The sequence below is a fragment of the Microbacterium sp. Beta genome (genome assembly GCF_005502545.1).
GTDB lineage: Bacteria > Actinomycetota > Actinomycetes > Actinomycetales > Microbacteriaceae > Microbacterium > Microbacterium oxydans.
The window spans coordinates 112,864-155,211 of record NZ_SCOG01000009.1 but is presented as its reverse complement, the minus strand read 5'-3'; the positions used below and the strand labels follow the sequence as shown (position 1 = coordinate 155,211).

The window sequence follows — 42,348 nt, the reverse complement described above, 5'->3', positions numbered from 1 at the left end:
TTGGCAGACACGTGATTCTCCTTGCGCGGTCGGGCCGCGGGAGGCGGAAAGGACGAGGCTCAGCCTAGTACGCCGAAGCGCCGCGGGTGAGGCCCGGGCGTCACGCGGGATCGTTACCGTTCTGTGATGAGATCTTTCGACGGAGGACACACAGCTCGTCATCTCCGGGAAACACGACCCTCTTAGGGTCGCCAGGACGACAGTCATCCGGTCGACAGGAGCAGTATGAAGGACACCACATCCCTACCGGGCGAGATCGTCGTCGTCGGAGCGGGGATGGCGGCGCATCGATTCGTCGAGCGGCTGCTCCGCGACCCGGGAACGGCCGCGCGGGTCACCGTCATCGGAGACGAGGGGTACGGTCCGTACGACAGGTCCGAGGTGGCGGGGCTCCTCTCCGGCGACGATCCCGCAGAGCTCCAACTGGACCGCTCCGTCTTCCGTGACGACCGCGTCCGGCTGGTGCGTGATGACCGCGTGCTGCGCATCGATCGCACGGCCCGCACCGTGCGAACGCGCTCCCGGCGCACATACTCCTACGACACGCTGGTGCTCGCCACCGGTTCGTTCGCTTCGCAGGTTGCCGTATCGGGAGCTCGGCTTCCCGGGTGCTTCGTGCTGCACTCGATCGAGGACGCGGAAGCGATCCGGACCTTCGTCGAGGCGCGATCCGGCGTCCTGGGGCGCCCGCTGCGCGGCGTCGTGATCGGGGGAGGTCGACGCGGGCTCGAAGCGGCGGTCGCTCTGGACGCGGCGGGGGTCGCAACCACGATCGTGCAGTATGCGGATCGCTTGCTGCCCGACCGGTTGGATGAGGTGGGTGCCGGCGTGCTGCAGTCCGCTCTCGCAGATCGAGGCATCGCGGTGCGCACGCGTACGAGGACGACGCGGCTCGACGCGGACGACTCGGGTGCGGTCACTGCTCTCGAGTTCCAGGACGGGACCTTCCAACGGGCGGATGTCGTGCTGTTCACGGTCGGCGTGCGTCCGCGTGACGAACTCGCCCGCAACGCGGGGCTCGGTGTGCACGCGCAGGGCGGGGTCATCATCGACGATCGGTGCGTCACTTCGGATCCACACATCCTCGCGATCGGCGAAGCGGCCCGCTTCGACGACCGTGCCGTCGATTCCGCCGCGGGCGCGCACTCCACGGCGGAGGTCGCAGCGGAGCGGGCGTGCGGGGGAGCGACGCGGTTCACGGGGCATGAAGCCTATCTCCACCGCACCATCGCCGGGGTCGACATCGTGAGCTTCGGCGAGCCGTGGGCGGCTTCTCCGGGTGCGGTCGACGTCGTCACGCTCTCCCGTCGCGGCGGTGTCTACCGCAAGCTGGTCCTGAGCGACGATGCGCAGACTCTCCTCGGGGGCATCCTCGTGGGCGATACGAGCGGACATGTCGCCTTTCGGCGGGCCGTCGGCGAACGGCTACGGGGCGAGGTCGCCGAGGAACTGGGGCGTACGGCTCCGGACGAAGGTGGGACGATCCCGGCCTGCGTCCACATCGGGATGTCGTCGCGCGAACTCCGGGGAGTGATCCGCACACAAGGATTGACCACATTCACCGAGTTCGGGGTGCGTCTTGGAAGGGAGCCCGACTGTGCGCGCTGCAGTCTGGCTGTGGCTCGCGCGCTCTTGGAGCTGGCTGACGAGCGGTTGCCGCAGAAAGGGGAAGACGCCTCCAGCGAGCGGGCACGTCGTGTGGTCGGGTCGGCGTCTGCCGGCAGTCGCGTGAGCCTCTCCGCAGCGGGGGGAGGGGAGCTCGGCCCGCAGCAGCTCGTCGACATCGGCTGCATCGCGCTGGACCTCGGCCTGTCGCTGCAGGTCGTCGACTCGCGGATCGAGCTGCGGGGAGTCCGTCGGGGGCAGCGTTCGGCGTTGCGGGAACGGCTGGGCGCGGTCGGGATCCTGTGCGAAGAGTCCCCGCTGCGCACGGGCTCGGGCGATGCCCAGGAGCAGTCGCTCCCCAGCGGCGAGTCTGTGTCACCGCATCCGAGGCCGTCAAGCGATGCTGCACGGAACGCTGTCAGAGCGATGGACGCAGGCTGGGCCGATCGAGGTCACTCGATGGGTCGGCACCTCGCCTCGCCGCTGCGCGCGGAGAACCCCGCATGACGACCGGGCGTTCGGGGGCACGCCCGGTGCTCGCAGGATGCAGGATCATCGTGTCAGACGAGGCGCGATCCGCCGGAGGTCCCTCCGCCGGGAGGGGCGTGTCGAACGACGACGGCTGGCGTCGCGTCTTGGAGCGAGCGGGGGCGGAGCTGCTGCGTGTCGTCACGCCTCGAGTGACGACACCGGCTCCGGTCGCCCTGTGTCGCGCCGTCCACCGCGCAGGTGCCGGCGGCGCTGACGCTGTGCTGTTCACGGCGTCGACGGCGGCGTGGGTCGACGCGGCGGAGAGTTCCGGCGCCCTCGACGCCAACCGGCGGCGGACGGAGGCGGAAAGGCTGCTCCTCATCGCCGTCGAGGAACGGGAGGCCACCCGACTGCGGGCGATCGGGCTGCGTGCTCGACACGTCGAGCCGTCGACGCAGGCCGGGCTGGCGGAGAGCGTCCTCGCGCACTATCGGAGCGGGGCAGGATCCGCTCTCACGGTGGCTGGACGCCTCGAGGTTCGCAGCGGAGGCGTCATTCTCGACGACGGCTTCGTTCCCCTGTCGGGTGGAGCGGCGGCACTGATCGAAGCGCTGTTCCTTGCCCGCGGCCGCGTGCTCTCGCGCGCGGAGCTCGGTCAGGTGCTTCCCGGCGGCCATCGCAGCGATCGAGCGGTCGAAGTCGCCGTCGGGCGATTGCGCGACTCCCTGGGGCGTGGCGATCTCATCCAGACGGTCGTCAAGCGGGGCTATCGCCTGGCGGTGGCCGAGCCCCGATGAGGGCGCTCGTCAGGAGAGCGTGTGCAGGCTACTCGGTGGGCGCCGGTTCCTCGCTGGGAACGGGCTCCTCGGTGGGAGCCGGTGTCTCGCTGGGGGCCGGTGTCCCGGTCGGAGCGACCGTGGGTGTGGGCGTGGGTTCGGGGGCAGTGACCTGCGCGTGCACGACCTGGCTCGCGATCGCCGCCGACACGATCACGACGCCGACGATGATCCCGATCGCGTTGTCTCGGGTGCGGCGCCGGATCAGTCCTTCATGCACGGCGTTGCGGGCCGCATGGATGCGGGCGCGTTCCGCTTGCGTGCGCTGCTGTGCATTCTTGGACCCGCGTGCTGCCATCTGCCCTGTTTCCCCTCACTGTGTCGCTGTGCGACCTCGCCTCAGAGCCTAGCGTCGTCGGCCCGTCGCACCGATGCGCTGCGTTCGGCCGTTCGGCACGGTTCAACGGCGAACGCTCGTCATTCCGTGATGGACTGACTACTTTTAGGCTATTGATCGCCTCAGTCCGAAAAGGAGAACGCTCATGCGGTGGACCCGAAACCTCGTCGCGGCCCTCGTCGTCAGCGCGACTGCCGTACTCGGCGTCGTGCCGCCGGTGAGCGCGGCGGAGATCCCACCGCCGAACGCGGATGTCGCACGGATCCTCGCGGATACGAACGCCGCGCGGGCCGCCAACGGACTGGCGCCGCTGGTGCTGGACGGGGATGTGACGACGGTCGCGCAGAACTGGTCGGCGACCCAGTCCCGCGAAGGCCGGATGTACCACAACCCGCAGTACTCGAGCCAGATCCCCGGGGGTTGGAGCAGGGCAGCCGAGAACGTCGCATCCGGCTATTCGTCGGCGACCGTCGTCGCCGCATGGATGAACTCGCCGGGGCACCGTGCGAACATCCTCGGCGACTACACGACGATCGGCATCGGTCTCGTCAACGGCTACGCCACGCAGGTGTTCGCCAAGTATCCGGTATCGACGCCCACTCCGACGGTCTCGCGGCAGGACGCCTCCGTGCGCAGCCACGTCGCTCAGCGGGGATGGATCGCCGGAGGCGGCACCACGGGGCAGGGGCTGGGTCTCGAAGCCGTCGCGGTGCGGCAGCAGACCGGCAAGGTCATCTGCCTTCAGGCCCATGTGCAGAACATCGGGTGGATGACACCCGTCTGCACGCAGGGTGCCGGTACCGAGGTGACGGCGGGGACGACCGGTCGAGGGCTTCGAATGGAGGCTCTCCGGGTGTGGAGTCCGGGCAACACGGTGTCCGGACGAGGACACGTGTCGAGCATCGGGTGGCAACCGCGCGTGGTCTCCTCGGCGCCGGGCAACCAGATCTCCCTCGGCACGACCGGGCAGGCGAGGCAGCTCGAGTTCGTCGACCTCTTCCAGTGACGGCGACTTCCTGAGACGGCGATGTCGCTCGCCCCGAGTAGCCTTGGCGGGTGACCCCTTCCGCGCCGCTGCTCTCCGGGCAGACGCCCCTCGCCGTGCGCATGCGCCCGACCTCCCTCGCCGAGGTCGCCGGGCAGCGTCACCTGCTCCGGGCCGGTTCGCCGATCGTCGCCCTCGCTGATCCGAAGGCGGCAGCGCCGGGAGCCGTATCGATCATCCTGTGGGGGCCGCCGGGCACCGGCAAGACCACGCTGGCACAGGCCATCGCGCGTTCGTCGGGGCGACGCTTCGTCGAGTTGTCCGCCATCACCGCCGGCGTCAAGGACGTGCGCGAAGTCATGCAGGAGGCGGTGAACCAACGCGATCTCTACGGTCAGACCACCATCCTCTTCCTCGACGAGATCCACCGCTTCACGAAGGCGCAGCAGGACGCTCTGCTCCCCGGGGTCGAGAACGGGTGGGTGATCCTCATCGCCGCGACCACGGAGAATCCGTCCTTCTCGGTGATCTCACCATTGCTCTCGCGCTCTCTGCTGCTGACCCTGCAGCCACTGACCGACGAGGACATCGGCGTGCTCGTCGACCGTGCGGTGACCGATGCCAGGGGACTCAACGGAGCCGTCACGCTCAGCGACGAAGCTCGATCCGCCCTCCTGAGACTCGCATCGGGGGATGCTCGGCGCGCCCTCACGGGGTTGGAGGCCGGTGCGGCCGTGGCCCTGTCGCACGCCACGACAGGAGAGCCCGGTGACGGTGCTGGTGGCGAGGAGGACGCGAGTGCGGGGCCGCCCGAGGTCTCTGCCGATGACATCGCCCAGGCGGTCGACAAGGCGCTGCTGCGGTACGACCGTCAGGGTGATGAGCACTACGACGTCATCAGTGCGTTCATCAAGTCGATCAGGGGATCCGACCCCGATGCGGCGCTGCACTACTTGGCCCGCATGATCGAGGCGGGGGAGGATCCGCGGTTCATCGCCAGGCGCCTCGTCATCTCCGCGTCGGAGGACGTGGGCCTCGCCGACCCGCAGGCGATGGTCATAGCCGTCGCCGCTGCCGATGCCGTGGCGTTCATCGGTATGCCGGAGGGGCGCATCCCACTCGCGGAGGCGACCGTGTACCTGGCGACCACAGCCAAGTCGAACGCCGCCTATGTGGGCATCGACGCCGCGATCGCCGACATCCGTGCGGGAGGTTTCGGCAGGGTGCCGCTTCATCTGCGCGACGCTCACTATCCGGGCGCGAAGCGACTCGGGCACGGCCGCGGGTACGTCTACTCCCACGACAGCGAGTTCGGGATCGTGCCCCAGCAGTACCTGCCGGATGAGCTGGACGGCCGACGCTATTACCAGCCGAAGAACCTCGGTGCGGAGCGTGACATCGGCTCCAGGCTCGAGCGCATCCGTCGCATCCTCGGCGATCGCTGACCCGCAGATCCGGTCGAGAGACACGATCTGTTAGACTTGAGCGGCTCGAAACCGAGTTTTCGGGCATCTCCTCGTTCACACCACACCTTGCTGGCGCCCCGGCGTGCGCTCCAAGGCAGAACGCGGACGATACGTCCGCGAGTCGCGAAAGCCGCGACCGCGTCATCGGAAGGAACGCTTCGTGACCACGAAGTCCCAGGACCGCCGCAAGGTGCGTCTCAGCCGCGCCCTCGGCGTCGCACTCACCCCGAAGGCCGCCCGCTACCTCGAGAAGCGCCCGTACGCTCCGGGTGAGCACGGCCGCACCAAGCGCAAGGCAGACAGCGACTACGCCGTCCGTCTGCGTGAGAAGCAGCGCCTGCGTGAGCAGTACGGCATCCGCGAGAAGCAGATGCGCAACACGTTCAACGAGGCTCGTCGTCAGGACGGCCTGACCGGTGAGAACCTGGTCGAGCTTCTCGAGATGCGTCTCGACGCCCTCGTCGTGCGTTCGGGCTTCGCCCGCACCACCGCACAGGCTCGCCAGCTCGTCGTGCACCGTCACATCCTGGTCGACGGCCAGCTTGTCGACCGCCCGTCGTTCCGCGTGAAGCCGGGTCAGCTCATCCACGTCAAGCCCAAGAGCGAGGGCACCGAGCCCTTCCAGGTGGCAGCAGCCGGCGGTCACGCCGAGGTCCTGCCCCCCGTTCCCGGCTACCTCGAGGTCGAGCTCGACAAGCTCCAGGCACGTCTGGTCCGTCGCCCGAAGCGCGCTGAGGTCCCCGTGACCTGCGAAGTGCAGCTCGTCGTCGAGTACTACGCGGCTCGCTGATACACCGCATACACGAGAGGCGTCGGGGAAACCCGACGCCTCTCGTCGTTTTTGCATACGATGGGATCACCGCGCCTTCGCGGCTCAGAGGCAAGGATGGCGTCATGAAGAAGTTGCAGTGGTTCCTGATCGGAGTGATCGGCGGCTTCGTCGCGGCCCATTTCATGAACAAGGACCCGCGGGGTCGTGACATCCTCGCCGAGGTCGATGCCCGCATCAACGGCTTCACCTCCCTGATCGGCGACGCCTACCGCGCCGAAGACGCTCGGCTCGCAGAGCCGGAACAGAACTGACACCTCCCGCGCGCCTCGCGCAGCATCGCTCAACGCGACCATCCCTCCACGCGACCTAGGACACCTGGCACCCCTATGAAAACTGCGGAAATCGCGCAGCGTTACCTCGACTTCTTCGAGAAGAACGACCATCTCATCGTCCCCTCCGCCTCTCTGGTCAGCGACGACCCTTCCCTGCTGTTCACCGTCGCCGGAATGGTGCCGATGATCCCGTATCTCACCGGGGTCGTGCCCGCTCCGCACCCGCGCATCGCGGACGTGCAGAAGTGCATCCGCACCAACGACATCGAAGAGGTGGGCCGCACCGCCCGTCACGGCACGTTCTTCCAGATGCTGGGCAACTGGTCCTTCGGCGACTACTTCAAGGAAGGCGCGATCCGTTACGCCTGGGAGCTGCTGACCAGCGCGGAGTCCGACGGCGGTCTCGGCTTCGACGAGAAGGACCTCTGGGTCACGGTCTACGAGACCGATGACGAGGCCGAAGCGATCTGGCGCGACATCATCGGGCTCAAGCCCGAGCGCATCCAGCGTCTCGGCCGCGCGGACAACTACTGGAACACCGGTCAGCCGGGCCCGGGTGGCCCCGACTCGGAGATCTTCTTCGATCGTGGCCCCGCTTACGGCAAGGACGGCGGCCCCGCCGTCGACGACTCGCGGTTCCTGGAGATCTGGAACCTCGTGTTCATGCAGGACTTCATCGAGAACATCCGCGGCAAGACCGAGTTCGACATCGTCGGTGAGCTCCCGATGAAGAACATCGACACCGGGATGGGCCTCGAGCGCGTCGCCTTCCTCAAGCAGGGCGTCGACAACATGTACGAGTCCGACCAGGTGCGGCCCGTGCTCGATCGTGCCGTCGAACTCTCCGGACGGCCCTATGGCGTGCAGCATGAGGACGACGTGCGGTTCCGCGTCGTCGCCGACCACGTCCGGTCCTCGCTCATGCTCCTCTCCGACGGAGTCCGCCCCTCCAACGAGGGGCGCGGATACATCCTCCGCCGTCTGATGCGCCGCACGGTCCGTTCGATGCGGCTGCTCGGCGTCGACGAGCCGGTCTTCCCCGAGCTCTTCGCCGCGTCGCGCGACGTGATGAAGACCACCTACCCCGAGCTCGAGAAGGACTGGCCGGTGCTCTCGGCGTCGGCGTTCGCCGAGGAGGAGACGTTCCGTCGCACCCTCGTCGCCGGCTCCACGATCCTCGACCTCGCGCTCGACGAGACCAGGAAGGGCGGCGGGAAGACGCTGAGCGGGCCGGAGGCGTTCCTTCTGCACGACACCTACGGTTTCCCCATCGACCTCACGCTCGAGGTCGCCGAGGAGGCGGGGCTGGACGTCGACCGTGCCGCCTTCGACAATCTCATGCAGGAGCAGCGTCAGCGCGCCAAGGACGACGCCCGCAACCGCAAGCGGCAGCTCGCCGATGTGTCGGTCTACCGTGAACTGCGCGCCCTGGGCGAGACCGGATTCGACGGGTACACGGCGCTCGAGGTCGAGTCGCGTGTGCTCGGACTCCTCGTCGACGGCGTTCCGGTGCGCAGCGCCGCCGAGGGTCAGATCGCCGAGGTCGTGCTGGCCGAGACGACGCTGTATGCAGAGTCCGGCGGCCAGGTCGCTGACAAGGGCACGATCGTTGGCCCGGGCTACGTCCTCGAAGTGCTGGATGTGCAGAAGCCGGTTCCCGGTCTGATCAGCCACACCGTCGAGGTCACGCGCGGAAGCGTCGCCGTCGACGACATCGCGACCACGGTCGTCGATGCCGCGAACCGCCGTGCCGCCCGCCAGGCGCACTCGGCGACGCACCTCGTGCACGCCGCGCTCCGCGACACGCTCGGTCCGACGGCGACGCAGGCAGGATCGTTGAACCGCGCCGGCTACATGCGCTTCGACTTCGCGTGGTCGCAGGCGCTCTCGGTAGACACCCGAAGCGAGATCGAGGAGATCACGAACCGCGCGGTGCAGGACTCGCTCGAAGTGACCACGCGCATCGTCTCGCTCGACGAGGCCAAGGAAGCCGGGGCCATGGCCCTGTTCGGCGAGAAGTACGGCGACGTGGTGCGCATGGTCGACATCGGCGGCCCGTGGTCCCGCGAGCTGTGCGCGGGTACGCACGTGAGCACGAGTGCCGAGATCGGACTCGTGAGCCTGGTCGGCGAGTCGTCGGTCGGGGCATCGAACCGCCGTATCGAGGCGCTCGTCGGCGCCGATGCCTTCCGCGAGCTCGCCGCTGAGCGTGCCATCGTGTCGCAGCTCACCAGTTCGTTGAAGACTCCTCGCGAGCAGCTGCCCGAGCGTATCGCCGATCTGACCGCGAGCCTCAAGGCGGCGGAGAAGCGCATCGCGCAGTTCGAGGCGAAGGAGCGGGCGGGTCAGGTCCCGTCGATCGTCGAGGCTGCGACGCGCGTCGGAGAGTTCCGCCTGGCTGCGCAGAACCTCGGTGACGTGGCTTCTGCAGATGACGTGCGCGATCTCGTCAACGGTGTCCGTGATCGGCTCGGTTCTGAGGCGGCTGTCGTGGCACTGGGCGCCGTGGTCAACGGACGCCCGGTCGTGGTCGTCGCCACCAACGAGGCGGCGCGGTCGGCCGGCGCGAAGGCCGGTGCGCTGGCGAAGCGCGCAGCCGGCGTGCTCGGCGGCGGCGGCGGCGGACGAGACGACGTCGCACAGGGCGGTGGAGCGGATGTCGCCGCACTCCCCGCGGCGCTCGACGCCATCTCCCAGGAGCTGCACAGCGCGTGAGCGGGTTCCGTCGCGGAGTGCGTCTCGGCATCGACGTGGGAAGAGCGAGGGTCGGTGTCGCGCGCTCCGATCCCGACGGGATGCTCGCGGTGCCGGTGGAGACCGTGCCGCGAGATGACGCCTCGATCGACCGCATCGTCCAGATCGCACAGGAGTACGACCTGTTGGAGTTCGTCGTCGGATTGCCAGTGAACATGCAGGGAACGGACACCCCCTCGACGACGGACGCTCGCGAGTTCGCGGCCGCGCTCCAGGTGCGCAGTGGGCTCCCGGTGCGGCTCGTGGACGAACGGCTGAGCACCGTGACCGCCCACGCGGCATTGCGCAGTTCCGGGAGATCTCAGAAGAAGTCTCGTAGCATTGTGGATCAGGTCGCCGCCGTGGTGCTTCTGCAGCAGGCGATCGACATGGAGAAGAGCACCGGAAACCCGGCCGGTGCCACCATCTCGCCTGACGAGGAGCACGCCTGACGATGTCTGAACGTGACAGCGCCACACCCGAGCCCGACACCGATGCCCGGCTGGGGGACCTGTTCGAGAATCTGCCCGAACCGACGAGACAGATTCCGACCGTAGACGACAGCGCGCCTGCTCCCGGATCGCGACGTGCCGCGAGGGAAGCGGCCTCGGGGGAGGGGACGGCCACACCGGCCCGCGGCACCGCCGGCCCGGCGGCGCAGCCTTCGAGCGCGCCGGTGCGAGCCTCTGCCGATGACGCCGTCGGCGCGGACGCGTCGGCACCGTCTCCGATTCCGGTGCGGGCCTCTGCTGACGCGGCTGACGCGACGACACGGGCACAAGCCGAGGCCGTCCCGGCGTCGGCTCCCGTCGCCGATGCAGCGGGGCCCGCGATCGGCGGTGGCCTCGACGCCCTCTTCGTCCCCCACGATGAGAACGTCGACGCGAAGCCCAAGAAGAAGAAGCGGCGGAAGGGCTGCTTGATCGCGCTCGTGATCGTTCTCGCGATCTTCGGCGGGATCGCCGCCGGCGGCGCGTGGGTGTGGAACACCTACGGCGACAAGATCAGTGATGCGATGGGGTGGGGCGAGTCGAAGGATTGGGAGCCCGGGCTGGCCAACGGCGAAGCCCTCGTCACCATCAAGCAGGGGGACACCGGGGGTCCCGTGTCCACCGCCCTCTATGAAGCCGGTGTGACGAAGACCGAAGACGTCTTCTACGACTACATCGTCGACGAGAACCTCGCCGTGACCTTCTATCCGGGCGTGTACCGCCTACAGAAGAAGATGACGGCAGAAGCCGCCCTTGCGGCGCTGAAGGACGATGGCAACAAGATGGCCAACGCCGTCTCCGTCTCCGAGGGCGGGACGATCGTCTCGTCGCTCCCCGGTATGGCTGAGACGCTCGGTCTTCCGCTGGCCGACTTCGAAGCGGCGGTTCAGGATCCTTCGGCGTACGGAGTGGACGCACCGAGTCTGGAAGGCTGGCTGTTCCCCGCGGTGTACGAGTTCGACCCGGGAGTCACGGCGCCGCAGGTGATCCAGCGCATGGTGGACCGCACGCGGGAATCGCTCGACGCGGCAGGCGTGCCCGCCGCCGATGCGGAGCGGATCCTCACGATCGCGTCGATCATCCAGCGCGAAGGCCGGCTCGACGACTTCGCGAAGGTGTCGAGGGTCATCCAGAACCGTCTCGACATCGACATGAAGCTGCAGATGGACTCGACGGCGCAGTACGGGTACGGCTCGCTGCATGAGGGGGTCGTCTCGAGCTCCAAGGAAGCTCTGGAGGACGACAACGACTGGAACACCTATGTGCGCACCGGTCTGCCGCTCACGCCCATCGCCAGCCCGAGCGATGCCGCCATCAAGGCCGCGATGGCGCCCGCCGACGGCCCGTGGCTGTACTTCGTCACGATCAACCTGGCGACGGGGGAGACGCAGTTCTCCGAGACGATGGCCGAGCACGAGCAGGGCATCGAGAAATGGCGCGAGTGGTGCCGGGCGAACCCCGACGCCGGTTGTTGAGCCGGTGACGCGGTCTCGTCTGGCGGTCTGGGGCGATCCCATCGGGCATTCCAAGTCGCCTGCGCTCCATGCCGCTGCATATCGCGTGCTCGGACTCGACTGGGTCTATGGCCGGCGTCAAGTCGCCGCTGAGGAGTTCGAGCCGGCACTCGCGGGGCTGGACGACACGTGGCGCGGCCTCTCGCTGACCATGCCCCTGAAGGAGGCGGCGTTCCGTGCGGCGGTGACGGTCGATCGTCACGCAGAGCTGACAGGAGCGGTCAACACGCTCCTGTTGGGGGAGCATCTCGCCGGTTTCAACACCGATGTGGGTGGCATCGTCGACGCTCTCACCGAGGCCGACGTGCCCGAGGCGGGGCAGGTGCGCATCCTCGGCGCGGGAGCCACGGCGTCGTCCGCACTCGTCGCCGCCTCCGAGCTCGGCGCCGTGCGTGTCGACGTCCGAGCGCGGCGCCCCGAAGCCGCTGCCGCACTCGTGGAACTCGGTGAACGGCTCGGAGTGATCGTCGACGTCGACTCCTTCGACGCGCCGCTGACTGACGTGGACCTCACCGTGGCGACGCTGCCCGGAGGCGCTGAGCTCTCCGCGGATGTCGCCGCAGCACTGGCCGCGTCAGGCGGAGTCCTCTTCGATGTGGCGTACGCACCCTGGCCATCTGCCCTCGCCGCGCTGTGGGGCGGAGACCGTGCCGTCTCCGGACTCGGCATGCTGCTGCACCAGGCCGTGCGCCAGATCCGCATCTTCCGGAACGGAGATCCGGCGATCGCGCTGCAGGACGAGGACTCGGTGATCGCCGCCATGCGCGCCGCTCTCTGAGACGGTCGGCGCGGACGACGAAACGCGGCGCGGGGCAGGTCGAACCCGTGGGAGACTGGAGCAATGCTCCGCGTGCTCACGGCCGGCGAATCGCACGGCCCAGAACTCATCGCCGTCATGGAGGGACTGCCCTCCGGCGTCCCTGTGTCCTCCGAGGCCATCCAGGCCGATCTGGCTCGGCGCAAGCTGGGCTACGGTCGCGGTTCACGGATGAAGTTCGAGCAGGACGAGCTGACGATCTCGGGCGGCGTGCGACACGGGAAGAGCCTCGGCAGTCCGATCGCGCTCCGGATCGGCAACACCGAGTGGCCGAAGTGGATCGAGGTCATGAACCCCGAGCCGGTGGAGCTCACGGACAAGTCCCGTGGCCGCAGCGCACCCCTCACGCGTCCACGTCCTGGTCACGCCGACCTCGTCGGCATGCAGAAGTACGACTTCGACGAGGCCCGTCCGATCCTCGAGAGGGCGAGCGCCAGGGAGACCGCCGCACGCGTCGCACTCGGTGCGATCGCCCGGTCATTCCTCGGCGAGCTCGGTATCCGGCTCGTCAGCCACACGTTGTCGATCGGTCCGGTCCGCGTGCCGGAGGGATCTTCGCTGCCCACACCGGACGACGTGGACACGCTGGACGCGGATCCGCTCCGGTGCTTCGACCCGGCGACGTCCGCGCTGATGGTCGCCGAAGTGGACGACGCCAAGAAGGACGGCGACACCCTCGGTGGCATCGTCGAGGTCCTCGCGTACGGGCTGCCGCCCGGACTGGGCTCCCATGTGCACTGGGACCGTCGCCTGGACGCGCGCCTCGCGCAGGCGCTCATGAGCATCCAGGCCATCAAGGGCGTCGAGGTCGGCGACGGCTTCGAGACCACTCGTCGGCGGGGGTCCGCCGCGCACGACGAGCTGTTCGCCACCGCCGAGGGCATCACCCGCGGTTCCGATCGGGCCGGTGGCACCGAGGGCGGCATGTCTACGGGGACCGTTCTCCGCGTGCGCGCAGGGATGAAGCCGATCGCCACCGTGCCGCATGCGCTGCGGACGATCGACATCTCCACCGGAGACGATGCCACCGCCCACCACCAGCGATCCGACGTGTGCGCCGTGCCTGCGGCGGGCGTCGTCGCCGAGGCCATGGTCGCGGTCGAGCTCGCGAACGCCGTGCTGGAGAAGTTCGGCGGAGACAGCATCCGCGAGACCCGTCGCAACCTCGACGGATACCTGGCTGGCATCCCCGAAGAGCTGCGCACGACCCCCGCGTCCGAGGCGGCGCTCATCGCGCATGACGAGCGCGGCTGATCCGCTGACGCTGGTGCTGGTCGGTCCGATGGCCGCCGGCAAGACCAGTGTCGGTCGGCGGGTGGCGCGTCGGCTCGGAGTCGACTTCATCGACACCGACAAGCGGATCGTCGCCGCTCACGGTCCGATCTCGGTGATCTTCGAGCAGCACGGCGAAGAGCACTTCCGCGACCTCGAGCGGGCGGCCGTGGCCGAGGCGCTCTCCGAAGGGGGAGTGATATCGCTCGGCGGAGGCGCGGTGACGAAGGCCGCGACGCGGGATCTGCTCGTCGAGCATCCGGTGGTGTTCCTGACCGTGAGTCCCGAGGCCGTCGCCGATCGGCTGCGCGGCAGCAGCCGTCCGCTGCTGGCGGGGGAGGACCCATTGGAGCGCTGGAAGAAGATCTTCGAGGAGCGTCGAGGGTGGTACGACGAGGTCTCCTCGGCCACCTTCGACACCTCACGTCGTCCGATGCAGAAGATCGCGGACGACATCGTGGCATGGAGGAGAGAGCAGCGATGAGCACGACGACCATCAGCGTCACCGGAGACGACGCCTACGACATCACGCTCGGACGGGGGATCCTCGATCAGGTCTCGGCCGCGCTCGCGCCGGGGGTGCGCAAGGTGCTCGTCGTGCACCCGCCGACGCTCGCGGCCCGCGCTGCCGAACTGCGCGACCGCCTCCTCGCCGATGCTGCCGATGGGCCGCGCGAGGTGCTCCTCGCCGAGATCCCCGATGCCGAGCAGGGCAAGCGGATCGAGGTCGCCGCCTTCTGCTGGCAGGTCATGGGCCAGGCCGACTTCACGCGTTCCGATGCCGTGATCGGCTACGGCGGGGGCTCCGTCACCGACCTCGCCGGCTTCGTCGCCGCGACCTGGCTCCGCGGCGTGCAGCTCATCCAGGTGCCGACGACCGTTCTCGGACTGGTGGACGCGGCTGTCGGCGGCAAGACAGGTGTCAACACGGCCGAGGGCAAGAACCTCGTCGGAGCGTTCTGGGCACCGACGGCTGTGGTCGGCGACCTCGACGAACTCGCCAGCCTGAGCCCGAACGAGGCGACGGCGGGCTTCGCGGAGGTCGTGAAGGCCGGCTTCATCTGGGCGCCCGAGATCCTCGACATCGTCGAAGCAGATCCCGCACGCGCCGTGGACCCGACGACCGAGGAGTTCCGTCGTGCCGTCGAGCTCGCGATCCGGATGAAGGCCGAGGTCGTGTCGGACGACTTCCGCGAGGCCGGACTGCGGGAGATCCTCAACTACGGCCACACCCTCGGCCACGCGATCGAGCACGCGGAGCGCTACCGGTGGCGTCACGGCGCCGCGATCTCGGTCGGCATGCTGTACGCGGCCGAGCTCTCGCGTCTCGCGGGACGGCTGTCGGACACGGCAGCCGAGCGCCACCGCACCATCCTGGAATCGCTGGGACTTCCGACGTCGTACCGTGCCGGTGCCTGGCCGCAGCTGCTCGCCACGATGCAGCGCGACAAGAAGAGCCGCGGAGGCATGCTGCGGTTCATCCTGCTCGACGACATCGCGAAGCCGACGGTGCTGCAGGCCCCGGACGAATCGCTGATGTTCGCCGCCTACCAGGAGGTGGGCGCGTGACCCGACGCATCCTCCTCGTCAACGGGCCGAACCTGAATCTGCTCGGCTCGCGCGAACCGGAGATCTACGGCACCGCGACGCTCGCCGACGTCGAGCGCCTCACTGCCGATGCCGCGGCGGACGTGGGCTTCGAGGTGCGCGCAGTGCAGAGCAATCACGAGGGGGTGCTGATCGACGCGATCCACGCGGCACGTGAAGACTGCGTGGCCATCGTGATCAATCCGGGCGGACTCACGCACACGTCCGTGGTCCTTCGCGACGCGCTCACCGGAGTGTCCCTGCCCTTCGCCGAGGTGCACATCTCCGACGTCTACGCTCGAGAGGCGTTCCGGCACCACTCGTACCTCGACGACGTCGCCGCCGTGCGCGTCGTCGGGCGCGGAGTGGACGGCTACGCGGACGCCGTGCGGCAGCTCGCAGCACTCATCCCTTAGAATCGACTGTCGGCTCCGCCCGACCCCGCAGACTCACGAACGGAACTCGCAGCGCATGGCATCTACCGCAGACATCAAGAACGGCGTCGTCCTCAGCATCGACGGGCAGCTCTGGAGCGTCATCGAGTTCCAGCACGTCAAGCCCGGCAAGGGCGGTGCGTTCGTGCGCACCAAGCTCAAGAACGTCGTCTCCGGCAAGGTCGTTGACCGCACCTACAACGCCGGCGCGAAGATCGAGATCGAGAACGTCGACCGCCGCGACTACACGTACCTGTACACGGACGGCGACGGCTACGTCTTCATGGATCAGACCGACTTCGACCAGATCACGGTCGGCGCCGCCACGGTCGGCGACGCGAAGAACTTCCTCCTCGAGAACCAGAACGTCACGATCGCCCTGAACAACGGCAACCCGCTGTACATCGACCTGCCGGCGTCGGTGGTCCTCGAGATCACCTACACCGAGCCTGGCCTGCAGGGCGATCGTTCCTCGGCCGGGACCAAGCCCGCCACGCTCGAGACCGGCTACGAGATCCAGGTGCCGCTGTTCGTCGAGAGCGGCACGAAGGTCAAGGTCGACACTCGCACGGGTGACTACCTCGGCCGCGAGAAGTAAGGCGTGAGCGCCCGGACGAAGGCGCGCAAGCGCGCTCTCGACATCCTGTTCTCCTCCGACGTGCGCGGAGACGACCTCGCGGTGACGCTGGCTGCCGAGGCGAAACGCGCGGCGAGCGAGCCCGCCCGTGAGGCCTCGTGGCTGTACGCCCGTGAGATCGTCGACGGCATCATCGACTCGCGCGACGAGATCGACGAGCAGATCACGACCCACAGCAGGGACTGGAAGCTCGAGCGGATGCCCGCTGTCGACCGCGCCCTGCTGCGCATCGCCGTGTGGGAGATCCTCCACAACGACGAGGTTCCCACTGCCGTCGCCATCGACGAGGCGGTGGAGCTCGCGAAGGAGTTCTCGACCGACGACTCCGGGGCCTTCGTACACGGCGTCCTCGCGCGGGTGGCCCGAGCCGCCTGATCCGTCGTACACGGCAGCCCTGTCGGTGGCGGCACTGTCGGTGACTGCACTGTCGGCGGTGTCGGAGAGGATGGCTGCATGTCCCTCGCTTCTGACCCGACTCGTCCGGAAGACGCATCGTCGGCGAACTGGAGGAGCATCCTCGGTCCGGCGCGCGTCGACGCCGATACGCCGCTCGCACTCGGCATCGAGCTCAGAGTGCGCGACGGCCGCGGGGCGAATCCGTGGGCATCCCGTCCCCAACGGACCGCGACCGCCCGCGACGTCGCGACACGCACAGGCGAGATCCTGCTCGGGATCCGGCCGCTCGAGCAGAGCCCCTCGACCGGGTCCTGGGTGCAGGGGACTGCGACCTGGGACGCGGTACGACGCTCGCCGACGCAGTACGGACGTGATCGCTCACGGTGGTTCGCCGACCTGCTCAGCATCGCGCGTGACACGCTCCTGTCCGGCACGGCCGGCGACTGGCTCGTCGCCGATCTGATCGAGTCAGGGCTCCTCTGGGGACATCTTCGCGCCGCCTCGGATGTCGGGATCCCTCTCGTCGCCATGCAGAAGAGCACGACCGTCGTGCTCGCCGATCGTGCCGAGATCCGCGCGACCGTCGGACGCGGCGACGACGGAGGTCTCACCGTGCACCCTCACATCGTGATCGACGGGCACGATGCGGAACCCTCCTCGGTGCAGACCATCGGACACAGCGGTGTCTACGAGATCTCCCAGCGGGGGAGTGCGATCAGGGTAACGCTCGCCGAGGTGCCACTCAGCGAGCCGGTGCACGCCCTGCTCGGTGCGAGGACAGGTCTCGAGGTTCCCCCGGGAGACGAGGGCGCGTTCTTCCGTGACGCCTACCCGCTGCTGGCACGTCGGATCGAGGTGCGCCCGACCGGTCGTGTCGAGCTCCCCGCACTGCCCGCCCCGCGCCCGGTGCTCGCGCTGTCATTCCTTAGAGGCGACACCGTCAAGTACATGTTCGAGTGGGAGTATCGCGGCTTCGGAAGGGTTCCGTTCGCGCAGGACGGGGATGCCGTGCGCGACACCGGCGCCGAAGATGTGCTCCGCGAGACTCTGCGTGCGGTGTGGGCCGATCACCTCGGAGAAGAGCTCGCCTCGACAGGCTCGTTCCATGATGTCGCGGCCGCCGAGTTCGTCACACGCCTCGTGCCCGCTCTCGAGGCCGAGGGCGTCGTGGTCGTGGTCTCGGGGCGTCGGAAGACTTATCACGAGCTCACGGGAGAGCCCGAGATCACGGTGTCTACAGTGGAGAGCAGCGACCGGGACTGGTTCGATCTCGGAGTCCTGGTCAAGATCGACGGACGCACCATCCCGTTCGAACCGCTGTTCACGGCGCTCAGCAAGGGCCGGAAGAAGCTCCTCCTCGTCGACGGCAGCTACTTCTCGCTGAATCATCGTGCCCTCGATCGGCTGCGCGAGCTGATCGACGAGGCAGGGGAGCTCGAGGAATGGGAGACCGGCCCGCGGATCAGCCGCTACCAGACGGATCTCTGGGAGGAGTTCGAAGACCTCGCGGATGAAGCTCTGCCCGCCGTCACCTGGCGCGCGACCGCCGAGGGCCTGCGCACCGCCGCCTCGGTGCCTGTCGTCGCCGTGCCGTCGGGTATCACTGCCGACCTCCGTCCGTACCAGCGTGAAGGGCTGGACTGGCTCGTCTTCCTGTGGAGCCATCGCCTCGGTGGCATCCTCGCCGACGACATGGGTCTCGGCAAGACGCTCCAACTGCTGGCACTCATCGTGCACGCGCGGGAAGCGGGGGAGCGGCGGCCCTTCCTCGTGGTGGTTCCCACCTCGGTGCTCGCCACCTGGCGCAACGAGGCGGCGCGGTTCGCCCCGACCTTGCGGGTGCTACTGCGGGGGTCCACACAGGGCCCGTCCCTCGACGAGGGCATCCGTGGGGCCGACGTCGTCATCACGACCTATTCTGTCGCCCGTCTCGACGAGGTCGAGTACGCGGGCATCGACTGGGCGGGTCTGATCCTCGACGAAGCACAGTTCGTGAAGAACCCGGAGACCAAGCTGCACCGGGCCGTCGCCTCCTTCCGAGCGGATGTGACGTTCGCCGTCACCGGAACACCGATGGAGAACAGCCTCAGCGAGCTCTGGGCTCTGCTGAAGCTCACCGCTCCCGGACTCTTCGCCTCTGCACGGAAGTTCCGCGAGCAGTACATCCAGCCGATCGAGCAGGGCAAGGTGCCGGAGAACGAGGAGGGCGGAGCCTATCGCCAGCGTCGTCTCGAGCAGCTGCGTCGGCGCATCCGACCACTCCTGCTCCGGCGTACGAAGGAGATCGTGGCGCCGGACCTGCCGGCGAAGCAGGAGCAGATCCTCGAGGTCGAACTCAGTGCCTCCCACCGCGCCCTCTACGACGTGGTCCTGCAGCGCGAACGCCAGAAGGTCCTCGGGCTGCTGGAAGACCTCGATCGCAACCGATTCATCGTGTTCCGCTCGCTCACCCTGATGCGCATGCTCAGCCTCGCACCGGCGCTGATCGATCCCGAAGACGCGAAGATCGGCTCCCGCAAGCTCGACGTGCTGATCGAGCGGGTGATCGAGCTGCAGGCGGAAGGCCACCGTGCGCTCGTGTTCAGCCAGTTCACGTCGTTCCTCGACCTGGCCGCGGCCCGCCTCGACGCCGCAGGCATCCCGTACGCGCACCTGGACGGTTCGACGCGGCATCGCCAGCAGGTGGTCGACGGGTTCACGTCCGGCGAGCAGCCCGTGTTCCTGATCAGCCTGAAGGCCGGAGGATTCGGTCTCACCCTGACCGAGGCCGACTACGTGTTCCTGCTCGACCCGTGGTGGAATCCGGCCGCCGAAGCGCAGGCGGTCGACCGCACGCACCGCATCGGCCAGGACAGCCAGGTGTTCGTCTATCGGATGATCGCCACCGGCACGATCGAGGAGAAGGTGCTCGACCTGCAGCGCCGCAAGGCACGGCTGTTCACCGCGGTACTGGACGACGAGGCGCTGTTCGCGCAGTCGCTCTCCGCCGACGATATCCGCGGGCTGTTCGACGGCTGACCGGAATACTCACGGCGGTGCCGACCGGTCGCACAGGGACCCCTCGGTACAATCGAACGGTTCACTTTCGGGAGGAATGCAATGCGGATCACGGGACTCGGCCACGCCGGGATGTTCATCGAGACGGTCGGCGGGAACATCATCTGCGACCCGGTCCTCGGACCGTCGTTCTACGGATCATGGTTCCCGTTCCCCGACAACCGCGGCCTGGACTGGGAGCGCTACGGCCGCGACGCCGACTTCCTCTGGATCTCGCACCGCCACCGCGACCACTTCGACCCGCGCCTCCTCGAGCGGTACATCCGCAAGGACATCGAGGTGCTGCTGCCCGAGTACCCGACGGATGATCTCGAGAAGGACATCCGCGCGCTCGGCTACACGAACATCACCTACGCCCCGGCCGGACAGGTGATCCAGCGGGGCGAGCTGAAGATGATGGTCACGCCGCTCCGAGCACCCAGCGACGGGCCGATCGGCGACTCCTCGCTGAGCGTCGACGACGGCACCGGCTCGATGCTGAACCAGAACGACTCGCACCCGCTCGACCTCGAGAAGCTCCTCGACTTCGGCAAGCCCGACGCATACTTCACCCAGGTGTCCGGCGCGATCTGGTGGCCCATGGTCTACGACCTGCCGCTCGACGCCAAGCAGAACTTCGCCCGACTCAAGCGCGAGGCGCAGAACAAGCGCGCCATGTACTACATCGAGAAGGTCGACGCCCCGCATGTCTTCCCGATGGCAGGGCCGCCCATGTTCCTCCGCGACGACCTGTTCGACTTCAACGGACTCGGAAAGAACGGCGAGTCGATCTTCACGGACCAGAAGCAGTTCCTCGCGCATATGAAGGAGCTCGCTCCGCAGTACGACGGACAGCTCTTCATCCCCGGCACCGTCGTCACGGTCGAGGGTGGAGAGGTGACGAGCGAGCAGACCCTGTACACCGAAGCGGAGATCGCCCACATCTTCGACGAGAAGTGGGAGTATCTCGAAGAGCAGCGCGCATCCCGTCAGCAGGAGATCCGCGACGAGGAGGCCTCCCGCGCCGAGATCATCCCGCCGGCCGAGATGCTGGCTGCGATCAAGGAGTGGTGGGAGCCGCTGCTGAAGAAGTCCCGCACGATCCGACTCGGCGTCGGCGGATGCGTCCGCTTCCGCATCGGCGAGCTGGACATGGTGGTCGACTTCCCCCGCGCCAAGGTCCGCGAGTACGCGGGCGAGGAGTGCATCTACTGGTACACGATCCCCGCCGATCTGGTCTCGACGAACATCGTCGACCACGAGATCGACTGGTCGAACTCGATCTTCCTCTCGATGCAGTTCTCGGTGGGCCGCAGCGGCAAGTTCAACGAGTTCCTCACCACGTTCCTCAAGTGCCTCTCGGTCGACCGGATCGAGTACGTCGAGAACTGGTACCAGGAGCAGACCGACCAGACGGAGGACGCCGAGATCGGCGACTGGGTCGTGCAGCGCCGCTGCCCCCATCTGCGCGCCGACCTCACCAAGACCGGCAAGGTCGATGAGGACGGCATCCTCACGTGCAGCATGCACGACTGGAAGTGGGACCTGAAGACGGGACGCTGCCTGTCCACGGCCGGGCACCCGATCCGTTCCTCGAAGATCGACGAAGTCACCGATCCCGTGCTGCAGGAGGCGAGCTGATCAGCGGAGGCCTGAGCGCTCCGATAGACTGACATCACAAGCAACCTTTAACACCGTCCTGTGAGGCGGAGAAGGGAGCGGCCGATGAGCATGCGCACTGTGCTGCACGAAGCCGACATCTCACGAGCGCTGACCCGGATCGCGCACGAGATCCTCGAATCCAATCGAGGCGCCGAGAACCTCGTCCTGCTGGGGATACCGACCCGCGGCGTCACTCTCGCCCATCGCCTCGGCCTGCTGATCAGCGAGATCGCGCAGCAGTCCGTCCCGGTCGGCTCCCTCGATGTGACGCTGTTCCGCGACGACCTCGCGAAGCACCCGACCCGCTCGCCGCAGCCGACGGAGATCCCCGTCGGGGGTATCGACGGCAAGACCGTGGTGCTCGTGGACGACGTGCTGTTCTCGGGCCGCAGCATCCGCGCGGCGCTGGACGCGATCCAGTCGATCGGACGTCCCTCCGTCGTGCGCCTGGCGATCCTCGTCGACCGCGGGCACCGGGAGCTCCCGATCCGCCCCGACTTCGTCGGCAAGAACATCCCCTCGGCCCGCACGGAGCGGGTCAACGTGCGCCTCTTCGAGAACGACGGGGCGGAGGAGGTGACGATCGGCGAATGAGACACCTCCTCGACACCCGCACCCTCGACAGGACCACCGCGCTTCGCATCCTCGACGTCGCCGAGGACATGTCCGACACGCAGTCGCGCGAGGTCAAGAAACTCCCGACGCTACGGGGCAAGACCGTGGTGAACCTCTTCTTCGAGGACTCCACCCGTACGCGCATCTCGTTCGAGGCCGCTGCCAAGCGCCTTTCCGCCGACGTGATCAACTTCGCCGCCAAGGGATCCAGCGTCTCCAAGGGCGAGAGCCTCAAGGACACCGCCCAGACGCTCGAGGCCATCGGCGCCGATGCGGTCGTGGTCCGGCACCCGGGTTCCGGCGCCCCGCAGACCCTCGCCACCAGCGGCTGGATATCGGCCGGTGTGGTGAACGCCGGAGACGGCACCCACGAGCACCCCACGCAGGCGCTGCTCGACGCCTTCACGATCCGCAAGCGCCGTTTCGGTGCCGAAAGCCGCGGACGGGATCTCAGCGGACTGCGTGTGGTGATCGTCGGCGATGTGCTGCACTCGCGGGTCGCACGGTCCAACGTCTGGCTGCTCACCACGCTCGGCGCGGACGTCACCCTGGTCGCGCCGCCGACGCTGGTTCCGCAGAACGTGTCGCTCTGGCCGGTCCGGGTCGTCTACGACCTCGACGAGGCGCTGGCGGACGAGCCGGATGCCGTCATGATGCTCCGCATTCAGCTGGAACGCATGAATGCCGCGTATTTCCCGACTGAGCGGGAGTATTCCCGCCGCTGGGGTCTTGACGCACGGCGTGTGGCCGCGCTTCCGGGCGGTAGCATTGTGATGCACCCCGGACCCATGAACCGGGGACTGGAGATCTCCTCCGAAGCTGCTGATTCCGCCCGTTCGACGGTGCTGGAACAGGTCACCAACGGAGTATCCGTCCGCATGGCGGTGCTGTACCTGCTGCTCGCAGGAGAACGAGACGACGAACGAGGGGGAGACCTGTGAACGAGACCCTCGTCATCACCGGTGCGCAGCTGCTCGGTGCCGAGAGCGCCGACATCATCATCGAGGACGGGCGGATCGCCGAGATCGGGACGGGTCTCACCCGCACCGGTGCGCGCGTGATCGACGCTGCGGGCCTGGTCGCGCTGCCGGGGCTCGTCGACCTGCACACCCACCTGCGCGAACCCGGCTACGAGGCGTCGGAGACGATCCTCACCGGTACCAGGGCAGCCGCCGCCGGCGGGTTCACCGCCGTGTTCGCGATGCCGAACACCTCGCCCGTGGCCGACACGGCGGGGGTGGTCGAGCAGGAACTCGCCCTCGGCGAGGCGGCCGGCTACGCGACGGTGCAGCCCATCGGGGCCGTCACCGTGGGGCAGAAGGGCGAGCGTCTCGCCGAGCTCGGCGCCATGGCCACCTCGCGCGCCCAGGTGCGCGTCTTCAGCGACGACGGCTTCTGCGTCTTCGACCCGCTCATCATGCGTCGGGCTCTGGAGTATGTGAAGTCCTTCGACGGCGTCATCGCGCAGCACGCCCAGGATCCCCGCCTCACTGAGGGGGCGCAGATGAACGAGGGAACGGTGTCCGCCGAGCTGGGCCTCGCCGGCTGGCCCGCGGTCGCGGAGGAGTCGATCATCGCGCGCGACGTGCTGCTGGCAGAGCACGTCGGCTCGCGGCTGCACGTCTGCCACCTGTCGACGGCGGGCTCCGTCGACATCATCCGGTGGGCCAAGAAGCGCGGCATCAGCGTCACCGCTGAGGTGACGCCGCATCACCTGCTGCTGACGGACGAGCTCGTGCGGGGATACGACGCGCGCTACAAGGTCAACCCGCCCCTGCGCCGGGAAGAGGATGTCCTCGCCGTGCGCGAGGGCCTCGCCGACGGCACGATCGACATCGTCGCGACCGACCACGCGCCGCACCCCAGCGAGCACAAGGCGTGCGAGTGGCAGGCTGCGGCGAACGGAATGGTGGGTCTCGAGAGCGCGCTGCGCGTCGTGCACCAGTCGATGGTGCACACCGGGCTGCTCGAGTGGGCGGACATCGCGCGCGTGATGAGTGCGGCACCGGCGCGGATCGGACGCCTCTCCGGCCACGGCACACCGCTCGAGGTCGGGCAGCCGGCGCAGCTCACGCTCTACGACGCGTCGGTGGACGGCGTCTTCACCGAGGCAGACCTGCACGGTCGCAGCGTGAACTCGCCCTATCTCGGCCGTGCTCTTCCCGGGCGGGTGGAGTACACGGTGCACGGCGGCGTCCTCACGGTCGACGGGGGCAGCGTCGTCGAGGAGCTCGGCGCATGAGCGCTCGGGATCTCGCCGTCGCGATCACCATCGCGGTCGCCCTCCTGGTGCTGCTGGTGATGCTGCGCGCCTGGCGACGACGAATCCGCCGCGATTCCGTGTTCTCGGCCCCGCTGGGTGTGCCCGAGCATGCGGAGGTCGCCCGCCGCGACGAGGTGCTGTACGTGTCGACGACACGGCACGGACAGCCGCTCGAGCGTCTCGCGGTGTCGCCTCTCGCATACCGGGCCCGCGGTGAGGTAGCCGTCACGGATCGCGGCATCGCCCTCTGCCTCGACGGCACGCCGACGGTCTTCCTGGCGAAAGACCGTCTCGTCGCCGTCGACCGCGCCACGGTCACGATCGACCGTGTCGTCGAGCCGGGTGGTCTCGTGCGCATCGCATGGAACATCGACGACGACACTGTCGTCGACAGCTACCTGCGCGTCGCCACCGGCGAACCTCAGAACCTCATCTCCGACCTGCAGCGGCTCGTCCCCGCCGCCCCCGACACAGGAGCAACGTCATGACACTCTCCACCACCCCCGAGCAGGCCTCAGCGGCCCGGCTCCCCGACCCTGCCGTCCTCGTCCTGGAAGACGGCACCCGCCACATCGGCCGCGCCTACGGCGCCCGTGGGCGCACTCTGGGCGAGGTGGTCTTCTCGACCGGCATGTCCGGCTACCAGGAGACGATCACCGACCCGTCCTACGCGGGGCAGATCGTGCTGCAGACGGCACCGCACATCGGCAACACCGGCATGAACGACGAAGACGCGGAATCGCGTCGCATCTGGGTCGCCGGCTACATCGTCCGCGACCCCTCGAGGGTGGTGTCGAACTGGCGTGCGAACGCCTCGCTCGATGACGTCCTCGTGGAGGACGGCATCGTGGGCATCAGCGGTATCGACACCCGATCGGTCACCCGACACATCCGCTCGGCGGGTTCAATGCGCGGTGGCATCTTCTCCGGTCCGGATGCCGCGCTCGACCCGGAGGAGCAGGTGCGCATCGTCCGCGAGGCCCCCGAGATGGCCGGCCGCAACCTGTCGGCGGAGGTCTCGGTCGACGTCGCCACCGTGACCACGGCACTGGGGGAGCGGATCGGCAACCTCGCCGTGCTCGACCTCGGCGTCAAGCAGGCGACGATCGACAACCTGGCCGCTCGCGGGTTCGAGGTGCACGTGCTTCCGCAGAACGTGACGATCGACGAGATCCGCGCCGTCGATCCCGTCGCCGTCTTCTACTCGAACGGGCCCGGCGACCCCGCGGCATCGGGTGACCACGTCGAGCTGCTGCGCTCGGTGCTCGACGAAGGACTCCCGTTCTTCGGCATCTGCTTCGGCAACCAGCTGCTCGGTCGGGCTCTCGGCCTCGGCACCTACAAGCTGCCGTTCGGACACCGTGGCATCAACCAGCCGGTGCTCGACAAGCAGACGGGCAAGGTCGAGATCACCGCCCACAACCACGGCTTCGCCGTCGAGGCGCCGATCGAGGGCACGTTCGACAGCCCCCACGGCTACGGCAAGGTGGAAGTCAGCCATGTCGGCCTCAACGACAACGTCGTGGAGGGACTCCGCGCCCTCGACATCCCGGCCTTCTCGGTGCAGTACCACCCCGAGGCGGCTGCGGGCCCCCACGATGCCAACTACCTCTTCGACAGGTTCCGCGACCTGGTCATCGCCAGCCAGAAGGACTCCAAGTAATGCCCAAGCGCGACGACATCAACTCCGTCCTCGTCATCGGCTCCGGCCCGATCGTCATCGGTCAGGCCTGCGAGTTCGACTACTCCGGCACCCAGGCGTGCCGCGTGCTGCGCGAGGAGGGCGTCAGGGTCATCCTGGTCAACTCCAACCCGGCCACCATCATGACCGATCCCGACTTCGCCGATGCGACGTACATCGAACCGATCACCCCTGAGGTCATCGAGACGATCATCGCCAAGGAGAAGCCGGATGCCATCCTCCCGACACTCGGTGGGCAGACCGCTCTGAACGCGGCCATGGCGCTCGATGAGCGCGGCATCCTCGCGAAGTACGGCGTCGAGCTCATCGGCGCCAAGGTCGATGCGATCAAGAAGGGCGAGGACCGCCAGGTCTTCAAGGAGCTCGTGCTCGAAGCGGGCGCCGACGTCGCGAAGAGCGTCATCGCCCACACCATGGATGACCTCCTCGCCGGTGCCGAGAAGCTCGGCTACCCGCTCGTGGTGCGCCCGTCGTTCACGATGGGCGGCCTCGGTTCCGGCTTCGCCTACGACGAGGAGGACCTGCGTCGTATCGGAGGCGCCGGTCTGCGTGACTCCCCGACGACCGAGGTGCTCCTGGAGGAGTCGATCCTCGGCTGGAAGGAGTACGAGCTCGAGCTCATGCGCGACACGGCCGACAACACGGTCGTCGTCTGCTCGATCGAGAACGTCGACCCGGTCGGCGTGCACACGGGTGACTCGATCACGGTGGCCCCGGCGCTGACCCTCACCGACCGCGAGTACCAGAAGATGCGCGACATCGGCATCGACATCATCCGCGCCGTCGGCGTCGACACCGGCGGTTGCAACATTCAGTTCGCGGTCGACCCGGCGAACGGGCGCATCATCGTGATCGAGATGAACCCGCGCGTCTCGCGCTCGAGCGCCCTCGCCTCGAAGGCCACCGGCTTCCCGATCGCGAAGCTCGCCGCGAAGCTCGCCCTCGGCTACCGCCTCGACGAGATCCCGAACGACATCACCGGGGTCACGCCGGCGAGCTTCGAGCCGACGCTCGACTACGTCGTCGTCAAGGTGCCTCGCTTCGCGTTCGAGAAGTTCCCTGCGGCGGACGCCACGCTCACCACGACCATGAAGTCGGTCGGCGAGGCCATGGCCATCGGCCGCAACTACGCCACCGCGCTGCAGAAGGCGCTGCGCTCGCTCGAGAAGCGCGGCTCCAGCTTCCACTGGGGCGAGGAGACCCGTTCGGTGGAAGAGCTCCTGGAGGTCGCCAAGACGCCGACCGACGGCCGGATCGTCACGCTGCAGCAGGCGCTGCGCAAGGGCGCGACGGTCGAGCAGGCCTTCGAGTCGACGGCAATGGATCCGTGGTTCCTCGACCAGATCGTGCTGATCAACGAGGTCGCGGAGATCGTGCGGACGGCTCCCGAGCTGGACGCCGCGACTCTCCGTTACGCCAAGGAGCACGGTTTCTCCGACGCGCAGCTCGCTGAGCTCCGCGGCACGTCCGAGACCGAGGTCCGCGGCGTCCGCCATGGCCTCGGCATCCGTCCGGTGTACAAGACCGTCGACACGTGCGCCGGCGAGTTCCCCGCTCTCACGCCCTACCACTACTCGAGCTACGACTTCGAGACCGAGGTCGCTCCGTCCGAGCGCACCAAGGTGGTCATCATCGGCTCTGGGCCGAACCGCATCGGTCAGGGCGTCGAGTTCGACTACTCGTGCGTGCACGCGTCGTTCGCGCTCTCCGATGCCGGGTTCGAGACCATCATGGTCAACTGCAACCCGGAGACGGTCTCGACCGACTACGACACCTCCGATCGCCTTTACTTCGAGCCGCTGACGCTCGAGGACGTGCTCGAGGTGCTCGACGCGGAGGCGGCGAGCGGCACCATCCTCGGCGTCGTGTGCCAGCTGGGCGGCCAGACGCCGCTGGGACTCGCGAAGGGCATCGAAGCGGCCGGCTACACGGTCCTCGGCACGAGTCCGGAGGCGATCGACCTCGCCGAGGAGCGCGAGCTGTTCTCCCGTCTGCTCGACGAGGCGGGTCTCGTCGCACCGCGCAACGGCACGGCGATCGACGTCGACGGAGCGGTGAGCATCGCCGAGGAGATCGGTTACCCGGTGCTCGTGCGTCCGAGCTTCGTGCTCGGCGGGCGAGGCATGGAGATCGTCTACGACACGGCGTCGCTGCGCGACTACTTCGTGCGCACCGCAGGCGAGGTCGTCATCGAGGAGGGCAAGCCGCTGCTGGTGGACCGATTCCTCGACGATGCGATCGAGCTGGACGTGGACGCCCTCTACGACGGCACCGAGCTGTACATCGGCGGCGTCATGGAGCACCTGGAGGAGGCCGGTATCCATTCCGGCGACTCCAGCTGCACGTTGCCTCCCGTCTCGCTGGGTCGCACGGACGTCGACCGCGTGCGCGAGGCCACCCTCGCCATCGCGAAGGGCGTGGGCGTGCGCGGACTGCTCAACGTGCAGTTCGCCATCAGCGCCGGCGTGCTCTACGTGATCGAGGCGAACCCGCGCGCCAGCCGCACGGTGCCGTTCGTCTCCAAGGCGCTGGGCATCCCGATGGCGAAGGCCGCGAGCCGCATCATGACCGGTTCCACCGTCGCCGAGCTGCGCGCCGAGGGCATGCTGCCGGAGCAGGACGGCTCGCGTGTCCCGCTGGACGCTCCGGTCTCGGTCAAGGAGGCTGTGCTGCCCTTCAAACGGTTCCGCACCGCCGACGGCAAGACGGTCGATTCCGTGCTCGGACCGGAGATGCGCTCCACCGGCGAGGTCATGGGCATCGACCGTGACTTCCCGACGGCGTTCGCCAAGAGCCAGGCTGCCGCCTACGGGGGCATGCCCACGTCCGGCACCGTGTTCATCTCGGTGGCCGACTCGGACAAGCGTGCGGTCATCCTTCCCGCGCACCGCCTGCAGCAGCTCGGCTTCACGATCGTCGCGACCGAGGGCACCGCGGAGATCCTCTCGCGCAACGGCATCGCCGTGACGGTCGTCGAGAAGTACAGCGAGACGCAGGAGTCGGGCGCCCGGAACATCGTCGACCTCATCAACGACGGGGAGATCGACATCGTCGTGAACACTCCGTCGGGTGGCGCCGCTCGCGCCGACGGCTACGAGATCCGCGCTGCGGCCGTCGCCGCCGACAAGGCGCTGTTCACCACGATCGCCGTGCTCGGCGCAGCGGTGAGCGGAATGGACGCCGCCCATGAGGGCTTCCAGGTGAAGAGCCTCCAGGAGTACGCGCTGGACCGGAAGGCGGCACTGTGAGCCGACGCTTCGGCGAACGCGTACGGGCAGCGCTGCACGCGCACGGCCCTCTCTGCGTCGGAATCGACCCCCACGCGGCCCTGCTCGCCGCGTGGGGGCTCCCCGACGACGCGCGCGGTGTGCGGGACTTCGGTCTGCGCACGGTCGAGGCGGCCGCGGGGCGAGTGGCTCTCGTGAAGCCCCAGGTGTCGTTCTTCGAGCGCTTCGGCTCGCGGGGCGTCGCCGCGATGGAAGACGTGCTCGCGGCCGCACGGGCGGCCGATCTGCTCGTGATCGCCGATGCCAAGCGCGGGGACATCGGATCGACCATGGGCGACTACGCGCGCGCATGGCTCACACCCGGCTCGCCCTTGGAAGCCGACGCGTTCACCGTCAGCCCCTTCCTCGGCGTGGGCGCCCTCGACGGGGCGTTCGCCCTCGCCGAGGAGCACGGCAAGGGAGTCTTCGTCCTCGCCGCGACCAGCAACCCCGAGGCCGAGGGGCTGCAGCGCGCAGTCACCTCGACAGGTGAGACCGTCTCCGGATCGGTGATCGGCGAGGTCTCCGCCCGCAACGCCGCGCTGGCAGACGCGGGGGAGTGGGGCAGCTTCGGCTTCGTGATCGGTGCGACCGTGGATTGGGACCTCGCGGGAATCCACCCGTTCGGACCCGTGGCTCCCATCCTCGCTCCCGGCTTCGGCGCGCAGGGCGCAACGCCTGCCGACCTCCGGGTGCGCTTCGGGCCCATGTCGGATGCGGTGATCGCGAGCGAGAGCCGCAGCATCCTCGGCGCCGGACCCGATCATCTGGTTGCCACGATCACCGCTCGCGCGGCCGAGTACTTGGAGGTGGCGCGTGCCTGACGCGCAGCGTACGGTTCCCGAGGTCGACAGGGCGGCCGCCGCACGCCGTGCCGTGGAGCGTCGACGCGCGAGAGCGTCGGTGAAACGCGACCTCACGATGCGCGTGGTGACGCCGCAGACGGTACTGCACCGCGCGATGGCGGACGCCGACTCGGTTGAGGGATCGATGCGCATCACCGACTTCCTGCTGGCGCTCCCCGCGATCGGTGCGGGCAAGCGCGACCGCGTGCTGGAAGAGCTGCACATCTCGCCGGTCAAGCGTCTCGGAGGGCTCGGCACTCGGCAGCGTCGGGTGCTGGAGGCCTGGCTGGACTCCCGGTTCCCGCCCGCGGCTCCCCGCGGCGCACGCAGTCGGCTCTTGGTTCTCGCGGGTCCCACCGCCGTGGGAAAGGGCACGGTCGCCGCGCACATCCGCGAGCACAACCCGGAGATCCACCTCTCGGTCTCGGCCACGACCCGGCCCCCGCGTCCCGGCGAGATCGACGGGGTGCACTACTACTTCGTGGACGACGACGAGTTCGACCGGTTGATCGCCGACGGGGAGCTGCTCGAGTACGCCGTGGTGCACAACCGCTCGCGGTACGGCACGCCGCGGGCGCCGATCGACGCCGCTCTCGCCGAAGGCAAGACGGTACTGCTCGAGATCGACCTGCAGGGCGCGCGCCAGGTGCGTGCCGCCGAACCGGCTGCGACGCTGATCTTCCTGCTGCCTCCGAGCTGGGACGAACTGGTGCATCGACTGGTCGGCAGGGGCACGGAAGACGCCGAGGAAAGGGCCAGGAGGCTGCGTACCGCGAAGGTCGAACTCGCCGCTCAGAACGAGTTCGATCACCTCATCGTGAACGAGGACGTCGCCACTGCGGCCCGCGAGGTCGTAGAATTGTCTACAAGCTCTGCGCGCTGAGCGTCTTGGCGCGCCTTTCGCACCGTCTTCGCGACGATCCCGTCGCCTGATCAGGAGGTCTCACCATGGCCGGACACAACAACGGCATCATCGATCCCCCCATCGACAACCTGCTCGACCGCGTCGACTCGAAGTACGAGCTCGTCATCTACGCCGCGAAGCGCGCGCGTCAGATCAACGACTACTACTCCGACCTGCACGAGGGAAACCTCTTCGACAACGTCGGCCCGCTCGTGGACTCGTCCGTCGAGGACAAGCCGCTCACGATCGCGCTGCACGAGATCAACGAGGACAAGCTCCGCCTTCGTCACGCAGAGTGATATTCCAGGCCGCGCCTCCGTTCTGTCGGAGGCGCGGTCCAGAATGGGTGCAACACCCTCTCTCTGTCCGTCCCGTTCTGGAGTATCGATGAGCGCCCTGCGTCTGTTCACGTCCGAGTCCGTCACCGAGGGACATCCGGACAAGATCTGCGATCAGATCTCCGACAGCATCCTCGACGGGCTCATCGCGAAGGACAAGGGCTCCCGCGTCGCTGTCGAGACACTCGTCACGACCGGGCTCGTCCACGTGGCCGGCGAGATCCGCACCGAGGCCTACGTCGACATCCCCACGATCGTCCGCCAGGTCGTGAACGGCATCGGCTACACCTCCAGCGACACCGGCTTCGACGGCTCCTCCTGCGGTGTCAGCGTCTCGGTGGGCGAACAGTCGACCGACATCGCCCACGGCGTCGACAGCGCCCAGGAGCACCGCGACGGGTCTTCGATCGATCCGCTGGACGGGCTCGGTGCCGGCGACCAGGGCATCATGTTCGGCTTCGCCACGAACGAGACGCCGCAGCTGATGCCGATGGCCGCCTGGACGGCACACCGCCTCGCCGAGCGGCTCACCGAGGTGCGTCGCAACGGCCAGCTGCCGTTCCTGCGCCCCGACGGCAAGACACAGGTCACGCTCGGCTACGACGGCTTCACGCCGAAGACCGTCGATGCGGTCGTCGTCTCGACCCAGCACCACCCCGACATCTCGCAGGATGACGTCAAGGCCCAGGTCCGGGAACACGTGATCGATCCCGTGCTCGCGACCACAGGCCTCGACCTCGACGACGTCACCCTGTACATCAACCCCGCCGGGCCCTTCGTCACGGGCGGCCCCAAGGGGGACGCGGGTCTGACCGGTCGCAAGATCATCATCGACACCTACGGCGGAGCCTCGCGTCACGGGGGAGGTGCCTTCAGCGGCAAGGACCCGTCGAAGGTCGACCGGTCCGGCGCGTACGCAACGCGGTGGGTCGCCAAGAACGCCGTCGCCGCGGGGCTGGCCGACCGTCTCGAGGTGCAGGTGGCCTACGCCATCGGCGTCGCACGCCCGGTCGGTCTGTACGTGGAATCGTTCGGCACGGGCAAGGTGTCGGACGAGGTCATCACCCGCGCGATCAACGAGGTGTTCGATCTCCGCCCGCAGGCGATCATCGAGCAGCTCGAACTGCTGCGCCCGATCTACGCGCAGACCGCGGCCTACGGGCACTTCGGCCGTGAGCTCCCGGACTTCACCTGGGAGCGCACCGACCGCGTCGAAGAGCTGCGCCGCGCCGCCGGTCTCTGATGGGACCGCGGTCCTGATGCCTGCGGAGAGCCGGCGCATCGCGCGCGTGCTCCTCGATTCCCCTCTTCCGCAACTCGATCGGCTCTTCGACTACGCCCTTCCCCCTGAGCTGGGGGATGTGCCCCTGGGAGTTCGCGTTCGCGTGCCCCTGCGCACCGCCGGACGCGTGATCGACGGCTACGTCGTCGACATCGACGCGGAGGACGATGCCGACCGGGCGCTCTCGGAGGTCGAGAGCGTCGTGTCTCCGGTGCCCGTGCTTCCCACGCGTCTGCACGCCCTCGCTCGTCGCGTCGCCGACCGGGCAGCGGGCTCGGCCTCCGACGTGTTGCGCCTGGTGATCCCCAAACGTCAGGTACGCGTCGAGACGGCGTGGACGGCCGATACGCCTGCCGAGGTCCCCGACGCCGATGCTCTGGCCGTGGCGGAGAGCACGGTCGATCTGTACGAGGGGCTCGGCGCCGTTCTCGACTCCGGTGGTCGCGCCGCGGTCGAGGCGATTCCCCAGCTCGTCGACGGCGTGCAGGGCTGGGCCCGTCTGCTTGCGGCATCGGCAGCGCGGATGCTCGCCGCGGGGCGATCATCGATCATCGTCGTCCCGGACAGTCGCGATCTCGATCGACTCCTCGCGGCTCTGGAGGCGCTCGTCCCCGCCGCCGCAGTGGTCCGTCACGACTCCCGGCAGACGAACCCCGACCGTTATCGTGGCTTCCTCCGCACGCTCGAAGACGCCCCGTGCATCGTGGTGGGCAACCGCTCGGCCGTGTACTCACCCGTCGTCGCAGGCCTGGTCGCGATCTGGGACGACGGCGACCCGCTTCTCGGGGAACCGCTGGCCCCGTATGTGAATGCACGGGACGCGGCACTGCTGCGTCAAGAGCTGGAGGGGTCGGCGCTGCTCTTCGCCGGCCACACGCGCACGACGGATGTCGAACGGCTGGTCGTCCTCGGCTGGCTGCAGGACGTCAGAGCAGCACGTCGAGTGCTGCCGCGAGTCGTCCTCAGCACGCCCCAGGAGATGGAGCAGCCGACGGCTCAGCGGATGCCGTCGTCCGCGTTCCTCGCCGCACGCACCGCGGCGGCGGAGGGCCCGGTGCTCGTGCAGGTCTCGCGCCCCGGATTCTCTCCCTCACTGGTGTGCGCGGACTGTCGAGCGCCCGCCCGGTGCGCCCACTGCGGCGGTCCACTCGGTGCGAAGCATCGCGGTGCCGTGCCGGTGTGCGGATGGTGCGGACGCGGTGCGAGTGCCTGGACGTGTCCTGCCTGCTCGTCGACGAAGCTTCGCCTGGCTTCGTCCGGCAGCGAGCGCACGGCCGACGAGCTGGGGCGCGCGTTCCCCGGTGTGCGGGTCATCGTCGCGGACGGCGCTCATCCGGTGGAGCGGGTTCCGGCGAAGCCCGCACTCGTCGTCGCGACCCGTGGTGCCGAGCCGATCGCCGATGGGGGATACCGTGCCGTCGTGCTGCTCGACGGGCCGAGGATGCTCCAGGCCCCCGACCTGCGGGTCGCCGAGTCCTGTCTGCGGTGGTGGTCGAACGCGGCCGCGCTGGCGGCTCCCGGCGCGCCCGTGCATCTCGTGGGCATCAACGGGGCGGCCGCGAAGGCGCTGGCCACCTGGAACCAGGCCGGCCATGCCCGATCGGAGCTGGAGAGCAGAGCACCTCTGCACATGCCTCCGACGACGCGCGTGGCGCTCGTGCAGGGATCGGTCCCCGCCGTCGCCGATGCCCTCGCCGCACTCAGCGATCTCGCCCTGCCCTCGGACGCGGTGCTCGGGCCCGTCCCGGTCGAGACCGACGACGTGCCCCCACGGGTGCGTGCGCTCGTGCGCTTCGACTACGGTGCCGGAGCGCGGGTGGCGACGGCCCTGCGCGCGGCGGTCGTCGCCGAAGCCGTGAGCGGTCGTCGCCGAAAGGGGCGCGCCACCAAGAGCACCCTCTCCGTCCGCCTCGATATCCTCGAACCAGAGCTCTGACCCTTCCGGAGAACATTCATGCGCCTCGTCTTCGCCGGCACACCGGCCGCCGCCGTCCCCAGCCTCCAGCGACTCGCGGAGTCCCACGACATCGCTGCGGTCGTCACACGTCCCGACGCCCCTCTGGGGCGTCGTCGCACCCTGACCCCGTCTCCGGTGGCGCAATCGGCGGTCGGACTGGGTCTTCCCGTGATCAAGACGGCGCGCCTGGACGACGCAGCGACAGTGGAGATCTCCGCGCTCGAGGCGGATCTCGGGGTGATCGTGGCGTACGGCGGGCTCGTGCGCGAGCCTCTGCTGTCCGCGCCCCGTGCGGGGTGGATCAACCTGCACTTCTCGCTGCTGCCGGCCTGGCGCGGAGCCGCTCCTGTCCAGCGCGCGCTGATCGCCGGGGATCAGGTGCTCGGCGCGAGCGTCTTCCAGCTGGTCGCGGAACTCGATGCCGGCGATGTCTTCGCCATACGTGAGGTCGATATTCCCCCTACGACCACCGCAGGGGAGGCACTCGAGCTCCTCGCCGCCGACGGCGCGCAGCTCCTCGCCGAGGTGGTCTCCGCGATCGCCGAGGGTACGGCGTCGTCGATACCGCAGCAGGGAGAGCCCACCTTCGCGGCCAAGCTCACGCTCGCGGACGGATTGCTCGATTGGAGTCGGCCGCTCGACACCGTGTTCGCTCATTTCCGCGGTGTGACCCCGGAACCGGGTGCGCACACCACGGTCGCAGGTCAACCCCTCAAGGTGCTCGAAGCCACGCCGGCCCCGGATGCCGATCCCCTCGCGCCGGGGCGGCTCCGCGGCACCAAGACGGCTCTCCACATCGGCACCGGTACCGGTGCACTCGCGGTGACCAGGGTCCAGCCGGCAGGCAAGGGCGCGATGAACGCTGTCGACTGGTGGCGCGGTCTGCGTGGAGGCGACGAACTGGTGGCCGGTTCATGAGCGAAGAACGACGGAACCGTAGGACGGAACCGAAGAACGCCGGTCCGCGTGGCGCGCAGCGATCGGGAGACGCGCATCGCGGGGGGCAGCGCGGTCCCGCCCGCACCGTGCAGCCCGCGAGACGAGTCGCGTACGGCGTGCTGCGTGCGGTCTCCGAGACCGATGCCTATGCGAACCTCGTGCTGCCCTCCGCGATCGCCGAAGCGCAACTCAGCCCCCAGGACGCTGCTCTCGCGACCGAGCTGACGTACGGCACGCTGCGCCGGCTCGGCACCTACGACGCGATCATCGCCGCGGCGGCGGATCGTTCTCCCGACAGCATCGATCCCGCCGTCCTCGACGCTCTGCGCCTCGCCGTGCATCAGCTGCTGGCGACGCGGGTGGCTTCGCACGCCGCGGTGAACGAGTCGGTGAACCTGGTCGCGACGGAGTCAGGGCGTGGAGCATCGAGCTTCGCGAACGCCGTGCTCCGTCGCATCGCCCGGGAATCAGGCGACGAGTGGCAGGAACGCATCGAGAGCAGCGCACGCTCCGACGACGAACGACTCGCCCTGCGTTCCGCGCACCCGGTGTGGGTGATCCGCGCTCTGCGTCGTGCTCTGATCGCCGAGGGGCGTGGCGAGGAGCTGGAGGCGCTTCTCGAGGCCGACAACGCCTCACCCGATGTCACGCTCGTCGCGCTCCCCGGGCTCGCCGAGCCGGGGGAGCCTCGTCTGCCGTACGCGCCCACGGCCTTCGCCTCGGCCGGCGGCGACCCCCGGCATGCCGTCGAGGCGTCCAGTGGGACCGTGCGCGTGCAGGACGAGGGATCCCAGCTCGTGGCACTGGCCTTGGCCGGCGCCGCGCCCATCACCGCCGGTGAGCGCTGGCTCGACCTGTGCGCGGGGCCAGGTGGCAAGACGGCGCTCCTCGCTGCTGTCGCCCGTGAGCATGACGTCACTCTGGAGGCGAACGAGGTCGTCCCGGTGAGGGCCCGATTGGTGCGCAAGGCATTGCGGGCCGTCCCCGGTGAGATCGAGGTGCACGAGCAGGACGGGCGGACTCTGGGCGCATCCCGGCCGGGGGAGTTCGACCGCATCCTCGTCGATGCCCCCTGCACGGGTCTGGGGGCGCTGCGGCGGCGCCCTGAAGCGAGGTGGCGGAAGTCCCCGGCCGACGTCGCCGAGCTCGTGCCGCTCCAGGTCGAGCTGCTCTCTGCCGCGCTCGATGCCCTCGCCCCTGGCGGGATCGTCGCGTATGTCACGTGCTCTCCTCATCTCGCGGAGACCACGGGCGTGGTGAAGGAGGTGCTCCGCGACCGTGCAGATGTGCGCGAGCTCGATGCGCGGGCCGTCATCGCGGATGTCGCCATGGCCCCGATCGATCTCGCGGACGACGGCAGGGTCGGTTCCGGCAGCGCACAGCTCTGGCCGCATCGTCACGGGACGGATGCGATGTTCCTCGCGCTCCTGCAGCGCTCATCGATCGACGACACCTCATCCGGGAAGGAAGACTAGGACTGTGGAACTCCCTCGCGCCCCGCGCATCAACCCGAGTATCCTCGCCGCCGACTTCGTGAACATGCAGGCGGATCTCGCCAAGATCGCGACCGCCGACTTCGCGCACGTCGACGTGATGGACAACCACTTCGTGCCCAACCTGACGTTCGGGCCGCAGATGGTGGAGCGCATCCAGGCCACCAGCCCGATCCCGCTCGACGTGCACCTGATGATCACGGACCCCGAGCGGTGGGCGCCCGAGTATGCCGAGATCGGCGCCGCGAGCGTGACTTTCCACCTCGAGGCCGCCGATGAGCCCGTCGCCCTCGCCCGTCGTCTTCGTGATATCGGTTCTCGAGCCGGGGTCGCGGTGAAGCCGGCGACACCTGTCGAATCGCTCTTCGAGGTCCTCGACGAGTTCGACCAGATCCTCGTGATGACCGTGGAGCCCGGCTTCGGCGGGCAGAGCTTCATGCCGGAGACGATGCCGAAGCTGCGCGCTCTCGCGGAAGAAGCCCGTCGGCGCGGCTCCCGTGTCTGGCTCCAGGTCGACGGCGGCATCTCGGACCGCACGATCGAGATCGCCTCCTCCGCGGGCGCCGATACATTCGTCGCGGGCTCGGCCGTCTACGGGGCTGACGACATCGAGGCGGCCGTCACCCGGCTGAGAGACCTCGCCCGAGCCGCTAGCCTGGAAGCGTGAAGACTTTCGACGAGCTGTTCGCCGAGCTCAGCGTCAAGGCCGAGACCCGCCCTGCCGGATCGGGCACCGTCGCCGAGCTCGACGGCGGCGTGCACACGATCGGCAAGAAGATCGTGGAAGAGGCCGCCGAGGTGTGGATGGCGTCGGAGTACGAGTCCGACGAGGCCGCCGCCGAGGAGATCTCCCAGCTGCTGTACCACGTCCAGGTGATGATGCTCGCGAAGGGGCTCAGCCTGCAGGACGTCTATCGACATCTGTGATGCGCTCCGTTCCGATCCCCTCGAACTGAAAGCCATCCATGCTGCGCATCGCCGTTCCCAACAAGGGCTCGCTCTCCGAGACCGCCGCCGACATGCTCGCCGAGGCGGGCTACGCCGGCCGACGAGACCCCAAGACCCTGCACGTCATCGACGCCGACAACGACGTCGAGTTCTTCTTCCTCCGTCCCAAGGACATCGCCACCTATGTCGGCTCCGGCGCGATCGACGTCGGCATCACCGGTCGTGACCTGCTGCTCGATGCACGCATGCCCGGTGCGCGCGAGATCGAAGCTCTCGGCTTCGCCGGCTCGACGTTCCGCTTCGCCGCGCCGACCGGACGCTACACCGATGTGAGCGAGCTCGACGGGCTCCGCATCGCGACGTCGTACCCCGGCCTCGTCGACGCGTTCCTCGACGAGCGTGACATCGCCGTCGACCTGGTGCCCCTCGACGGCGCCGTGGAGTCCGCGGTCCGCCTCGGTGTCGCCGACGCCGTCGCCGATGTCGTCGAGACCGGTACGACGCTGCGTCAGGCCGGGCTCGAGGTGTTCGGCCCCGTGATCCTGGAGTCGGAGGCGGTGCTCATCGCCGGACCCGTCGACGCCGAGGGCGCGGACACGCTGCTTCGCCGCCTGCGCGGTGTGATGGTCGCTCGACGCTTCGTCATGATCGATTACGACCTTCCGGTCGCCCTCCTCGATGACGCCGTGAAGATCGCCGGGGGCGTGGAGTCGCCGACGGTCTCGCCGCTGCGTGACCCCGAGTGGGTGGCCGTGCGCGTCATGGTGGCTCGTTCCCGGGTCAACCCCGTGATGGACGCTCTCTACGCGCTGGGTGCACGGGCCATCCTCGTCACCGCGATCCACAACGCGAGGCTCTGATGACGCTCGCGAGCCGTGTCATCCCGTGTCTCGACGTCGCCGATGGGCGCGTCGTCAAGGGCGTGAACTTCGAGAACCTGCGCGACATGGGCGACCCCGTCGAGCTCGCCAGGCACTACGCGGCGCAAGGTGCGGACGAGATCACCTTCCTCGATGTCACCGCGACCGTCGACGCCCGCGCCACGACGTATGACGTCGTGCAGCGGACGGCGGAGCAGGTGTTCGTGCCGCTCACCGTCGGCGGGGGAGTGCGCAGCGTCGACGACGTGGCGCGCCTGCTGTCGGTCGGCGCGGACAAGGTCGGCGTGAACTCGGCGGCCATCGCGCGCCCGGAGCTCATCGGCGAGATCGCCGACCGCTTCGGTGCGCAGGTGCTCGTGCTCTCGCTCGACGTGAAGCGCGCACCCACGACTCACTCGGGCTTCGTCGTCACCACGCACGGCGGCCGCACGCAGACCACTCTCGACGCCCTCGACTGGGCTCGGGAGGCGGCGGAGCGCGGAGCGGGCGAGCTTCTCGTCAACTCGATCGATGCGGACGGCACCAGAGACGGCTTCGACCTGGAGCTCGTGCGCCTGATGCGGGAGGCGGCGTCCGTGCCCGTCATCGCGTCGGGCGGTGCCGGACAGGCATCGGACTTCGCGCCCGCCATCAAAGCCGGTGCCGACGCCGTGCTCGCGGCCAGCGTGTTCCACACCGGCGCGCTCACGGTCGGCGACGTCAAGGACGCGCTTCGCGCGGAGGGGGTTCTCGTCCGATGAGCGACGCGGAAGCACAGACGACATCCGTCGACGAGCGCATCGCGCAGGTCGCCTTCAACGCCGACGGGCTCGCGCCGGTCATCGTGCAGCAGTGGGACACGCGCGAGGTGCTGATGCTCGCCTGGGTCGACGCCGAGGCGCTGCGACGCACCCTGACCTCCGGACGGGCGACCTACTGGTCCCGGTCCCGCCGGGAGTACTGGCGCAAGGGCGACACGTCCGGACACATCCAGGTCGTGCACGAGGCGCGTCTGGACTGCGACGGCGATGCGATCCTGCTCCTCGTGGCCCAGACCGGCCCCGCCTGCCACACCGGCACGCGCACCTGCTTCGACACGAACGACCTCGAGGCTGTCACCGGAACGGAACGGTCATGAGCCTCGCGAAACGCGGTCGCGCGCTGTCCGTCTCCGGCTTCCTTCTCGCCGGGGCGATCGGCATCATCTCGTCGACTCAGACCTGGCTGACCGTGGAGCGCGCCGACGCGGGCGAGGCGATCCTGGTCCCCGGGGCGTCCGCCCTGGTGCTTCTCGCCCCGCTCAGCCTGGCTGTGCTCGCTCTCGGCGCCGCGCTGTCGATCGCGGGCAAGCCGGTGCGCCTCGTGTTCGGCGTGCTCGCGGCGGCGACAGCCGTGTTCCTCGGTTGGTCGACTCTCCAGCTGCTGCTCTCCGAACCCTTCGACGCCGTCGGGGCCACCGTGACCGAGGTGACCGGATTGGCGGGAGGTATGGCGATCCATGAGGTGGTCGCGAGCATCGTGCCTTCGGCCTGGCCGTACATCGCGCTCGTGGGCTGGGCGATCCTGCTGGCGGCCTCGGTCGTGGTCCTCACGACGTGGCGCGGGTGGAAGGCCGGTGGACGCCGATACCGCACCGACCGCGTCGATGTCCCGCACGACGGGCCCGTCGATGCCGTCGATTCCTGGGACGAGCTGTCCCGGGGAACCGATCCGACACGCTGACCCCGATAGACTGAATCCGAACCGCACGTCGTCCCCCGGAGGAGAACATGACCAACCCGATCGCCGATCCCGGCCACGGACACTCGCCTGCCGCTTGGACCGCTGTGGTCATCATGCTGGTCGGCTTCGCCGCCGCCACGGTCGCGTTCTGCTTCGAGCAGCCCGTCCTCGTCATCGCCTCGGTGGCCCTCGTCCCGATCGGCGCGATCGTCGGCTGGGCGCTGGCAAAGGCCGGTTACGGCGTGAAGGGTCCGAAGTACGCTCCGAAGGCGCACTAATGGTGCTCGCCGACCTGACGGCCGGCGCTGTCGCAGACGCCGAGCGTCGCGCCCTGTCGCGACCGCTGGCCGCCCTCGAGCGAGACGCTCTCGCCCGTCCCGCAGCGAAGGACGCACTCTCGTTCCTCGCCCCTGCGGATCGCGTGAAGATCATCGCCGAGGTCAAGCGTGCGAGTCCCTCGAGAGGCGCACTCGCCGACATCCCCGACCCGGCTCTTCAGGCATCGCTGTATGAGACGGGCGGTGCGTCCGCGATCAGCGTGCTCACGGAGGAGCGTCGTTTCGGTGGCAGCCTCGCCGACCTCGAGGCGGTCACGGCGCGGGTCTCGCTCCCCGTGCTGCGCAAGGACTTCATCGCGTCCCGCTACCAGGTGCTCGAGGCGCGTGCAGCCGGCGCCGATCTCGTCCTGCTCATCGTCGCCGGCCTCGAGCCCGACGTGCTGCGCGATCTCTTCGGCTTCATCGGCGAGCTGGGCATGACGCCGCTCGTCGAGACGCATTCCGCTGACGAGCTCGAAGCCGCGGTCGACCTCGGCGCCCCCCTGATCGGCGTCAACGCGCGGGACCTGAAGACCCTCGAACTCGATCGTGACCTGTTCGGGCGCCTGGTCGAGCGCATCCCCGACACGGCGGTCAAGATCGCGGAGTCGGCGGTGCTCACTCCCGCTGACGTCGTGCACTACCGTTCCGCGGGCGCCGACGTCGTGCTGATCGGCGAGGCGCTCGTGACCGGCGACCCCGTCGCCACCCTCAAGAGTTTCCTGGAGGCATGATGAGCCTGCGCGACCAGCACGGCCCCTTCTTCGGCGAGTTCGGCGGGCGGTACATGCCCGAGTCGCTCATCGCGGCGATCGATGAGCTCACGGTGGCCTACGAGGCCGCGATCGTCGACCCGTCGTTCCGCGACGAGCTCGCGCATCTGCTCAGCTCCTATGCCGGGCGCCCCTCCGCGATCACCGAGGTCCCGAGATTCGCCGAACATGCCGGCGGTGCGCGCATCTTCCTCAAGCGCGAAGACCTCAACCACACCGGGTCCCACAAGATCAACAACGTGCTCGGCCAGGCTCTGCTCACCAAGCGCCTCGGCAAGACCCGCGTGATCGCGGAGACCGGTGCCGGACAGCACGGCGTGGCGACGGCGACGGCGGCAGCGCTGTTCGGTCTGGACTGCACCATCTACATGGGCGAGGTCGACACCGAACGGCAGGCGCTCAACGTGGCTCGCATGCGCCTCCTCGGCGCCGAGGTGGTCCCGGTGACCTCCGGCTCGCGCACGCTCAAGGACGCGATCAACGACGCCTATCGTGACTGGGTCGCTTCGGTGGAGACCACCAACTACATCTTCGGCACGGCGGCGGGTCCGCACCCGTTCCCGGCGATGGTCCGCGACTTCCAGAAGATCATCGGCGAAGAGGCCCGCGCGCAGCTGCTCGACGAAGTGGGACGGCTTCCCGATGCGGTCATGGCGTGCGTCGGCGGCGGCTCCAACGCGATCGGCATGTTCGACGCGTTCCTCGACGACGAGGGTGTCCGACTCTACGGGGTGGAGGCCG

Annotated in this window: 41 protein-coding genes (1 of these 41 only partly in view); 40 read left to right on the top strand and 1 reads right to left on the bottom strand. The window is 68.7% G+C overall.

The window, feature by feature from the left end; all coding sequences use genetic code 11:
- The first annotated feature begins 225 nt into the window (after positions 1-225).
- Entirely contained in the window at positions 226-2,112 is a 1,887-nt protein-coding gene (locus tag FFS56_RS11500) for an FAD-dependent oxidoreductase (RefSeq protein ID WP_127012174.1), read from the top strand.
- A gap of 98 nt (positions 2,113-2,210) precedes the next feature.
- Complete coding sequence (locus tag FFS56_RS11495; protein WP_164734094.1) at positions 2,211-2,873, top strand: winged helix-turn-helix domain-containing protein; 663 nt, start codon at positions 2,211-2,213, stop codon at positions 2,871-2,873.
- A 28-nt stretch (positions 2,874-2,901) separates the two neighbouring features.
- Here FFS56_RS11495 and FFS56_RS11490 read toward each other — a convergent pair whose 3' ends face one another.
- Positions 2,902-3,210, bottom strand: coding sequence for a hypothetical protein (locus FFS56_RS11490; protein ID WP_046747155.1), 309 nt, complete (start codon positions 3,208-3,210; stop codon positions 2,902-2,904).
- A 184-nt stretch (positions 3,211-3,394) separates the two neighbouring features.
- On the opposite strand from FFS56_RS11490, the gene FFS56_RS20685 reads away from it, so the two are divergent.
- The 38 genes from FFS56_RS20685 to trpB all read left to right on the top strand — a co-directional run.
- Positions 3,395-4,255 carry a CAP domain-containing protein gene (locus tag FFS56_RS20685; protein ID WP_052748644.1) on the top strand — a complete coding sequence of 287 codons (861 nt, stop codon included), beginning with the start codon at positions 3,395-3,397 and terminating at the stop codon, positions 4,253-4,255.
- 50 nt (positions 4,256-4,305) lie between these two features.
- Positions 4,306-5,679 (top strand): replication-associated recombination protein A, encoded by a 1,374-nt coding sequence (locus FFS56_RS11480; RefSeq protein ID WP_082108568.1) that lies wholly within the window; start codon positions 4,306-4,308, stop codon positions 5,677-5,679.
- Between the two features lie 181 nt (positions 5,680-5,860).
- The gene (rpsD, locus tag FFS56_RS11475) at positions 5,861-6,490 is read left to right on the top strand and encodes a 30S ribosomal protein S4 (protein WP_052748643.1); all 630 of its coding nucleotides are present in this window, start codon (positions 5,861-5,863) and stop codon (positions 6,488-6,490) included.
- 104 nt (positions 6,491-6,594) lie between these two features.
- Positions 6,595-6,783 carry a hypothetical protein gene (locus FFS56_RS11470; RefSeq protein WP_046747154.1) on the top strand — a complete coding sequence of 63 codons (189 nt, stop codon included), beginning with the start codon at positions 6,595-6,597 and terminating at the stop codon, positions 6,781-6,783.
- 75 nt (positions 6,784-6,858) lie between these two features.
- Positions 6,859-9,519: an alanine--tRNA ligase gene (gene alaS, locus FFS56_RS11465; RefSeq protein WP_046747153.1), complete on the top strand. Its 2,661-nt coding sequence runs from the start codon at positions 6,859-6,861 to the stop codon at positions 9,517-9,519.
- Positions 9,516-9,989, top strand: coding sequence for a Holliday junction resolvase RuvX (ruvX, locus tag FFS56_RS11460; RefSeq protein ID WP_046747152.1), 474 nt, complete (start codon positions 9,516-9,518; stop codon positions 9,987-9,989). The genes alaS and ruvX overlap by 4 nt, the downstream gene beginning before the upstream one ends.
- Positions 9,990-9,991: 2 nt before the next feature.
- Positions 9,992-11,503 carry an endolytic transglycosylase MltG gene (mltG, locus tag FFS56_RS11455; RefSeq protein WP_046747151.1) on the top strand — a complete coding sequence of 504 codons (1,512 nt, stop codon included), beginning with the start codon at positions 9,992-9,994 and terminating at the stop codon, positions 11,501-11,503.
- 4 nt (positions 11,504-11,507) lie between these two features.
- Positions 11,508-12,320, top strand: a complete 813-nt coding sequence (locus FFS56_RS11450) for a hypothetical protein (protein WP_046747150.1) — start codon at positions 11,508-11,510, stop codon at positions 12,318-12,320.
- Between the two features lie 63 nt (positions 12,321-12,383).
- Positions 12,384-13,613 (top strand): chorismate synthase, encoded by a 1,230-nt coding sequence (gene aroC, locus FFS56_RS11445; protein WP_046747149.1) that lies wholly within the window; start codon positions 12,384-12,386, stop codon positions 13,611-13,613.
- Positions 13,597-14,115 (top strand): shikimate kinase, encoded by a 519-nt coding sequence (locus FFS56_RS11440; protein ID WP_113680145.1) that lies wholly within the window; start codon positions 13,597-13,599, stop codon positions 14,113-14,115. Before aroC ends, FFS56_RS11440 begins: the two co-directional genes overlap by 17 nt.
- Positions 14,112-15,200, top strand: a complete 1,089-nt coding sequence (aroB, locus tag FFS56_RS11435) for a 3-dehydroquinate synthase (RefSeq protein WP_046747147.1) — start codon at positions 14,112-14,114, stop codon at positions 15,198-15,200. The genes FFS56_RS11440 and aroB overlap by 4 nt, the downstream gene beginning before the upstream one ends.
- Complete coding sequence (locus FFS56_RS11430) at positions 15,197-15,634, top strand: type II 3-dehydroquinate dehydratase (RefSeq protein ID WP_046747146.1); 438 nt, start codon at positions 15,197-15,199, stop codon at positions 15,632-15,634. Before aroB ends, FFS56_RS11430 begins: the two co-directional genes overlap by 4 nt.
- 55 nt (positions 15,635-15,689) lie before the next feature.
- A complete protein-coding gene (gene efp / locus FFS56_RS11425) occupies positions 15,690-16,250 on the top strand; it encodes an elongation factor P (protein WP_046747145.1) in 561 nt (186 codons plus the stop codon).
- Between the two features lie 3 nt (positions 16,251-16,253).
- Positions 16,254-16,664 (top strand): transcription antitermination factor NusB, encoded by a 411-nt coding sequence (gene nusB, locus FFS56_RS11420; protein ID WP_045265339.1) that lies wholly within the window; start codon positions 16,254-16,256, stop codon positions 16,662-16,664.
- Between the two features lie 78 nt (positions 16,665-16,742).
- A complete protein-coding gene (locus FFS56_RS11415; RefSeq protein ID WP_127012176.1) occupies positions 16,743-19,703 on the top strand; it encodes a DEAD/DEAH box helicase in 2,961 nt (986 codons plus the stop codon).
- Between the two features lie 81 nt (positions 19,704-19,784).
- Positions 19,785-21,362 (top strand): Rieske 2Fe-2S domain-containing protein, encoded by a 1,578-nt coding sequence (locus tag FFS56_RS11410; protein ID WP_046747143.1) that lies wholly within the window; start codon positions 19,785-19,787, stop codon positions 21,360-21,362.
- A gap of 84 nt (positions 21,363-21,446) precedes the next feature.
- Complete coding sequence (gene pyrR, locus FFS56_RS11405) at positions 21,447-21,977, top strand: bifunctional pyr operon transcriptional regulator/uracil phosphoribosyltransferase PyrR (RefSeq protein ID WP_046747142.1); 531 nt, start codon at positions 21,447-21,449, stop codon at positions 21,975-21,977.
- The gene (locus FFS56_RS11400) at positions 21,974-22,939 is read left to right on the top strand and encodes an aspartate carbamoyltransferase catalytic subunit (protein WP_046747141.1); all 966 of its coding nucleotides are present in this window, start codon (positions 21,974-21,976) and stop codon (positions 22,937-22,939) included. Before pyrR ends, FFS56_RS11400 begins: the two co-directional genes overlap by 4 nt.
- On the top strand, positions 22,936-24,240 hold the full coding sequence (locus FFS56_RS11395; RefSeq protein WP_046747140.1) for a dihydroorotase: 1,305 nt from the start codon (positions 22,936-22,938) through the stop codon (positions 24,238-24,240). Before FFS56_RS11400 ends, FFS56_RS11395 begins: the two co-directional genes overlap by 4 nt.
- Positions 24,237-24,749 carry a hypothetical protein gene (locus FFS56_RS11390; protein ID WP_046747139.1) on the top strand — a complete coding sequence of 171 codons (513 nt, stop codon included), beginning with the start codon at positions 24,237-24,239 and terminating at the stop codon, positions 24,747-24,749. The genes FFS56_RS11395 and FFS56_RS11390 overlap by 4 nt, the downstream gene beginning before the upstream one ends.
- A complete protein-coding gene (gene carA / locus FFS56_RS11385; protein WP_046747138.1) occupies positions 24,746-25,924 on the top strand; it encodes a glutamine-hydrolyzing carbamoyl-phosphate synthase small subunit in 1,179 nt (392 codons plus the stop codon). The genes FFS56_RS11390 and carA overlap by 4 nt, the downstream gene beginning before the upstream one ends.
- Positions 25,924-29,211: a carbamoyl-phosphate synthase large subunit gene (gene carB / locus FFS56_RS11380; protein WP_046747137.1), complete on the top strand. Its 3,288-nt coding sequence runs from the start codon at positions 25,924-25,926 to the stop codon at positions 29,209-29,211. Before carA ends, carB begins: the two co-directional genes overlap by 1 nt.
- Positions 29,208-30,053 (top strand): orotidine-5'-phosphate decarboxylase, encoded by an 846-nt coding sequence (gene pyrF, locus FFS56_RS11375; protein ID WP_046747136.1) that lies wholly within the window; start codon positions 29,208-29,210, stop codon positions 30,051-30,053. The genes carB and pyrF overlap by 4 nt, the downstream gene beginning before the upstream one ends.
- Complete coding sequence (gene gmk, locus FFS56_RS11370; RefSeq protein WP_127012177.1) at positions 30,046-30,957, top strand: guanylate kinase; 912 nt, start codon at positions 30,046-30,048, stop codon at positions 30,955-30,957. Before pyrF ends, gmk begins: the two co-directional genes overlap by 8 nt.
- A 65-nt stretch (positions 30,958-31,022) precedes the next feature.
- A complete protein-coding gene (gene rpoZ / locus FFS56_RS11365; RefSeq protein WP_017204385.1) occupies positions 31,023-31,277 on the top strand; it encodes a DNA-directed RNA polymerase subunit omega in 255 nt (84 codons plus the stop codon).
- Between the two features lie 88 nt (positions 31,278-31,365).
- Positions 31,366-32,559, top strand: coding sequence for a methionine adenosyltransferase (metK, locus tag FFS56_RS11360; protein ID WP_127012178.1), 1,194 nt, complete (start codon positions 31,366-31,368; stop codon positions 32,557-32,559).
- A 16-nt stretch (positions 32,560-32,575) separates the two neighbouring features.
- Entirely contained in the window at positions 32,576-34,534 is a 1,959-nt protein-coding gene (locus FFS56_RS11355; protein WP_127012179.1) for a primosomal protein N', read from the top strand.
- Between the two features lie 18 nt (positions 34,535-34,552).
- Positions 34,553-35,473 (top strand): methionyl-tRNA formyltransferase, encoded by a 921-nt coding sequence (gene fmt, locus FFS56_RS11350; protein WP_127012180.1) that lies wholly within the window; start codon positions 34,553-34,555, stop codon positions 35,471-35,473.
- The gene (locus tag FFS56_RS11345) at positions 35,470-36,969 is read left to right on the top strand and encodes a transcription antitermination factor NusB (protein WP_231589652.1); all 1,500 of its coding nucleotides are present in this window, start codon (positions 35,470-35,472) and stop codon (positions 36,967-36,969) included. Before fmt ends, FFS56_RS11345 begins: the two co-directional genes overlap by 4 nt.
- Before the next feature lie 4 nt (positions 36,970-36,973).
- On the top strand, positions 36,974-37,654 hold the full coding sequence (gene rpe / locus FFS56_RS11340; RefSeq protein WP_046747131.1) for a ribulose-phosphate 3-epimerase: 681 nt from the start codon (positions 36,974-36,976) through the stop codon (positions 37,652-37,654).
- Positions 37,651-37,914, top strand: a complete 264-nt coding sequence (locus FFS56_RS11335) for a phosphoribosyl-ATP diphosphatase (RefSeq protein WP_045265324.1) — start codon at positions 37,651-37,653, stop codon at positions 37,912-37,914. Before rpe ends, FFS56_RS11335 begins: the two co-directional genes overlap by 4 nt.
- A gap of 38 nt (positions 37,915-37,952) precedes the next feature.
- Complete coding sequence (gene hisG / locus FFS56_RS11330; protein WP_046747130.1) at positions 37,953-38,795, top strand: ATP phosphoribosyltransferase; 843 nt, start codon at positions 37,953-37,955, stop codon at positions 38,793-38,795.
- The gene (hisF, locus tag FFS56_RS11325; protein WP_046747129.1) at positions 38,795-39,556 is read left to right on the top strand and encodes an imidazole glycerol phosphate synthase subunit HisF; all 762 of its coding nucleotides are present in this window, start codon (positions 38,795-38,797) and stop codon (positions 39,554-39,556) included. The genes hisG and hisF overlap by 1 nt, the downstream gene beginning before the upstream one ends.
- Positions 39,553-39,933, top strand: coding sequence for a phosphoribosyl-AMP cyclohydrolase (gene hisI / locus FFS56_RS11320; RefSeq protein ID WP_127012181.1), 381 nt, complete (start codon positions 39,553-39,555; stop codon positions 39,931-39,933). The genes hisF and hisI overlap by 4 nt, the downstream gene beginning before the upstream one ends.
- A complete protein-coding gene (locus FFS56_RS11315) occupies positions 39,930-40,517 on the top strand; it encodes a Trp biosynthesis-associated membrane protein (protein WP_127012182.1) in 588 nt (195 codons plus the stop codon). Before hisI ends, FFS56_RS11315 begins: the two co-directional genes overlap by 4 nt.
- Positions 40,518-40,564: 47 nt before the next feature.
- A complete protein-coding gene (locus FFS56_RS11310) occupies positions 40,565-40,795 on the top strand; it encodes an HGxxPAAW family protein (RefSeq protein WP_046747126.1) in 231 nt (76 codons plus the stop codon).
- Positions 40,796-40,797: 2 nt separating this feature from the next.
- Entirely contained in the window at positions 40,798-41,568 is a 771-nt protein-coding gene (trpC, locus tag FFS56_RS11305) for an indole-3-glycerol phosphate synthase TrpC (protein ID WP_171010952.1), read from the top strand.
- Positions 41,568-42,348, top strand: partial view of a tryptophan synthase subunit beta gene (gene trpB / locus FFS56_RS11300; protein ID WP_046747124.1) — the 5' portion only. It continues 488 nt past the right edge of the window; 781 of the gene's 1,269 nt are visible here — the first part of the coding sequence; it begins with the start codon at positions 41,568-41,570; the stop codon falls past the right edge of the window. Before trpC ends, trpB begins: the two co-directional genes overlap by 1 nt.

What these genes read in the sequence shown, in the direction of transcription:
- FFS56_RS11500 (WP_127012174.1), top strand. Translation starts at nt 226, where the DNA reads ATGAAGGACACCACATCCCTACCGGGCGAGATCGTCGTCGTCGGAGCG.
- FFS56_RS11490 (WP_046747155.1), bottom strand. Translation starts at nt 3,210, where the DNA reads ATGGCAGCACGCGGGTCCAAGAATGCACAGCAGCGCACGCAAGCGGAA.
- FFS56_RS20685 (WP_052748644.1), top strand. Translation starts at nt 3,395, where the DNA reads ATGCGGTGGACCCGAAACCTCGTCGCGGCCCTCGTCGTCAGCGCGACT.
- FFS56_RS11470 (WP_046747154.1), top strand. Translation starts at nt 6,595, where the DNA reads ATGAAGAAGTTGCAGTGGTTCCTGATCGGAGTGATCGGCGGCTTCGTC.
- alaS (WP_046747153.1), top strand. Translation starts at nt 6,859, where the DNA reads ATGAAAACTGCGGAAATCGCGCAGCGTTACCTCGACTTCTTCGAGAAG.
- mltG (WP_046747151.1), top strand. Translation starts at nt 9,992, where the DNA reads ATGTCTGAACGTGACAGCGCCACACCCGAGCCCGACACCGATGCCCGG.
- aroC (WP_046747149.1), top strand. Translation starts at nt 12,384, where the DNA reads ATGCTCCGCGTGCTCACGGCCGGCGAATCGCACGGCCCAGAACTCATC.
- FFS56_RS11440 (WP_113680145.1), top strand. Translation starts at nt 13,597, where the DNA reads ATGACGAGCGCGGCTGATCCGCTGACGCTGGTGCTGGTCGGTCCGATG.
- aroB (WP_046747147.1), top strand. Translation starts at nt 14,112, where the DNA reads ATGAGCACGACGACCATCAGCGTCACCGGAGACGACGCCTACGACATC.
- efp (WP_046747145.1), top strand. Translation starts at nt 15,690, where the DNA reads ATGGCATCTACCGCAGACATCAAGAACGGCGTCGTCCTCAGCATCGAC.
- FFS56_RS11415 (WP_127012176.1), top strand. Translation starts at nt 16,743, where the DNA reads ATGTCCCTCGCTTCTGACCCGACTCGTCCGGAAGACGCATCGTCGGCG.
- FFS56_RS11410 (WP_046747143.1), top strand. Translation starts at nt 19,785, where the DNA reads ATGCGGATCACGGGACTCGGCCACGCCGGGATGTTCATCGAGACGGTC.
- pyrR (WP_046747142.1), top strand. Translation starts at nt 21,447, where the DNA reads ATGAGCATGCGCACTGTGCTGCACGAAGCCGACATCTCACGAGCGCTG.
- FFS56_RS11400 (WP_046747141.1), top strand. Translation starts at nt 21,974, where the DNA reads ATGAGACACCTCCTCGACACCCGCACCCTCGACAGGACCACCGCGCTT.
- FFS56_RS11390 (WP_046747139.1), top strand. Translation starts at nt 24,237, where the DNA reads ATGAGCGCTCGGGATCTCGCCGTCGCGATCACCATCGCGGTCGCCCTC.
- carA (WP_046747138.1), top strand. Translation starts at nt 24,746, where the DNA reads ATGACACTCTCCACCACCCCCGAGCAGGCCTCAGCGGCCCGGCTCCCC.
- carB (WP_046747137.1), top strand. Translation starts at nt 25,924, where the DNA reads ATGCCCAAGCGCGACGACATCAACTCCGTCCTCGTCATCGGCTCCGGC.
- rpoZ (WP_017204385.1), top strand. Translation starts at nt 31,023, where the DNA reads ATGGCCGGACACAACAACGGCATCATCGATCCCCCCATCGACAACCTG.
- metK (WP_127012178.1), top strand. Translation starts at nt 31,366, where the DNA reads ATGAGCGCCCTGCGTCTGTTCACGTCCGAGTCCGTCACCGAGGGACAT.
- FFS56_RS11355 (WP_127012179.1), top strand. Translation starts at nt 32,576, where the DNA reads ATGCCTGCGGAGAGCCGGCGCATCGCGCGCGTGCTCCTCGATTCCCCT.
- fmt (WP_127012180.1), top strand. Translation starts at nt 34,553, where the DNA reads ATGCGCCTCGTCTTCGCCGGCACACCGGCCGCCGCCGTCCCCAGCCTC.
- FFS56_RS11345 (WP_231589652.1), top strand. Translation starts at nt 35,470, where the DNA reads ATGAGCGAAGAACGACGGAACCGTAGGACGGAACCGAAGAACGCCGGT.
- hisG (WP_046747130.1), top strand. Translation starts at nt 37,953, where the DNA reads ATGCTGCGCATCGCCGTTCCCAACAAGGGCTCGCTCTCCGAGACCGCC.
- hisF (WP_046747129.1), top strand. Translation starts at nt 38,795, where the DNA reads ATGACGCTCGCGAGCCGTGTCATCCCGTGTCTCGACGTCGCCGATGGG.
- hisI (WP_127012181.1), top strand. Translation starts at nt 39,553, where the DNA reads ATGAGCGACGCGGAAGCACAGACGACATCCGTCGACGAGCGCATCGCG.
- FFS56_RS11315 (WP_127012182.1), top strand. Translation starts at nt 39,930, where the DNA reads ATGAGCCTCGCGAAACGCGGTCGCGCGCTGTCCGTCTCCGGCTTCCTT.
- FFS56_RS11310 (WP_046747126.1), top strand. Translation starts at nt 40,565, where the DNA reads ATGACCAACCCGATCGCCGATCCCGGCCACGGACACTCGCCTGCCGCT.